This window comes from Asticcacaulis biprosthecium C19 (assembly GCF_000204015.1).
GTDB classification, from domain to species: domain Bacteria; phylum Pseudomonadota; class Alphaproteobacteria; order Caulobacterales; family Caulobacteraceae; genus Asticcacaulis; species Asticcacaulis biprosthecius.
Map to the genome: position 1 here is coordinate 402,504 of NZ_GL883080.1, position 57,671 is coordinate 460,174.

The 57,671-nt window shown below is 61.1% G+C and carries 46 protein-coding genes (1 of these 46 only partly in view); 19 read left to right on the forward strand and 27 right to left on the reverse strand.

Annotated elements, in window-relative coordinates:
* Positions 1–199: 199 nt before the first annotated feature.
* Positions 200–1,204, reverse strand: coding sequence for a cytochrome d ubiquinol oxidase subunit II (gene cydB, locus ABI_RS20365; protein ID WP_006274960.1), 1,005 nt, complete (start codon positions 1,202–1,204; stop codon positions 200–202).
* A complete protein-coding gene (locus ABI_RS20370; protein ID WP_040309777.1) occupies positions 1,194–2,606 on the reverse strand; it encodes a cytochrome ubiquinol oxidase subunit I in 1,413 nt (470 codons plus the stop codon). Before ABI_RS20370 ends, cydB begins: the two co-directional genes overlap by 11 nt.
* A 379-nt stretch (positions 2,607–2,985) precedes the next feature.
* On the opposite strand from ABI_RS20370, the gene clpS reads away from it, so the two are divergent.
* Complete coding sequence (gene clpS, locus ABI_RS20375; RefSeq protein WP_085930211.1) at positions 2,986–3,369, forward strand: ATP-dependent Clp protease adapter ClpS; 384 nt, start codon at positions 2,986–2,988, stop codon at positions 3,367–3,369.
* Between the two features lie 359 nt (positions 3,370–3,728).
* Positions 3,729–6,044 (forward strand): ATP-dependent Clp protease ATP-binding subunit ClpA, encoded by a 2,316-nt coding sequence (gene clpA, locus ABI_RS20380; protein WP_006274963.1) that lies wholly within the window; start codon positions 3,729–3,731, stop codon positions 6,042–6,044.
* A 206-nt stretch (positions 6,045–6,250) separates the two neighbouring features.
* Here the strand turns inward: clpA and ABI_RS20385 are convergent, their stop codons facing one another.
* A complete protein-coding gene (locus tag ABI_RS20385) occupies positions 6,251–8,692 on the reverse strand; it encodes a hypothetical protein (RefSeq protein ID WP_157139035.1) in 2,442 nt (813 codons plus the stop codon).
* Positions 8,693–9,014: 322 nt separating this feature from the next.
* On the opposite strand from ABI_RS20385, the gene ABI_RS25435 reads away from it, so the two are divergent.
* On the forward strand, positions 9,015–9,167 hold the full coding sequence (locus ABI_RS25435) for a hypothetical protein (RefSeq protein ID WP_006274965.1): 153 nt from the start codon (positions 9,015–9,017) through the stop codon (positions 9,165–9,167).
* Here the strand turns inward: ABI_RS25435 and ABI_RS20390 are convergent.
* On the reverse strand, positions 9,164–9,703 hold the full coding sequence (locus tag ABI_RS20390; RefSeq protein ID WP_006274966.1) for a TetR/AcrR family transcriptional regulator: 540 nt from the start codon (positions 9,701–9,703) through the stop codon (positions 9,164–9,166). The genes ABI_RS25435 and ABI_RS20390 overlap by 4 nt on opposite strands.
* Entirely contained in the window at positions 9,703–10,095 is a 393-nt protein-coding gene (locus tag ABI_RS20395; protein WP_006274967.1) for a hypothetical protein, read from the reverse strand. The genes ABI_RS20390 and ABI_RS20395 overlap by 1 nt, the downstream gene beginning before the upstream one ends.
* A 543-nt stretch (positions 10,096–10,638) precedes the next feature.
* Between ABI_RS20395 and ABI_RS20400 the strand changes: the two genes are divergently transcribed.
* Both ABI_RS20400 and ABI_RS20405 read left to right on the forward strand, forming a co-directional pair.
* Positions 10,639–14,994, forward strand: coding sequence for a hypothetical protein (locus tag ABI_RS20400; protein ID WP_006274968.1), 4,356 nt, complete (start codon positions 10,639–10,641; stop codon positions 14,992–14,994).
* Positions 14,995–15,234: 240 nt separating this feature from the next.
* A complete protein-coding gene (locus ABI_RS20405; RefSeq protein WP_006274969.1) occupies positions 15,235–16,236 on the forward strand; it encodes an LLM class flavin-dependent oxidoreductase in 1,002 nt (333 codons plus the stop codon).
* Here ABI_RS20405 and ABI_RS20410 read toward each other — a convergent pair.
* The 4 genes from ABI_RS20410 to ABI_RS20425 all read right to left on the reverse strand — a co-directional run bounded on the left by ABI_RS20410 (position 16,233) and on the right by ABI_RS20425 (position 21,352).
* The gene (locus ABI_RS20410; protein ID WP_006274970.1) at positions 16,233–17,942 is read right to left on the reverse strand and encodes a DUF4153 domain-containing protein; all 1,710 of its coding nucleotides are present in this window, start codon (positions 17,940–17,942) and stop codon (positions 16,233–16,235) included. The genes ABI_RS20405 and ABI_RS20410 overlap by 4 nt on opposite strands.
* Before the next feature lie 51 nt (positions 17,943–17,993).
* Positions 17,994–20,129 carry a putative bifunctional diguanylate cyclase/phosphodiesterase gene (locus ABI_RS20415; RefSeq protein ID WP_040309780.1) on the reverse strand — a complete coding sequence of 712 codons (2,136 nt, stop codon included), beginning with the start codon at positions 20,127–20,129 and terminating at the stop codon, positions 17,994–17,996.
* Between the two features lie 160 nt (positions 20,130–20,289).
* The gene (locus ABI_RS20420; RefSeq protein ID WP_006274972.1) at positions 20,290–20,919 is read right to left on the reverse strand and encodes a histidine phosphatase family protein; all 630 of its coding nucleotides are present in this window, start codon (positions 20,917–20,919) and stop codon (positions 20,290–20,292) included.
* 1 nt (position 20,920) lies between these two features.
* Entirely contained in the window at positions 20,921–21,352 is a 432-nt protein-coding gene (locus ABI_RS20425; protein WP_040309781.1) for an HIT family protein, read from the reverse strand.
* Between the two features lie 131 nt (positions 21,353–21,483).
* Here ABI_RS20425 and crcB point away from each other — a divergent pair, with 131 nt between their 5' ends.
* From crcB to ABI_RS20445, 4 genes are all read left to right on the forward strand, one after another.
* Positions 21,484–21,855: a fluoride efflux transporter CrcB gene (crcB, locus tag ABI_RS20430; protein WP_006274974.1), complete on the forward strand. Its 372-nt coding sequence runs from the start codon at positions 21,484–21,486 to the stop codon at positions 21,853–21,855.
* Positions 21,852–22,856, forward strand: coding sequence for an RluA family pseudouridine synthase (locus ABI_RS20435; protein WP_006274975.1), 1,005 nt, complete (start codon positions 21,852–21,854; stop codon positions 22,854–22,856). Before crcB ends, ABI_RS20435 begins: the two co-directional genes overlap by 4 nt.
* A 143-nt stretch (positions 22,857–22,999) precedes the next feature.
* Positions 23,000–23,644, forward strand: a complete 645-nt coding sequence (locus tag ABI_RS20440) for an HAD-IA family hydrolase (RefSeq protein ID WP_040309782.1) — start codon at positions 23,000–23,002, stop codon at positions 23,642–23,644.
* Positions 23,631–24,362 carry an ATP12 family chaperone protein gene (locus ABI_RS20445; RefSeq protein ID WP_006274977.1) on the forward strand — a complete coding sequence of 244 codons (732 nt, stop codon included), beginning with the start codon at positions 23,631–23,633 and terminating at the stop codon, positions 24,360–24,362. The genes ABI_RS20440 and ABI_RS20445 overlap by 14 nt, the downstream gene beginning before the upstream one ends.
* Here the strand turns inward: ABI_RS20445 and ABI_RS20450 are convergent.
* From ABI_RS20450 to ABI_RS20485, 8 genes are all read right to left on the reverse strand, one after another.
* Positions 24,359–24,682: an Mpo1-like protein gene (locus ABI_RS20450; RefSeq protein ID WP_006274978.1), complete on the reverse strand. Its 324-nt coding sequence runs from the start codon at positions 24,680–24,682 to the stop codon at positions 24,359–24,361. The two genes, ABI_RS20445 and ABI_RS20450, sit on opposite strands and share 4 nt — an antisense overlap.
* Before the next feature lie 187 nt (positions 24,683–24,869).
* Positions 24,870–26,534 (reverse strand): alkaline phosphatase family protein, encoded by a 1,665-nt coding sequence (locus ABI_RS20455; protein WP_006274979.1) that lies wholly within the window; start codon positions 26,532–26,534, stop codon positions 24,870–24,872.
* 38 nt (positions 26,535–26,572) lie between these two features.
* Entirely contained in the window at positions 26,573–27,541 is a 969-nt protein-coding gene (locus ABI_RS20460) for an aspartyl/asparaginyl beta-hydroxylase domain-containing protein (RefSeq protein WP_006274980.1), read from the reverse strand.
* Between the two features lie 3 nt (positions 27,542–27,544).
* Positions 27,545–29,461: a tetratricopeptide repeat-containing sulfotransferase family protein gene (locus ABI_RS20465; RefSeq protein WP_006274981.1), complete on the reverse strand. Its 1,917-nt coding sequence runs from the start codon at positions 29,459–29,461 to the stop codon at positions 27,545–27,547.
* Positions 29,458–30,081 carry an aspartyl/asparaginyl beta-hydroxylase domain-containing protein gene (locus ABI_RS20470; protein ID WP_006274982.1) on the reverse strand — a complete coding sequence of 208 codons (624 nt, stop codon included), beginning with the start codon at positions 30,079–30,081 and terminating at the stop codon, positions 29,458–29,460. The genes ABI_RS20465 and ABI_RS20470 overlap by 4 nt, the downstream gene beginning before the upstream one ends.
* On the reverse strand, positions 30,078–30,716 hold the full coding sequence (locus ABI_RS20475) for a sulfotransferase family 2 domain-containing protein (protein ID WP_040309783.1): 639 nt from the start codon (positions 30,714–30,716) through the stop codon (positions 30,078–30,080). Before ABI_RS20475 ends, ABI_RS20470 begins: the two co-directional genes overlap by 4 nt.
* 73 nt (positions 30,717–30,789) lie before the next feature.
* Complete coding sequence (locus tag ABI_RS20480; protein ID WP_006274984.1) at positions 30,790–33,603, reverse strand: TonB-dependent receptor; 2,814 nt, start codon at positions 33,601–33,603, stop codon at positions 30,790–30,792.
* Positions 33,604–33,903: 300 nt separating this feature from the next.
* Complete coding sequence (locus tag ABI_RS20485; RefSeq protein WP_006274985.1) at positions 33,904–34,821, reverse strand: DeoR/GlpR family DNA-binding transcription regulator; 918 nt, start codon at positions 34,819–34,821, stop codon at positions 33,904–33,906.
* Between the two features lie 271 nt (positions 34,822–35,092).
* Here ABI_RS20485 and ABI_RS20490 point away from each other — a divergent pair, with 271 nt between their 5' ends.
* From ABI_RS20490 to ABI_RS20505, 4 genes are all read left to right on the forward strand, one after another.
* Positions 35,093–35,671: an HD domain-containing protein gene (locus ABI_RS20490; protein WP_006274986.1), complete on the forward strand. Its 579-nt coding sequence runs from the start codon at positions 35,093–35,095 to the stop codon at positions 35,669–35,671.
* A complete protein-coding gene (locus ABI_RS20495) occupies positions 35,668–36,819 on the forward strand; it encodes a TIGR03364 family FAD-dependent oxidoreductase (protein WP_006274987.1) in 1,152 nt (383 codons plus the stop codon). Before ABI_RS20490 ends, ABI_RS20495 begins: the two co-directional genes overlap by 4 nt.
* Positions 36,800–37,648 (forward strand): phosphonoacetaldehyde hydrolase, encoded by an 849-nt coding sequence (gene phnX / locus ABI_RS20500; protein WP_006274988.1) that lies wholly within the window; start codon positions 36,800–36,802, stop codon positions 37,646–37,648. Before ABI_RS20495 ends, phnX begins: the two co-directional genes overlap by 20 nt.
* A gap of 100 nt (positions 37,649–37,748) precedes the next feature.
* Positions 37,749–39,029, forward strand: a complete 1,281-nt coding sequence (locus ABI_RS20505; protein ID WP_006274989.1) for a DUF5690 family protein — start codon at positions 37,749–37,751, stop codon at positions 39,027–39,029.
* 7 nt (positions 39,030–39,036) lie between these two features.
* Here the strand turns inward: ABI_RS20505 and ABI_RS20510 are convergent, their stop codons facing one another.
* The 5 genes from ABI_RS20510 to ABI_RS20530 all read right to left on the reverse strand — a co-directional run bounded on the left by ABI_RS20510 (position 39,037) and on the right by ABI_RS20530 (position 45,588).
* Complete coding sequence (locus ABI_RS20510) at positions 39,037–40,185, reverse strand: GNAT family N-acetyltransferase (protein ID WP_006274990.1); 1,149 nt, start codon at positions 40,183–40,185, stop codon at positions 39,037–39,039.
* Positions 40,169–41,578 carry a M20/M25/M40 family metallo-hydrolase gene (locus tag ABI_RS20515; RefSeq protein ID WP_006274991.1) on the reverse strand — a complete coding sequence of 470 codons (1,410 nt, stop codon included), beginning with the start codon at positions 41,576–41,578 and terminating at the stop codon, positions 40,169–40,171. Before ABI_RS20515 ends, ABI_RS20510 begins: the two co-directional genes overlap by 17 nt.
* Positions 41,579–41,663: 85 nt before the next feature.
* Positions 41,664–43,358, reverse strand: a complete 1,695-nt coding sequence (locus ABI_RS20520; RefSeq protein WP_040309785.1) for a J domain-containing protein — start codon at positions 43,356–43,358, stop codon at positions 41,664–41,666.
* Positions 43,355–45,058, reverse strand: a complete 1,704-nt coding sequence (locus tag ABI_RS20525) for an Hsp70 family protein (RefSeq protein WP_006274993.1) — start codon at positions 45,056–45,058, stop codon at positions 43,355–43,357. Before ABI_RS20525 ends, ABI_RS20520 begins: the two co-directional genes overlap by 4 nt.
* A gap of 62 nt (positions 45,059–45,120) precedes the next feature.
* Positions 45,121–45,588, reverse strand: a complete 468-nt coding sequence (locus ABI_RS20530; RefSeq protein WP_040309786.1) for a RidA family protein — start codon at positions 45,586–45,588, stop codon at positions 45,121–45,123.
* Positions 45,589–45,839: 251 nt separating this feature from the next.
* Between ABI_RS20530 and ABI_RS20535 the strand changes: the two genes are divergently transcribed.
* Both ABI_RS20535 and ABI_RS20540 read left to right on the forward strand, forming a co-directional pair.
* Positions 45,840–46,205, forward strand: a complete 366-nt coding sequence (locus ABI_RS20535) for a response regulator (RefSeq protein ID WP_169313762.1) — start codon at positions 45,840–45,842, stop codon at positions 46,203–46,205.
* Between the two features lie 3 nt (positions 46,206–46,208).
* Positions 46,209–47,576, forward strand: a complete 1,368-nt coding sequence (locus ABI_RS20540) for a PleD family two-component system response regulator (RefSeq protein ID WP_040309787.1) — start codon at positions 46,209–46,211, stop codon at positions 47,574–47,576.
* Between the two features lie 186 nt (positions 47,577–47,762).
* Here the strand turns inward: ABI_RS20540 and rpmG are convergent, their stop codons facing one another.
* Positions 47,763–47,930, reverse strand: a complete 168-nt coding sequence (gene rpmG / locus ABI_RS20545) for a 50S ribosomal protein L33 (protein WP_006274996.1) — start codon at positions 47,928–47,930, stop codon at positions 47,763–47,765.
* 198 nt (positions 47,931–48,128) lie between these two features.
* Here rpmG and ABI_RS20550 point away from each other — a divergent pair, with 198 nt between their 5' ends.
* From ABI_RS20550 to ABI_RS20560, 3 genes are read left to right on the forward strand one after another with little or no spacing between them, the layout of a single operon-like run.
* Positions 48,129–48,617, forward strand: coding sequence for a cupin domain-containing protein (locus ABI_RS20550; RefSeq protein ID WP_006274997.1), 489 nt, complete (start codon positions 48,129–48,131; stop codon positions 48,615–48,617).
* A complete protein-coding gene (locus tag ABI_RS20555) occupies positions 48,614–49,441 on the forward strand; it encodes a helix-turn-helix domain-containing protein (RefSeq protein ID WP_006274998.1) in 828 nt (275 codons plus the stop codon). The genes ABI_RS20550 and ABI_RS20555 overlap by 4 nt, the downstream gene beginning before the upstream one ends.
* A gap of 26 nt (positions 49,442–49,467) precedes the next feature.
* Entirely contained in the window at positions 49,468–50,028 is a 561-nt protein-coding gene (locus ABI_RS20560) for a hypothetical protein (protein WP_006274999.1), read from the forward strand.
* A 230-nt stretch (positions 50,029–50,258) separates the two neighbouring features.
* Here the strand turns inward: ABI_RS20560 and rnr are convergent, their stop codons facing one another.
* The 4 genes from rnr to dprA all read right to left on the reverse strand — a co-directional run bounded on the left by rnr (position 50,259) and on the right by dprA (position 56,976).
* On the reverse strand, positions 50,259–52,634 hold the full coding sequence (rnr, locus tag ABI_RS20565) for a ribonuclease R (protein ID WP_006275000.1): 2,376 nt from the start codon (positions 52,632–52,634) through the stop codon (positions 50,259–50,261).
* Positions 52,635–52,678: 44 nt separating this feature from the next.
* Positions 52,679–52,999, reverse strand: a complete 321-nt coding sequence (locus ABI_RS20570; RefSeq protein WP_006275001.1) for a MafI family immunity protein — start codon at positions 52,997–52,999, stop codon at positions 52,679–52,681.
* Between the two features lie 2 nt (positions 53,000–53,001).
* The gene (gene topA / locus ABI_RS20575) at positions 53,002–55,614 is read right to left on the reverse strand and encodes a type I DNA topoisomerase (protein WP_006275002.1); all 2,613 of its coding nucleotides are present in this window, start codon (positions 55,612–55,614) and stop codon (positions 53,002–53,004) included.
* Positions 55,615–55,857: 243 nt separating this feature from the next.
* Complete coding sequence (gene dprA, locus ABI_RS20580) at positions 55,858–56,976, reverse strand: DNA-processing protein DprA (protein ID WP_006275003.1); 1,119 nt, start codon at positions 56,974–56,976, stop codon at positions 55,858–55,860.
* Between the two features lie 230 nt (positions 56,977–57,206).
* Between dprA and ABI_RS24775 the strand changes: the two genes are divergently transcribed.
* A protein-coding gene (locus ABI_RS24775) for a beta strand repeat-containing protein (protein WP_006275004.1) crosses the window boundary here: on the forward strand, positions 57,207–57,671 show its beginning. Its footprint extends 2,328 nt past the window's final position; only the first 465 of its 2,793 coding nucleotides appear in the window; its start codon is at positions 57,207–57,209; its stop codon lies off the right edge, out of view.

Consider the following 57,671-nt stretch of genomic DNA (forward strand, 5'->3'; position numbering starts at 1 on the left):
ATAACGAACGCGGCATCTCAGGCAGATGTGTGCATACGATAGGTTTCATGGGAAGCGGGTTGAGGTGTATCTTACTGACTATGACGTCACGCCCTCAACACCACCTTGATCACCAATCCCACCAACGTCACAGCGGCCACGCCGAATAGCCACAGGCCTGCGAACCACAGCCATTGCGCCATTCGTTTCGACAGAGGTTTCAATGGTAGCCCTCCTTCGGATCGATCTTGCCGCGGAACACCCAATAGGCATACCCCGTATAGGTCAGGATGATCGGCACCAATACCGCCGCGCCAACCAGCAAGAAGCTCAGCGACTTGTCCGGGCCCGCCGCGTCATGGAAGGTGAGGGCGCCCGGCACGATATAGGGATAGAAGCTGATCCCGATCCCGACATAGCTCAGCACGAACAGCCCAAGCGCTGCCAGGAACGGCGTCAAATGCTTGTCCGTTCGCAGCCCATGCCACAGCACATAGGCACACACCGCCAGCAACAGCGGCACCACAGCCGAGAAGAGGGCGGTCGGCCAGCCGAACCAGCGCTCGAAATAGAGCCGGTTGATAAACGGCGTCCACAGACTGACCACACCGATGAGGCCCAAGGTCGCAACCGCCAGATATAACGACCACTGACGCGCCTTGTCCTGAACCAGCCCCAACGTTTTCAAATTCAGCCAGGTCGCCCCCAACAGCGCATATCCCACGACAACGGCGACGCCGCAGGTCAGCGAGAACGGCGTCAACCAGTCCCACCAACCGCCGGCATATTCGCGATCAACGATCCGGATGCCCTGGACCAGGGCCCCCAGGGCAATCCCTTGCGTAAAGGCCGCCACCGTCGATCCCGCCATGAAGGCGATATCCCACACCGGCTTCCAGCGCTGTGTCCGCCAGCGGAACTCGAACGCCACGCCACGAAACACCAACCCCAGAAGCATCAGGATCAGCGGCACATACAGCGCCGGCAGGACGGTGGCGTAGGCCAGCGGGAAGACGGCCAAAAGCCCGCCGCCGCCCAACACCAGCCAGGTTTCGTTGCCGTCCCACACCGGCGCCACCGAATTGGTCATGACGTCGCGGTCATGTTCATCCCGAAACACGGAAAACAGGATGCCGACCCCGAGGTCAAAGCCGTCCAGAATGACATAGGCCAGAACGGCGAAGGCGATCAGCCCCGCCCAGATGGTAGGAAGATCAAACGCCATCGCGCGGCTCCTGGGCTGGCGCGGGCGTGATGCCGGCGCTACGGATGGGTCCCTTGTCGAGTTCGTGGTGCGACTTTTGATCCGGCGGCATGGCGACCAGGCGGAAAATATAGAAGATGCCGGCGCCGAACACGACGAAATAGACCACGATAAAGGCGATCAAAGAGGCCCCGACTGCGGGCGCGTCGATATTGGACAGGCTGTCCGACGTCCGCATCAAGCCGTAGACGGTCCATGGCTGGCGGCCGTTTTCCGTCGTCACCCATCCGGCCAGGACGGCGACGAAGCCTGACGGCGCCACCGCTACGGCCGCCCGCTGCAGCCAGCGATCGCTGAACAGGGTCTTGCGCCACCGCGCCCACAGCGACCACAGGCCGACCAGCAGCATCACAAAGCCCAGACCGACCATGATCCGGAACGACCAGAAGACGATGGCTGACTTGGGCCTATCTTCCTTGGGCCACGCCTTCAGCCCCTTGATCTCGGCATCGGCATCGTGCGCCAGGATCAGCGACCCCAGCTTGGGGATCTCGACAGCATAACGCGTTTCCTCGGCCTCATCGTCGGGCAATCCGAACAGGATCAGCGGCGCGCCCTTATGCGTCTCATAGTGCCCCTCCATCGCGGCGATCTTGGCGGGCTGGTGTTCCAAAGTATTCAAGCCGTGCATATCGCCGACCAGGATCTGCACTGGCGTGACCAGCGCCGCCATCCACATGGCCATGGAGAACATGATCTGGGCCGGCCGGCTTTCGCGGTCGCGCAGCAGGTGCCACGCGCCCACGCCCCCAACCGCAAAGGCCGTGGTCAGGAAGGCCGCCAGGACGGTATGGACCAGACGATACGGAAACGACGGATTGAAGATAATCTCGACCCAACTTACCGGGACGAACAGCCCTTCCGGCGTGATCGCGTGGCCCTGCGGCGTGTGCATCCAGCTATTGGCGGCCAGGATCCAGAAGGCGGAGATCATTGTGCCGACCGCCACCATGATCGTGGCGAACAGGTGCAGCTTTTCGCCGACCCGCTTGCGCCCGAACAGCATGATCCCCAGGAAACCGGCCTCCAGGAAGAAGGCGGTCAGCACCTCATAGCCCATCAGCGGGCCGATCACCGCGCCGGCGCGGTCCGAAAACTTCGCCCAGTTGGTGCCGAACTGGTAGCTCATGACGATGCCGGAGACGACGCCCATGCCGAACGTCACGGCAAACACGGTCTTCCAGTAGTTGAACAGCCTCAGATAGGCCTCGTCCTTCTTCCATACCCACACCGTGTTCAGCACGGCCAGATAGGAGGCCAGGCCGATCGACAGGGCCGGGAACAGAAAATGGAAGGAGACGGTGAAGGCAAACTGGACGCGGGCCAAAATTTCCGCGTTAAACGTTTCGGCTGTGAATGACATGGTTATGTCCTCCTCATTGGGACAGGAGCAGAGGCCCACAGCGCGGCTTAAGATGAAATGTGACCCCACGTCGCACAGGCGCGGCGATTACGAAAAATGGCTATCTGCCACATTGTTTCCTTGCGCTCCCCGGGCCGAAATTACCGCAGTCGCGGGTGCCGCCGTCAAATCGGTCGTAGCGGTGGGGCCACAGTTGTGTCGCATTTCGACATCAGTAATGATCTGTGATCGTTTCGGGACGGGGATTGTGCATTTCCCCTCTTAACAGCGTTTCAGTTTGGACTATCTTGTTATTACGACGCGGCAAACCTATCTCAGGACGGTCGCGGCACGGGCCTTGCTGGATCTGGAAACGGCGGGGTTTGAAGCGAAGACTCAAATGAGGTTGGTTTTGTTGCGAAGGGATATCCTGGCTTCTCGTGAAGCCACAGTTGCCGCCAGCAAGGGCACTGCGGGCACGCGCCCGGCAGGATCGCCGCTTGCCGTCGTCGAGACCAAACCCAAGCCGCAGAAGCCGTCGCTGTACCGGGTTCTGATTTTGAACGACGACTACACGCCGATGGAGTTCGTCGTCTATGTACTCGAGCGATTTTTCAACAAATCGCGCGAGGACGCAACGCGGATTATGTTGCATGTGCACCAAACCGGAGTCGGGGTGTGCGGCGTATATACGTATGAGGTTGCGGAGACAAAGGTGGCGCAGGTCGTTGATATGGCCCGCCGTCATCAGCACCCGCTCCAGTGTACAATGGAAAAGGACTGAAGATGGGTGTGCTGATGACGGCAAAACTAAAGTGTCGGCACCAGCACCCGCTCCAGTGTACAATGGAAAAGGACTGAAGATGGGTGTGCTGATGACGGCAAAACTAAAGTGTCGGCACCAGCATCCGCTGCAGTGTACGATGGAAAAAGACTAACGCTGATATTTTTGCGTCGCTTGGTTTATTGGCGCAAGAATCAAAATAAAATCAAATAGATGAGAGGTTTATCGACAGAGGTGAAACGAGAGGTTCAGGTTCTGTTCACACATCTATGGTTAAAATCGACCTAAACCTAAATTTAGCAGTTTTGGCTTAGGTTGAGTTCGTCGGTTTAGTGAGTTCGCAGTTTCAGGAGGTCGTCATGCCGTCTTTTTCAAGCGCTTTAGAGGAAACTCTGCACCGTGCCGTCGGGCACGCCAATGCGCATCATCATGAATATGCGACCCTCGAACACCTGCTGCTGGCCCTGATCGACGATGTCGACGCCGCGGCGGTGATGACGGCCTGCAATGTCGATCTGCCCAAGCTGCGCACCGCGCTTGACGCCTATATCGAAACCGACCTCAAATCCCTGGTCGAGCCCCAGTCGGAAGAAGCCAAGCCCACGGCCGGCTTCCAGCGCGTCATCCAGCGCGCCGTGATCCACGTTCAATCCTCCGGCCGCGACGAAGTTACCGGCGCCAATGTCCTGGTCGCCATCTTCTCCGAACGCGAATCCCACGCCGCCTTCTTCCTGCAGGAGCAGGAAATGACGCGCTACGACGCGGTCAACTATATCGCCCACGGCATCGCCAAGAAGCCGGGAGCGTCGGAGCCGCGTTCCGTCCGCAGCGCCACCGAAGACAACAACTCCACCTCCGAGGAAAAGGCGAAAGCCGGCTCGACCGACGCCCTGACCGCCTATTGCGTCGACCTCAACGAAAAGTCGCGCCACGGTAAGGTCGACCCGCTGATCGGTCGTTCGGCCGAGGTCGAGCGCGCCATACAGATCCTGTGCCGCCGTACCAAGAACAACCCGCTGCTGGTCGGTGACCCAGGCGTCGGCAAGACCGCGATCGCGGAAGGCCTGGCCAAGAAGATCGTCGACGGCGAAGTCCCCGAAGTCCTGGCCGGCGCCACCATCTACTCGCTCGACATGGGCACGCTGCTGGCCGGAACCCGCTACCGCGGCGACTTCGAAGAGCGCGTCAAACAGGTCGTCAAGGAACTGGAAGCCCATCCGAACGCCGTCCTGTTTATCGACGAAATCCACACTGTCATTGGTGCCGGCGCGACGTCGGGTGGCGCCATGGACGCGTCCAACCTGCTGAAGCCTGCCCTGGCCGCCGGTTCCCTGCGTTGCATGGGGTCGACGACCTATAAGGAATATCGTCAGCACTTCGAAAAGGACCGCGCCCTGGTCCGTCGCTTCCAGAAGATTGATGTCAACGAGCCGACGCTCGACGACACCATCAAGATCCTGCGCGGCCTGAAGCCCTACTACGAGACCTTCCACCACCTGAAATATACCGATGCCGCCATCAAGATGGCCGTGGAACTGTCGGCGCGCTACATCACCGACCGCAAGCTGCCGGACAAGGCCATCGACGTCATCGACGAGGCCGGCGCCCTGCAGATGGTCCTGCCGGAGCACAAGCGTAAGAAGGTTATCGGACCCAAGGAGATCGAGTACGTTATCTCCAAGATCGCCCGTGTCCCGTCCAAGACGGTGTCGCGTGACGATACCCAGGCCCTGCGCGACATGAAGACCGACCTGCAACGCGTGGTCTTCGGTCAGGACGAAGCCATCGAGCAACTGTCGACCGCCATCAAGCTGGCCCGTGCCGGCCTGCGCGATCCGCAAAAGCCGATTGGCTGCTACCTGTTCTCTGGCCCGACCGGCGTCGGCAAGACCGAAGTCGCCAAGCAACTGTCCGCCACCATGGGCATCGACCTGCTGCGCTTCGACATGTCGGAATATATGGAGCGCCACACCGTGTCGCGTCTGATCGGCGCCCCTCCGGGCTATATCGGTCACGACCAGGGTGGCCTGCTGACCGATGCCGTCGACCAGCAACCGCACGCCATCGTCCTGCTCGACGAAATCGAAAAGGCGCACCAGGACATCTACAACATCCTGCTTCAGGTCATGGACCATGGCCAGTTGACGGATGCCGTGGGTAAGAAGGTCGACTTCCGCAACGTCGTCCTGATCATGACCACCAATGCCGGCGCTTCGGACAACCAGAAGAACAGCATCGGGTTCGGCCGTGAAAAGGTGACGGGCGAGGACGAACAAGCCATCAAGCGCCTGTTCACCCCGGAATTCCGCAACCGCCTGGACGCCATCGTGACCTTCCGCCAACTCAAGCCGGAGGTGATCTCGAAGGTCGTCGAGAAGTTCATCCTGCAGTTGGAAATGCAATTGGCCGATCGTCACATCTCGATCGAAATGACCGAGGATGCCGGCAAGTGGCTGGCCGAAAACGGCTACGACGAACTGTATGGCGCCCGTCCTCTGGCCCGCGTCATTCAGGAAAACATCAAGAAGCCGCTGGCCGACGAGATCCTGTTCGGCAAGCTGGTCAAGGGCGGCCATATCCTGGTCAAGCTGACCGACGGCAAGATCGCCTTCGACATCACCCCGTCGCAAAAGGGCGCCGACAAGTCCGGCGCCAAGGCGGAGATTGTAGAGTAGGGAAAAGGCGAGGGGCCCCGGCCCCTCGACCCCGTAACCTGACGGCGTAGATTGAGATGCCGGCGGCTTACGAGATAGAAATGAAAACCCCTGGACCAAGTGGTCCAGGGGTTTTCATTTGTAATTCACAGGCTTCCAGCCATTCAGCCTTCGCTGTCAGGTTATGGGGTCCAGGGGCCAAAGAATGCCTCTTGGGGCCCCTGGCCTTATTTCTTCACTTCCGGCCTGCGCCGTTCATCGACCTTGGCGTTGGTAATCGTGGCAATTGTCTGCGAGGCGATCCCCCCCGGCACAACGGTCACGACGGACACGCCGTAGGTCGGCGAGCAGTCGAGCTGCCGACCGGCCGGCAGGGTCGAGCACGCGATCATAACCGCACCGGGCGTCAGTTCCTTGATCTTGACGGGCCCCGCCGGGACCTCGATCGCTGACGAGCAGGCGCCGGCGGGTACCGTGATCCGGTCCGTGCCATTGGTGCTGAAGGTATAGACGCCCTGGACATCACCGGCCTTGCAGATTTCGAGATAGCCGGTCGGGCGGGCATTGGTGAAGGTGACCTCGGTGACGCCGCCTGTTACCAGAGCGACACTGACGGTGCGCCCGGCCAGATCCGGCGTGCCGACCATGGCGGACGATGGTTCCACTGAGATATCAGTGACGGAAATCCCGGCCACGGCCGATTCGTTGACCGTCATGACCGTCCCGGCGGGGTAGGTACCGGCGACTTTGCACCATCCGCCCGGCCCGGGGCCAGCCGGAACCGTGACCGGGGGCCGGGCATTGGGTGACGGCGCCAGGAAGCCGAACAGTTGGCCTTGCGAAACGCCGGGACCGGCGACCTTGCAGATTTTCAGGATGCTTGCGGCACCGCGGCTGACCTCGACATCGCCCATGGCGCCCTTGGCGTTCGACAGAGGGTTGCCGTCATAGTCGATGAAATAGAGATCCGCCGTAGTCGGCAAGGTGGTGCCACCGCCGGCATCCATCAGCGACGGCAGATGCGCACCCATCAATCCGTAGACCAGCGGACAGGTGGCGGAAACGACGGACGGCTGTTGGTTGCACGCCTGCCGGCCCAGGGTGGCGCCGGAATTTGTACCGTTCCACACCCATGGCGCCGCTGTGCGATCCAACACCTTCTGCCCGGAGGCCGGATCGATACTGTAACCCTGGCCAAAATCCACCCCGCCGCTGCTGTCGCTGCGCCAGCCGTTGAAGACGGGTGTGTTCGGAAGATCGAAGCTGCCGTCGCCACTGTACTGCCCATAGCTGCCGGTTTCCAGTGTCCAGGTCCCGGCGGTCTTGCGGTAGCGCAGGATGCGCGAATTGTGCGCCAGGATGGAGTTTCCACTCGGCGAATTGTCGTAGCCGGCACCGACCATCAGGCCGATGTGCTCGCCACGCTCAGCCAGCAGCATGACGTCGCCGGTGGCGTTGAACGCGATGTCCGACACAGGCAGGGAGTAGCAGGCCAGCAGATACTCGACGCCGGACGGAATGTTCGGGCAGGTGGCGCCGGTAAAGGCATAGGGCGACTGCTGGTCTTTCGGGAGCGGCCTGGGATAGGCCGGAAGGTTGATCAGGAGGGTTGAGGTGCCGGCGACGGGATGGCCGGCGGCGTCGAGTTGCACCGACCATATCTGGTTGGGAACGCGAACCCCGTTGCCATCGGTGCGCCGGAAACGGTGATCGGCATTCCACACCGCGTAGTAGAGGCGGTTGTCGGCGGCATTGTACTGGACGCCCCAGATACGTCGGCCATAATGCGTAAACTGCCCGCCCGGCGCGGCCGGGATACCGTTCTGCGCGCCATGGTCGAAGGTGACGAAACCGGTGGTGACCGGCGGGGCACCGATCGTGGGATTGTTGAAGATATAGATCAAACCGTCGGCAAAATTGGAGACGTAGAAGGTATCCGCCTTCGGATTGTGGGCGATCTGCCCGAGACTCATGTCATTGGTCGGTATGGCCGCGATCAGCTCGTAGGCGCCCTGTGAGCCATTGCCCGCCGGAAGATTGGCCTTCAGGCTCAGGCGCCACACGGCTCCGCCATGTTGCTTCGTGCCGGGATCGACGGGCTGGCTGAAAATACCGGGCAAGGGAGGCTGCGCAAATGCGGAACTGGTCAGCGTGGCCGGGTCGGACAGGCTTTGCATGCCGGGATAACAGTTCGGATTGGCGCTGTTGACGTACGGGGCAGCGAACCGGCAATTGAGATTGACGTTGTTGGTCCATGCCGGCGAATACCAGCGTCCATAGATCGAGGTTTCGGCCGCGTAGATATAGGGGCCATCCGGGTTGCGATCGATGGCCAGTCCAAACACCTGGCCGAGACGCCGCGCACTCCAAAGATGCTCAACCGCTCCGCCGGTTCCGGGCATGGTTGGGGAAAAGCCGCTTTGTTGCCATACCGCCGGCGTGGCTGTCGCCGGGGCGGACACATCCCACACCTGAACGACCGGCCGGTCCGGATTGAAGTCGGGCACCTGTGCGGTCGTTGCGCCGTCGAGGCTTTGATGGCTGGCGACCACCCACCCCGGTGCTGACACGTCGAAGCTCGGTGTGAGTTGTGCCGCGGCGCCCGATGCGCCTCCGGCCATGATAAAAATGACCGCCAAAGCCGCGGTAGTGCTTGCAACCCGTCCCACGTTCCGCCCCGACTTTATGGTTAATTTGTGGCAGTGAGCGCTTGTAGAAAAGGGACGTCAATAGTTGACGTCGGCAGAGCGGCCCGAGGCGCCGGAATACTTCGGGATGCCGATATTTAGGACACAGTGTTATCTCGTTGTCTGAGAGCCCTGCTTTCAGCCGTTCAACCACCAATGTCGCGTTATGGGGTCCAGGGGCCAAAGAATCTCTCTTGGGGGCCCTGGCCTTAGGTTTACCGACCGTCCCATCTGCACAATCTGGCCATATTCACTTGCTAAACGCCCTCATCACGCGCACTGTGATCGCAGCTAAGGAGTCGGCATGTCGGATATGAAGCGCCATGGTCTGATCATGGTTGGGGTTTTGGTGACGGTTGTCGCTGTCCGTCTTATCTTTCCGGGCTTTTTTGACGGCATTAGCGACAGCATGGTCGACGGGATCAGCCATCTCAAATCGTGGACCCGCGGCGGCTAACGGCCTGGTGCTTGTGGCAGCAACTGCGCCATCAGCCACGTTTCTGCTGCCACATTGAAACCCTCCAGGTCATCCGGCGCGCGCATTTGTCCCGCAATGAACAGCGCCATGCCCAGTCGCGCCACCGCCTGGGCCGTTTCAGCATCCAGTTTCAGGTCCTCACGGGCCAGCCGAACCAGATAGGCTTCGCGCAACTGATCGACCTCTTCAACGCTGCGTCCGATATCGGCGTGCCACACGCCCAGGGCACGCAGGGCGCGCTCGAACCGGTGGTCTTCCCGTGTCGCCATGGCGTTCAACCGGTCGATGCGATCGCTGCCGAGGCCGTCTACCTGCGCGATAATGTCGAGCGTCGCCTGCCGCCGCCAGTGCTCCAGCAAGGCGCTGCGGTAGGCCTCCACCGACGCAAAATGGTGGTAGAACGATCCGCGCGTCTTGCCGGTCCGAGCACACAGCGCTTCCAGGGTGATCTCGACATCGGCGACCACCAGGGCCTTTCCGGCCGTAAGCCAAAGATCGGGGCCACGTTGCGCCATTACCTCGCCTGACGTTGGAAGCCGGCGGCGATGCCGGTTACGCCCACCGCCAGGAACAGAACCCACTGCGGCAGATCCCATGGAAACTGGCCAAAGCGCATGCCGATGGTAACGCTGAGGGCTGCGAAACTCAAGGTGAGGCCGTTCACCAGCATAGCTGGGCCTTTCCAGGCCGGTTGCCATGCGGCGCCGGCATACACCATTGCGACGACGGCCATGGTGAGTGTCGCCATATGCCAGACGTAATAATAGATCCCGGTTTCATTGGCGTTCAATCCGGTCTGGGCCAAAAGCGGTGGCACATACTGCATCCCTCCGGCGGTGACATGCAAGACGGCAATCCCGGCCATCATAACCGCCGCCGCCGCCCACAACAGATTTATATTTCTCATATCCCGTCCATCCCATTCAAAAACATGCCATACATAATGGTATGTTTTTGAAGCTGACGGGTCAAGCTAACACACGCCATGTTGCAGTATAGGGCTGAAGGCGTTTCCGGAAATTCACTTAAGCTATTGAAATTGTGGAAACTCCTTCGCCCAACTTGAGTCTCGGAGTGCGCCCCATGATACAGTTTCTACTCTCGATCTGTCGTACTTCCGTGAGGACGGTAATAAAGAGCGGAGGTTGGCACTAAGCAGCCACTCAACGATAAGGTTCAGGAAAATAAGCTGAAGCGATGGATTGCTTTATAGGGCGCCTGATATAGGGAAGGGTAGCGGAGTGGTTCGTACTTCGTAAGGGCTCGACCTTGTACATTCTTGCGTCGGAGCTAGACTCATATATTTTGAGAGCTAGCGAAGGCGCGTTCGGTATGAAAAAGCACTTTCCTGTTGTCGCGTGGCACACGGGAATATTGACCAATCGGCAACTTGAGAGCGCCTGGACACTACCCTTAATTTCTTAGGTCTGACTTCTCGACTATTTGCGATATGGCAAGGGACACAAATACATCGAAGTCGAAACCTGACGCAGTTCCGCACGGAGGCGCCGCAGCGATTTATGGCTTCCTCTATCAACTCACGGCATCGCTCGCCCGCGTCACCGCTATGGCTTTCGATCATGATCCTCAAAAAGCCGGCAGCCTGACAGCGACGTTTGAACCGCCGGGCGGCGGTGATTTTACTCTTGAGCAAAGCGGTGAGCGCCGAACCATACAGTTTAAGCAACGGCAAGCTGCTCTCACTGTGGCTGACTTAGCGGGCTCGGTCCTACCCGATCTATTTCGGGCACATTGCGTCCAGCCTGCCGACGTCTATGAGCTTCAGGCTACTCGAAGGCTTAATGGCGCAGCCGCGAGCCTGATTGCGAACCTAAAGGGGCCGCTCCCGAGCGATGAGAAGCAACTGGCCGATCTCACGAAAGCAAGGGACGCCTGCCAAACGATTTTCCGCAAGCGCAATGAGGGTGATTTAACTGGCTTTGACGCAGCTTATTCGAGCTTCGTCGCCCGGTTTGAGGTCGGCGCAGTGGTGCATCCAGACCAAGCCAAACGCGGGGTGAAGGCGTATCTGAAACGCATTATACTCTATTCAGAGCAGGTCGATGAAAAGTTCAATGCGGCAATCGGGGCCGTGATGGCGTTATCGACAAACAACGGGCCTCCGTTCACCTTGGAGAATCTAGTCCAATTGGTTGGAGACAATGACCTCGATGATCTAAATCCTGCTCAGCACGACAAACGGTTGCGTGACCACCTGAGCAATGCCCTTGCCGACCGCAATTATACTGTGGGATTGGATATCCGGGCGCCATTGCCGCTAAGCGCTGGGGGATGCGTAACACGAGTAGGGGGAAGCTCCGGCAACGGCAAGTCTTGGAGCCTTTATCGAACGGCACATGAATTGGCAAAGCGAGGCACGCCGGTTCTGCTAATTACAGCAGAAACGCGAGACGACCTGCAGGCGCAGTTCGAGGCTATAGTGCGCGGCCAAATCATGGGCTTCAATCAGCCGCTCGGCGTCAACCGTGTAGGTTCCAAATGGCGCGAAGTCCGTCAAGCGCCAAGCGAAGATATCTTCGTGTTTTGGGAAGGGTGTCGCGATCATCGCGCAATCAGTCAGATCGAGATGCAGAACGCTTTTGGTGCGGGCGTCCACTTGGTGGCAGAATTGCCGGCCGATATCTATGCAGGACATCCAAGCCTTGCAAACAAGGCTACCCATTTTGTCGGTCCCTTCACGCATCCGGACGTTTTCGATTCGTTGTCCCGGCAAAACATCTCGGCCGGGCACGTACCGCCCTCGATTGTCGACATGCTGATGCTGCCGGTTCTGTGCGGAATTTACGCAAACCTTGCTGCGGGTTCGACGAGTTGGGAGCCGACCAACGAATACTTGGTCCTTGAGCGCTTTTGGCAAAAGGGCAAGGTGGCGGGTGGGATTTACGCCGATTTACGGCTGCGGGCCCTGGCCCTGCGTTTGATTGAAAACAAAACGGCTTTTGCTTCGTCGGCCGATCTCGACGCTTGCGGTTTCCCCCAAGAAATGGTGCAGGAACTAATAAAGGCAGGCTGGCTGAAAACAACCGATGGTCGCTGGTCGTTTGCACATGACCGGCACCTGACGTGGGCGCTCGCGGAGGCTCTGGCCGATCAATTCTTACTTCACAAACTGAGCCCGATCGATGTTTGCATGCGCCTGCGCGAACTGACGGGCAGAGAAAAAAAACGAGAAGGCCTGTCGTATCTAGGCTTCCTTACTATGGATTTCATCTGGCTGGTAGCAAGCCAGCCATCAGCCCACGGCAAATTGCTGGAAGTCATCCGCCTGCTCGAAGACGATTCAGATCAGAAGCTGAGCCCGTTTTATACCGAAATGCTTGCAACGGCCGGTGTCCGGATTTTACCAGTGCTCAGCATGCGCGCCAAGCAGTTGGACGACAAACACCCGGAGAGCCTTGTCTTTGCGCTCACCGACGCTTTCAAGGCCATGGGGCTCAGCTCGGCCGAAATGGCGGCCTTACAGACTGACCTTTGGCTACACGGCACTGCACCAACCAAGGCAATGGCAATAGGGTTAGGCGCGACCTGGCCCCTTCGGGATGTAGCGGATGAGGTCTGGCAAGGCTATCTGGCAGAACGGCAGAAGCCGTTATTCCAGGAAGGTGCCTGGAATACGACGCTTCGAGATGCCATAGTCGTGGTGGCGCGGGACAGTCCTGCCTGGCTCGACAGAGTCATTGAGAGGGCGCAACACAGCGATGAGCTTTACTACGCAAGCGATATCCTTCGCGAAATAAGTTTCCAGGCGGCGAGCCCGATTTGGAACGCGCGAAAAGACAAGCTATTTGCAACAGTTAAACCTGAACACAAGCAAACCCTTTGCGGATTGGTAGCTGACCTTGACGACCTGGCTGAGGTGCCTCGGCTTGAAGCCATATGCCGCAACGGTGACGTGCTTGGGGGGGCGGGATTGCAGGCGCTATGCCTTCTGTCGCCGTCTCACGGGCTCAAAGGGTTAGGGAAAGGCGATTTCAAAGGGGAACTGCCAGGGGGACGCTTATGGCTCGACAGCCTCCTAGACTATGATCCCGGTGCGTGTGAGATACTCAACGCGTGGCTGATGCAAAGAGATGCGTCCGGCCGGGAACTTGCCAGGGTATGGAACACGGCGCCTGACCGGATGGGTGAGGAGACTTTATCTACACTCCTAACCTGTTTGGTGAAGGGGTTGAACACCAATGGCGATCCAAAGGACGAGACTATCAATCTGTTGGTTGGCGTGCTTTCGCAGCCCAATATCACGCCCCAGGGCGTCAGCGCGTTTTACGCCCTCGCGGCAACAGCCCTGCCGGCGAAATTGGTGAAGCGCTTGAAGTCGCACCCTTTCGATGATCCTTCCGACAAGGATAACCTCGAGCGCCTGGTGCGGCGGTTCGGTGGCAAGGCGTTCGACGCGTTTGTGCTGAAGCGTTTGGGATCGAACAATGAGGCGGACATGTCTGCAGGCCTTGCCATGGCGCCGTATTGCGAGTCGCCGGATCTCGTCCACGCCCTGGATGCGGCGCATGTTCGTATTCGGGACAAAAAGCCGTCAATCGATCTTTCGGTTAATATATGGTTTGCCCTCGAGGCCCTTGACCCCACAGGCTGGGAAGGTCGCATTCGAGCCCTGCTCACCAGTGCTCATGAGGGGGAAATCTGCCTGGCCTTGACGATGCTCGAAAAAGTGGGGCCAGAGCCTTTCGTGTCGGAAATTGCCGACGCGTTGGCGAAAAGTGAACCCTGTGGCATTGTCGAGGATCTAGCTTTGAACATGCTGTCGCGCGTGTCGCCGGGTGATGCGCTTGCACGTACACGCGCTGAGGCGCGACTTCAAACGGCTGCCTCCAAAAGCTCCAGTTTAAACGTCCTTCTCCGCGATAATGGAATCGAAGCGCGCGCGATTCTCGATCCCTATCTTCTCGCCCAGATCGACAAGACGAGCTGGTCCACGACCGATTTGCAAGCGATTGCAATAAGATTGGAGCAAGGCGACGCCGACGACGCCTTATGGCGGTTCGCAAAACTGCGCTTGCGGGGCGGCAGCGCCTTTGGTGACGATGCCACCGACGCCTTTGTCAAGCACCGGCCTTCCGAAATAATGCCAGACCTGCTTACGCGTGCATTTGGTCCTCCGACAGTTTTTACCAACGACCAACCCAACGCGATTTCCTCCCTTAATGACCTGGACCCCGAGAAAGCCGAAGACGCGTTCATAAAGTCGTGGAAGGATCATCCGGATCGGCGAGATGCGCTTCTTACCATTGCTTGGACGCTAAAAGGAGAAAAGCTTCTTTTTCACCTGATCAAACAACTGCCAGAGCTTTACGAGATCGATATCGAGCGCAAACTTTTTCGCCGGGTCGCTCTGCGGCTTCGCGGCGGGGGGCGCAGTGCGCTTCGCCTATTGTTCGATGCGATGCCCGGTTTAAGCGATCAAGGCCAGGAGGCTATCGTTTCTGCCATAGGCTTCGTATCCGATACACCTGCCGATATCGATCCAATGATCGGCGATAGCGCCGCACCCGCTGTGCGCCGACACGCAAAGGAGGTGCGTCGGCGGATCGCGCAACGGGTAGAGGCGGCGGCGTTCTTCCGACAGGACCCGACGACCGAGACCCTTCTTTATCTTTTATACGTGACCGATCCCAGCATAGCACTGGCCTATATCGACCCCTTTGCAATTCGAGCCGATCTCAAAGACAACTCAATCTTGCGAAACATTGCAGAGTGCGAAGGTGCCGACCGGCTCAAGTCAGTTTCAGATTACCGGGCGAATCGCGTTTCGCTTCGACGGGTGGAGTGAACATGCCATTCTAAGCCGCAGCAAAGCGTCCCTCTCTATGACGTTCGCGGCCTGAGGGAAAGAATTGAGCGATTCCGCAGGCATTATTTAATTTACGCTGCCTCGCTCTAAGCGTTAAATAGGTCAAGAACGCTTTGAATTTCTGGTTTATCTTTCACTGCGGATATCCGTTTTCCGGTATCTGCCCTTCCAATCGTAACCGTCCTCCCTACATAAGCCACTCCTCCCGGAGTGCGCCGCATGATCCCGTTTTCCATTCTCGACCTGTCGCAGATCAGCGAAGGCGGCACCGTCTCCGATGCCCTGGCCAATTCCGCCCGTATGGCCCAGGCGGCCGAAGCCGCCGGCTACCACCGCTACTGGCTGGCCGAACACCACGGCATGCCGGCCATCGCCTCGGCGGCAACCGCGATCGTCATAGCCCATGTCGGCCAGGCGACAAAGACCATCCGCATCGGCTCCGGTGGCATCATGCTGCCCAACCATTCACCCCTGGTCATCGCCGAACAGTTCGGCACGCTCGAAGCTCTGTTCCCCGGTCGGGTCGATCTGGGGCTGGGGAGGGCGCCCGGCACCGACATGATGACCGCCCGCGCCCTGCGCCGCAACATGGACTCAGGCGTCGACAGCTTCCCGAACGATGTCGTGGAACTTCAGGCGCTGATGGACGCGCCAGACGAAAACCAACGCATCCTCGCTGTGCCGGGCATGAATGCCAAGGTGCCGATCTGGCTGCTGGGCTCGTCGCTGTACAGCGCGCAACTGGCAGCGCAACTCGGACTGCCCTATGCCTTCGCCTCGCACTTTGCGCCGGAACTTCTGTTCGAGGCCTTGCACATCTACCGCAGCCGCTTCCAGCCGTCCGAACATTTGGAAAAGCCCCATACCGTGGTTGGCGTCATGGGCGTGGCGGCGGACTCGGATGCCGAAGCCGAATTCCTCTACACCTCGATGCAGCAGTCCTTTGCCAATCTGCGCCGCAATGTCCGCAAACCCTTCCCCAAGCCGTCCTACGACGCCATCGCCGACCTGAGCCCCGAAGAATCGGCGATGATCGATCACATGCTGCGCTACGCCATGGTGGGTTCATCTGCGACGATCGCAAAGCGCCTGACCGCCTTCCTGGATCAAACCCAGGCCGATGAGCTGATCATCTCGATGCCGATCCACGACATCGAAGCCCGGCTGCGCTCGCTGGAATTGTTCGCGGCGTTGCAGCCAAAACTGCGCGCTGCGGCTTAACGACTGGCGGTTTGGACCTCGCCGTTGATGTCAAGATCGTTCCATTGTGGCTTGCTGGGTTTGACCTTGCCGGCTTTGAACGCCGTGACGTCGTCGGAATCGACAATAAAAAAGATCGGGGCGATTTTCCAACGTCCTGCGTCTTCGTAGATCGTGCGCAGGCGGCGATTATCCAGGACGAGCAACTCCGCATTGCCGTCATCGTTCATGTCGAGCAACAGGACGTCGCAGGCCTTGCTTTCCTTGAAGCAGATCGACTCCCAATCGTCCGAGGTGAAGGCTTGTTCCAGGAAGCTCGTCGGAAGCGCGGTGCCCGGTGACACAATGTGAAGGCGTTGGATTTCCGGCTTGACCATGATGACCGGTTCCGCGACGGCGTGGTCCCATCGGTCTTCGTCCTTCCAGGCCAGGGCTTCCTTGGCCTTGGCACGGATAGCGTCGGTCTTGCCGCTCTTCGCCAAACGCGCTAGCGCCTCCCGCCCATAAGTGCCGGTCTCATAGCGCAGGACCCGCCAGTCGAACTTGTCGAGCGCCACCGCGCCACTTTCCAACCGCGAGGCCTGCGAGTCGGCGCTGAGCCGCAGCGGATCAGCAAGGGGCGTCAGCACAGCCAGGAACACCGCCACCTTGACGAAGGCGAGCGAGATGTTGATCGTCTCTATCGTTGCCAGCCAGCGGCCGCGCGGCAACACCGCCGCATAGGCATACCCCAGCCCGAACAGCACGGCGATGAACACGCCGACCCCGGCCAGAAACCGCTCCGGCGTCAGACCGTACTGATGGATGCGCAGGTACAGGCTGTAGGCGGCCAGCACCGAAAACACCAACAGCAGACCACAGGCCAGCCGCGCCGACCACTTCAAGACGACGTGAACCGGCCGTTCTTCGTCGCCCTGCTGATAGGCGGCATTGATCAGCAGCACCAGGGCGATGCAGGCCGCCAAGAGCGAGGCCGTCGCCGCCTTGGTCCGCCACAACGGCTCAAGGCCGCTGAAACACAGGCTGACGGCGAAGATGACGCCGATCAGGGTGATGACCGGCAGCAGCCATGAGAGCACGCCCAGGACCAGCGAACGGAAGGCGTGCATCAGCTTGGTCTGGACGTCACCGAGATGGACCGCCGCAGCGATCGCCAGGCCCGACGCTGGCCAGGCGAAATATTCGTTCTGGATCATGGTCTTGAACCAGTCGAAGCCGATAAAGCCCAGCAAGGTGGCGCCCAGCCACAATATGCCCCAGAACATGATGGTGAAAAGTCCGGCCAGGGCCAGTTGCACGCCACGCTTCCACGCTTCGTCGAAATACAGGGCGTAAGGCGCGATCGGCTTGCCGGCCTGGTCGCCCGAACTGACCAGTTCGTTGGCGATGAACAGGAAGGGATAGATCAGAAAGGCCAGGTTGAGAAAGAACGGATTGTACTGGTCTGTATCGCCGTGGGCCAGGCTGTTCCAGGCAATCAGCGCGATCAGGCCCAGCGCGATCGCGCTCCAGACGCCTAAACTGATCCGGCGCATGGCAGCGGCGCTGGCCCAGATGATGAAGGCGCCGAGCGTCAGGACGGGCACCACGATCTGCATCCACAAGACCGGCGGGTTCTTGACCGGATCCAGTTGGTCATAGAGCGCCCCCAAGGCCAGGCCAAAGACCAGACCCACGGCCAGGCGCAGGATAAGGCCCTGCTGTGGTGACAATATTTCGTTCTTCATCGGCGTCCCCCTGCGGTATCGCCAAGGGGTCTAGCATGAAATCCGCGACGGTTAAACGTATCGCTTCACCGCTGTGAAATAGGCCTCGATGCCAGGCGCCGGGCGCCCAATCAGATAGCCCTGAGCCTCATGGCAGTTCAAAGCCTCAAGGGCGTGAAGCTGGGCCTCCGTTTCTACCCCTTCAGCCGTGATATGAACCCCCAGTGTCTGCGCCATATCGGTAATGGCGCGGACGATCGACAGCGCATTACGGTCGTGGGGCAGGTCGCGGATGAAGGATTGGTCGATCTTGATCTTGTCGAAGGGAAAGGCGCGCAGATAGCTCAAAGAGGAATAACCGGTGCCGAAATCGTCCATGGCGATGCGCACGCCCAGCCCGCGGATGGCGTTCAGGATAGAGATATTGTGCGTCTCATGGTTCAGGATCACAGTTTCGGTGATTTCCAGCTCCAGCCGTCGCGGCGCCAGGCCCGACTCCTTTAGCGTAGTTTTGACCAACTGGGTCAGCGACTTATAACGAAACTGGACCGGCGAGATGTTGACGGCGATCCGCCAAGGCTGTGGCCAGGCGGCAGCACTGCGGCACGCTGTCCTCAACACCCATTCGCCAATGGGCCCGATCAGTCCGCTTTCCTCGGCAACCGGGATGAAATCGGCAGGCGACACCAGGCCGCGCTTGGGATGCCGCCACCGCAGCAGGGCTTCGAAAGAAACAATTTCGCCGGTTTTAAGATTCAACAGAGGCTGGAAGTGTAGTTCGAACTCGTCGCGCTCGATCGCCTGTTTCAGGTCGTGTTCCAACTCCATGCGAAGCAGAAGTTTTTCGTCCATCTCGGCACTGTAGAAGCACCAGTTGTTTCGCCCCTCCGACTTGACCCGATACAGGGCCATATCAGCGCGCGACATCAGGTTGTGCATGTCCTGAGCGTCGTCGGGTGACAGGGCAATACCGATGCTGACCCCGACCTCTACCTGGGCGTTCGTAAGGGTGAAGGGGACCTGCATCGCTTCAACGACGCGACTGGCTAGCCCCTGGGCATCTCCGGCGCGCTCGATCTCCTGAATAATGGCAAATTCGTCGCCGCCCATGCGTGCGACGACGTCACCCCTGCGCACGCATTTTCGCAATCGCCGGCCAACCTCGATGAGCAGTTCGTCTCCGGCCAGGTGCCCGTAGGAGTCGTTGATGGCCTTGAATCGGTCGAGATCGAGACAATGCAGCGCCGTCTGCCCGTGACGCCGCCGGGCGGCGCGCGCCAGAGCCTTCTCCATGTCCTGGGTGAACAAGGTACGGTTGGCGAGGCCGGTCAGCGGATCATAGTGGGCGAGCCGCGCGATCTGGGCTTCCGCCTGCTTTTGTTCGGTCAGGTCCATCCCAAGTGTCAGTATGCTGTCGGCCTCACCGTTGGGCTTGCGCAGCACCGTCTTCTTCAACTGAATGATGCGTTCCTGACCGCGTCCATCGACGATGCGCTCTTCCTCAAGCAGCACGGGGCCGTCGCTTTGCAAAGCCTGCCGGTCATAGGAATCGTACAGCGCCGCACGCTCCGGAGCGAACAGGTCGTGACTCGTCTTGCCGATGGTGTTTTGCGCCGTTACACCCAAAAGGGATTCGCCCGCATGGTTAAGCAGAACGACACTTTGATCCCGGGCTTGCTTGACCAGGACCATAGCCGGGATGTTCTGAATGACCATGTTGAGAAAGCCCTGGTGGCGCTGCGCCTCGGCGCCCAGGGCGATCAGGTCTTCAGTCATCTCCTGCTGGATGTGAAAGGCGCGCTGCAGATCGGCGCTGATCGCCTTCAACACAGCCAGAGACGTCCCGACGCCGTAATAACGATTGTTGTTGGTAACGATAAAGCCGCGCATCAGTTCGGACGGGCGGTCCTGCAACATGGCGCCGGTGAAATCATGCAGGGGCGTTTCGGCCTCGACCATAAGCGGTTCCCGGTCCATCAGAGCGGAAATCGCCTTGCGGGCATAAAGCGCCCGGCCAAACTCTGCGGCCATCTTCAGGTTAAAGGTATGGCGTTCGACCAGGCCCAGAACCTGGCCCATGTCGTCCGCCACAGCCAGAACCATCAGGTCCGGTGTGTCGCGGAATAGTTCATAGACGCAGGACGCTGTCATGCCGGGAGGTATAGGAGCGATCGGATCGGCTATGTCCGATATCTGCAGGGTCTGCATACTGTAGGACCTTACCATAGATGGCCGTAACCTCACTCGAACGCTGAACTGCCTTGCAGTGCACCATAATTTCGGGAGGTAAAATGAGGCTTAACGCTCGAATAAGAATCTGGTTATATTTCAATGCCTTGGCAGATATATTATCTGTACGCGGACGGTTTCATATCCGCCCCATTGTCGTCTGGGCATTATAAATTTGCGCGATCGGCGCGTTGTCGGGATCCAGCGGCACCATCCGCCACAGGTCACCATCCGGTTCGAAACGCACGGGAGACGCATTGGGGCTGCTGAACATCTCGTTGAGGAACTTGCGCGTCACGGCCCGGAAGGGGATGCCGTGGAAGACATACAGACAGGTCTCGCCGCTGCCCCGATGATCGTTCACACACGAAAACACTCGGTCAATCACCTCGCCCAGCGGCTCGGCATTGTGCGGATAGTGCTTGCCGTCTAGATCGGCCAGCGGGTTCATATGGTCACGCATCTCGTCACGGTGCTGATGGACCTCGTCGATGGTCATGCCTTCAAACAGGCCGAAATTGCGTTCGATGAGGCGGGCATCGACGAACGGTTCCAGGCCCAGCCGCTCGCCAACGATATGCGCAGTCTCCAGCGCCCGCGACAACGGGCTGGCCACAATCCTGGTAATCCCCTGGTCCACCAGCACGCCGGCGGCCACGCGCGCCTGGTCACGGCCGCGATCGTTCAGCGGAATATCGGTCGAACCCTGAAGACGCAGGTTCAGGTTCCAGTCGGTCTGGCCATGACGGAGGACGTAGAAGGCGGACACGTTACAACTTCGCCTTGATCTTGTCCGCCGCGGCGCGCAGGTCGCCAGGATCGGCCATGTGGCCGGCCGCGTGAGACCGGACATGATGGCCATTATAGACCGGAATGATGTGGAAATGCAGGTGGAAGACCGTCTGGCCGGCCGATTCGCCGTTGAACTGGGCGATACGAATACCGTCCGGGTTCAGCGCGTTGCGTACAGCGGCAGCGATACGCTGGGTATGGTGGATCAGGTTCTGCAGATCGTCGGAGGACACGTCGAACAGATTGCACGCCTGCGCCTTCGGGATGACCAGGGTGTGGCCATCGGCCTGGGGGAAGGCGTCCATCAAGCTCAACACCCGGTCATCTTCATAGACCTTCACCGACGGAATGGCGCCGCTCAGGATCTTGGCGAAGATGTTGTCCGGCGCATAGGTGCAGTTCAGGGTCATGATCTCGAGTCCGCTTTGTTTCTTCAAGACTACAGCCTCATGCCAAAAAGTGGCTACCACTTTTTGGATAAACATGAGGCGTCTGGTCTAAAATACTATCAACCGCGCGCCAAGAGGGGTATGACGCGCCCATGATCAATGTTTTACTTGTCATGCTGGGTGGCGCCCTGGGATCCCTGGCCCGCTATGGCCTCGGTCGCTCGCTAAACAGCGCCTGGCCAATGGGGACCTTCGTCGCCAATGTCGCCGGCGGTCTGCTGATGGGCGTCCTGATGGCCTTGCTGATCGGTCCGCTGAAAGGCGAGGCCGAGCGCCTGCGCCTGCTGCTGGGCGTTGGCGTCCTGGGCGGTTTCACCACCTTCTCGTCGTTTTCCCTGGAAACGGTGCAGATGCTGGAACGCCGCGACTACGTCCAGGCCGCCGCCTATGCCGGCTTTTCGGTGGTGCTGTCGGTGGCCGCGGTCGCGATAGGTATGATGATTGTACGCAAGGTAACCGCATGAGTAATGAAGTCAAAACCCTGTACGTCGCCGAAGGCGAAGACGGTATCCGCGTCGACCGCTTTTTCAAGCGCCGCTGGCCGCACGTCAACCACGTCCAACTGAACAAGCTGCTGCGCTCGGGCCAGGTCCGGGTCGACGGCGGGCGGGTCAAGGCCGACACCCGCCTGGCCACCGGCCAGACCGTCCGTGTCCCGCCCTTGCCGGCCGTGCCGGATCAGGACCAGCAGAAGCGCGAACGCGCCGAACTGTCGCCGCAGGAAATCCGCTACGCCCGGTCGCTCGTCCTGTACGAGGACGAAGACGTCATTGCCATCAACAAGCCCTCGGGCCTGGCCGTTCAGGGCGGGACCAAGACCAAGAACCACGTCGACCGCCTGCTGTCGGCCTGGGGTGAGGGGCTGGAACGGCCGCGCCTGGTCCACCGCCTCGACCGCGACACCTCCGGCGTCCTGCTGTTGGGCAAGAGCCCGTCGGCCGCGGCTCGCCTGGCCGGCGCTTTCGCCAAGCGCCGCGCCAACAAGACCTACTGGGCCCTGGTCGTCGGCAACCCTAAGCCAGAAGAAGGCTATATCGATACGCCTCTCATCAAGAAGGGCTTCCACGACCGCGAGATCGTCCAGCCGGCTGACCCCAAGGAGCCCGGCGCCGAACCGGCCGAGACCGAATACGTCACCATCGGCCGCGCCGGCCCGCGAGTTGCCTGGATGGGCCTGCGCCCGCACACCGGCCGTACTCACCAGCTCCGCGCCCATATGCAGGCCATCGGCCACAGCATTCTGGGCGATCCAAAATACGGCAATGACGAAAGCCGCAGCCTGTCGGAAGGCTTAGGGCTGCAACTGCACCATCGCCGCATCGAGCTGCCGCACCCGACCCAGGGAACGCTGATCGTCGAAGCGCCGCTGGACCCGGTCATCAAGGCCGGCTTCGACCGCTTCGGCTTCGAACCCCACGACGCCGAACCCGACCCGTTTGTGAAAGTCAAAAAGAGGAAGAGATGACTCCAAAGCCTCTTGGCTTTGGCAAGGGCGACTGCCCGCCCGAGCCTTTGCGAGGAGCCCCACCCAATCTGCAAGCAGATTGGGATTCCACTCGCAAGAAGGGCGAATCTCAAATTCGCCCTGGGGCACCTGAGCGCATAAAAATGGCTGTTTTTGATGTGGACGGCACTTTGGTCGACAGCCGGTCGAGCATTTTCCGCGCCGCCACCGAAGCTGCCGAAGCGACCGGCCTGACGCCACCCAGCTATGACCAGGTGCGGTCTATTGTTGGCATCTCGCTGTTCGAAGCCATTGTGCAAATGTTACCGGATCACGACGAAACGACGCACCGCGCCTATCAGTCGGCGTTTCAGGGCAGTTTTCTTCGGATACACGAGACTTCTGGATTTCACGAAACGTTGTATAGCGGTGCCGACGACCTCCTGCGCCGCCTCAAGAGCGACGGCTGGTTCCTCGGTATGGCGACCGGCCAATCGCGCCGCGGCGTCAACCGCTGCTTGAATTCCTATGACTGGCACGACCTGTTCGATGCCACCTTTTGCGCCGATGACGGCCCGTCCAAGCCCCATCCCCACATGCTGCAGGCCAATCTCAAGGCCCTCGGCTTGGATCCGCACCAAGCGGTGATGATCGGTGATACCGGCCATGACATGCGCATGGCGCGTGAGGCGAGGGTCCACGCCATCGGCGTCTCCTGGGGCTTCCACACGGTTGAAGAACTGGATCAGGCTGACCATATCGTCCATGATTTCAAAGAATTAGAGACTGCCCTGTATGCCTTCCGATAAACCCGCCAAGCGCGCTGACCAACTGGGCCACCGCCCCAAACGCTTCTGGAAAGAGGTCACCGTCACCGAGGGTCTCGGCATTGCCCTGGACGGCCGCCCGGTGAAAACCCCGTCGGGCGCCCATCTGGTCCTGCCGGTCCACACCCTGGCGCACCCGGTGGCGGCCGAGTGGGCAGCCGTGGGCGAACACGTCGACTACGACGCCATGCCTTTGACTCGTTTGGGTTTTGCCGCCATCGACCGCATGCCGGACATCCAGGACGAGATCGTCAGCGAGGTCCTGCGCTACGCCGAAACCGACCTGATCTGTTATCCTTCCGAATATCCGGAATCTTTGATCGCTCAGGAAGCCGAGCTCTGGGACCCCGTCCTGCATTGGGCGCGACAGGATCTGGGCCTGGAATTTCACCAGAACCTGACCCTGATCCATCGCCCCCAGCCGGCCCAGACTCTTGAGCGTTTACAAGCCTTTGTGCGCGGCATGACCCCCTACGAACAGGCCGGCCTGATGAGCGCGACGCCATTGCTGGGGTCGGTTGTTTTGGCGATGGCCCTGTGGCACGGTCACCTGACCGGCGAAGCAGCGTTTGTAGCCTCAACTGTCGGCGAAACCTTCCAGGCGGGGATATGGGGAAACGACACCGAGGCCGATCAACGCCGCAATGGCATGAAGGCGCAGGCGGTCAGCCTGGAAATCTGGTTCAGCGGTCTGCGTTAAAGTCCGGCCCGTGCCCGGCGCTTAGCCAACTGCCCGGTCAGCCACAGGAAGAACATGTGGTAGTCGCCCACGAACGACCATAGCGGATAGGTGAACGTCGCCGGCCTGTTGTGCTCGACAAAGAAGTGCCCGACCCAGGCAAGCCCGTATCCGGCGACCAATCCCGCCAGAATCCACACCGGATTACCTGTCCAGACCACGGCCGCCAAAGCCGCAATCCCGCACGTCGAGCCCATATAGTGCAAGGCGCGGGTCAGCGGGACGCTGTGCTCGCTCAGGTAAAAATCGAAGAAGGCGGAATAGGTGGTGTATTGGGCCATTCCCCACCCTACCACGTTACGGCGTTTTTTGAACAGCGAGGCCTCGTCCCCTTGTGCTGTCATCCGGCCGACCGTGCAGGATCTTCAAGGGGAGGTGGACCTGAGAGATGGTTTAAAAAGGTGATCGCACCGCGAAAGCTATAACAAGATTTCGCGGTGCTTTTTCGTAATTTGACCGGAAGACGGGCTATGGCTGCGTCAGCAGGTTAGGATCGATGAATTGGCGCGGAATGCCCGGTCCCTGAAACCAGGCGCCCAGCCAGGACCCACCGCCGCCATTGAAATACTCGACCCGAATGACGTGCTGCCCGGGCTGGAGTTCGACACTGCCGGTCGCCGTGATGACGCCGTGGTCGCCGTCATTGTCGACGACCGTCGCGCCGTTGATATACAGTTTGCTGCCGTCGTCTGACGCCAGGAAGAAGTCATAGGCGCCGGCGGTGTCGATGCGGATCTTGCCTTCGAAGACAACCGCGACAGCATCGGCGCGCGGCAGGTTCAGACCGTCGATGGTGAATTCGTAAGAGGTCCCTGATGCGACGGGCTCGATTCGCGAGAAGTCGGGTAGGCGGACCGGGGATTCGGGCAGCAGATAGACCTTGTGCGTCAGGCCTTGTGGTTTGGCGGCGTCCAGCTCGAGGATGCGAAAATAGCCGGTGGCCGGAACGCTGGCGGGCTGACCGTCGACGAAGAGGGTGGCGCGTACGATGGTGCTTTTGCGAATCTCGACGGGGCCGGTATAGAGCGGAGAATCGTGTGTCGGAACGGAGTTGTCGAGCGTGTAGCGCAGGTCTCCGACGCTGTTGGGATTGCGGAGCGTCATCTGCGCTGACCGGTTGATAAACAGGCCGCCGGAGGGCGTATTGCCATCGTTTGTCGGCTCGATCACCGGCGAGGCGTAGAAGCTGCTGATGCGATAGGCCTGTCTGGGCATCGGCTCGCCTTTAAGGACAGGCCGGACGGGGCGGCCCAACCACGCATAGGGAATGTCGACGCCCAAAAGCCAGGCTGCCGTCGCCGGCGTGTCGAAAGTATTGATCGGCAGGTCCAGTTCGACGCCCGGCGTGACGTCGTGGCCATAAGCGATCCACGGAATCTCCAGTTCGGCCAGGGTTTCGCCACCATGGCCCTTCCCGACACCGCCATGGTCGGAGGTGACGATGATGGCGGTGTCGTCGGCGATGCCGGCGTCGGAGACCGCCTGACGGATCAGTCCGATCAGACGGTCGGCCTTGGTGACGGAGGCGTAGTAGTCGGGGGTGCCGTGGCCGTATTCATGCCCGGCGTGATCGACATGATCGAGATGGACGAACAGGAATTGCGGGCGTTTGGCCTTGATATAGTCGACGGCCAGGGCGGTCGTGGCGTCTTCGCTGGCACCATTGACGTTGTAGTCGACAAAGCGGTGATCATAGAGGTTGCCAAAACCACTCCAGTGATAGATCGCGCCGACCTCCCAGTCCGGGTGTTGGTCGGTAATCACTTGAAAGATCGAAGGAAAAAAGGCGCCGGAGCCGGTGACTGAGGTCGGAAAGCCAAACTCCCCGACGCGCCAGTCGTTGCTGGTCACGCCATGCTGCTCTGGTCCGGCGCCACCGATCATGGAGGCCCAGTTGGCGCTGCTGGTAGTGGGCAAAACCCCACGGGCATGCAGGCTCCAGCTACCGTTTTTCATCATGTCGTGCAGTACGGGCGTGTCCGCCTTCAGGATGCCGTCTGGGCTCAGTCCGTCGATGCCAATGATAACGACGTGGCTGGGTTTGGCGGAGGTTGCGGCATCGGCCAGGGCCGCGCCCGGCAGGCAGGTCAGGAGAGCGAACAGCAGCGAAAATCTGCGGATCGGGTTTGTCATGGGTGGCTCCAGAGGTTGGGATCGGGGGGAGACGGAGATTATGTTTGTCGGCCAGGGGATGGCTGTGGGCTGTCGGTAACGAGGTGCTGAAGGACGCGCTTTTCGAGCACCAGCATGGCGTTGACCTGGTTGGTACGCATCACCAGTCCGGCGGCGAGCGGGGTGGCGGCGGCGCGAACGGCATCTGCCAGGCGCTGAAACTCCGGCCGGCCCTGGCCGCCGATGCCATGCAGGGCGCACAGTTGCCGCCAGTCCTGGACGAACGCTTCCATGAGTTGGTTGAAACGCGTCAGGCGGCCGCGGCCATCAGCGTTGTCGCTGACCAGTACGAGCTCCGATCGCAAGTCCTCGACCAGGAACTGGACCTCGGCGGCGGGCATGACGGGTGAGGGCCGATGGGTCTCGGTCAAAAGCCGCGGGCGGGACTCGGGCGCCCACGCCAAGGTCCGCCACTCTTCACGCGGGGGCGGGGCGTCGCAGGCAAATCTCCAGAATGCTGCCGTTCCGGAGGTATCGGCAACGAGGTGGATACGCTCGACCTCCGAATTGTTTTCGACATGATGGCGGCGCCAGTTGTCGAAGATCCAGGCTTCACCGGCGGCCATATGGACCGACTGGCCGTCGCAGTGAAAGCGAACGGCCGGCTGCGTGGTGATCGGAATGTGGAGGCGGACACGTGTATGCCAGTGATAGTTGATGTCGGCGTGCTCGGGTACCCCGGCGCCGGCGCCAAGACGCATCAGCCGCGATCGGCCCCACACAACGCCAAACCCGGCGAGAACCTGACGGACATAGGGCAAGGCCTCAAGCCAGGCCGTCGCCAGCATCTGGCCATGAACGGCGTCCGTCTCCTGGCCCTGCACACTGATGAGCCGTGCGGCGCTGTTGCCCGGCACCTGATCGGGATGCGGCACCCAGGCCTGAGGCGGCAGGGCGGCAATCTCGGCCTGGAGGCGCGGCACATCAAACAGGATGGGAAGTTGAAAAAAAGGCTTGGCCAGGCGCATGGGTCACACTCTGTAGCGGGTGAGAGCGTCGCCCAGAGTGTCGTGTAATGGCGACATCCAGGGGGCGTAGTTTTGCCATTGTACCGTCCCCTGCGGATCGATGGGCCGGCGCACCTGCTCGGAGCTGGGTGTGCGGACGCTGCGTTGGGTCGCGTGATAGGCCAGGCAGCCGGCTTCGTAGGGAAGGCCGCAATGGGCCAGCAAACGCCGGACCTGGCGATCGAGATCCGCTACCAGGTCCTCGTACTGAATGTGCATGACCCGGCCCGGCAGTACGCGATCCCAATGGGCCATCACATCGAGATAGGTGCGGTAATGCCGGCCGATGTCCACCAGATCGTAGCTGAACATCTGGTTCGATCCACCGAACAACTGCTTGAAATTGCTGAAGCCGCTGGCCATCGGCTCGCGCCGCACGTCGACGATGATGGCGTTGGGCATAAGGAGATGGATCAGGCCGATATGCCAGAAATTGTTCGGCATCTTGTCGACAAACATGGCTCGGCCCTCACGGCGATAGGTGTGGGTGTCATCGAGGTAGCGCTGGGCCAGGCGCTGCGCGGCCTCGGGTGTCATCCGCCGTGCGGCGGCCAGGTCGACAGGCAGGTGGCAGGCGGGGTCGCGGCCAAAGAGCTCAGCGGCGTAACGCTCAATCTCGGTGAGTTCCTGGGTGCCTTCGACGGAGGAGTGCGAGGCCAGAATCTGTTCGATAAGCGTCGATCCGGACCGCGGCAGGCCGACAACGAAGATGGGTACGGGCGAGGGGGCCGCCAGACCCCAGCCCTGGCGCCGTGCGAAAAAATCCACAGTAAAGCTTTGCTGCAATCGCGTGGCGCAGGCTTCAGCGACCTCAGGGCTGTAGGTGCTGGTGCGTTTGCGCAGCGCATTGCCCTGAGCGTAACTGTGCCAGGACAACTCATAAGCCCGACGGTCTTCGAGCGCCTTGCCCAGGGCAAAGCTGAGATAGATCCGGTCCATATCCTGAAGGTCGTGTTTTTGCAGGGCGGCGCGCATCCGCATGATGTCTGCGTCGCTGAAACGATAGGTTTTGAGGTTGGCCAGGCCGAACCAGGCCACGCCATAGTCCAGCTTCGCCGCCAGGGCGGCGTGATAGTCGGCAAGGGCCTCATCATACCGGCCGGTGATCTTCAGCGCATGCGCCCGCCAGTAGCGCAGGTCGGCGATTTCGGCCGCCGGCAGTGCCGGTCCGCCAGGGCTCAGCAACCGATCGTACAGAGCGATCACCGGTTCATAATCGCCGAGCGCCACGCAGGCAGCGGCATATTGTTTGAGATAGTCACGGTGGTCCGGGTTGTGGGCCAGCAGGTGCTCCGCCTGTTGCCGCGCCGGCAGGGGCTTTTGGCTTTGCAACAGGACCAGGGCGTAGTCGAGACGCGCCGCGTGATAATCGGGGGCGCGGGCCAGCACCTCCTCGAGCAGGGCTTCAGCTTCATCCAGCCGGCCGTCATCGTTCAGGATACGGGCCAGCATCCGCGCCGCGCCGATATTGTCCGCGTCACAGTCCAGGTAGTCCCGAATGACGTCTTCAGCCTCTTTCAGGTCGCCGTCGGCGTACAGACTGTTGGCAACCACCACCTGGGGCGGCAGGCTACGCAACTGGGCCAGGGTTTGAGCGGCCGCTGCCGCCTGGGCGGGGACGCCTGTCAGCCGGTAGAGCTGTTCCAGCATGTCCCAACTTGCGGGTAGAGTCGGATTGAGACGCACCGCCTCCTGCAACGCAGCAATGGCCGAGGCAGTGTCGCCTAGACCCACGTGACAGTGGCCTTGCTCCTGATAAAGGCGGCTGAACCGCGGATAAAGCGTCTGCAGGTGGGCGAGCCTTGCGAGGGCGTCGTCGTTACGGCCTTGCTGGCGCGCCATTTGGGCCGCCTTGAGCTGGGCGTCGCGATCGGCCGTCATCCTACTGTGTCCCCTGCTGGCTTGGCCAACCAGTCAGGCTCAGCTTGCTCGGTGTCATAGTATTCGAAGATCAGATGGACCCGGTCGGTATCCCCGTCGTTGCGCACCCAATGCGGACCCAGATTGTCGACCTCGACCGCCTGTCCGGGCGGAAAATAGTGCGGAGCGCCGCCAAAGAAGGACACCACCTTGGGGTTGGTCAGGATTGGAACATGAATCTTGTGCGGCCATTTGGCGGCCAGGTTGGCGTCGATGTGTGGGTGAATGATGCCACCCGGCGGCATGGCGGCCAACATGACCCTGGGGAAGGCGGCCTGCCGGTAGCCATAGCTCGCTACTGCCTGAGCCAGTACCGGTTCCACCAGGTCGCGCCACTGCGGCCAGGCGCTGCGATCGTGCGACCGGCGCCAGTCCAGGACGCTGTCGACAAAGCGAAAAACCATATGGCGGGTTTCCCCCAGGGCCTCGAACCGGTTCGGTTTGCCGGCATTCTCCTCGCGCCAGACCGCCTGCGGGATCGCCATGACAGCGTCGCGGAGAGGGGCGATATCGACCGGACCGAGATGGCGAACGCCTCTAGTCTTGCGGAGATTGGCGGAGGGCAGAGGGTCAGTCGTCATCTCGCGTCCTCGAAACTATAGCCGAACAGGTCGAGATCCTGAGCATAGCGCGCCGCAACCCCCGCAATCAGGGCGTCGTCATAATAGTGGCGATAATCGCCATGGCGGCTGCCATTAACGTGGCCGAGCGGCTGTGATGGGAAGCCAAGACGGGCGCAGATGCGGTCATACGAGCCCTGCATGTCTTCGACTCGGCCGACCATATCCGTCAGGAGGGTATTCCCGTCGTCATCGACCAGCAGTGAGGCCTGGGGCTTGAACAGGATATGGTCTTGCGGTGGCGCGACAAACAGGAAGTGGTGCATGACCTCGCGGGGGGCGCGCTGAAAGGCATCGCTGTCGCGCAACATGAAGGCGCAGTAGGAAACGAAACGCGCGAACGGATTGCGCACGAAGGCAAACTTGAAATAGGCGGCAAAGGCGTCGTCGCCGAGATAAGGTCGCACCTGCCGCAACGACAGATGGCCGTGCTGGATGGCGGCCAGATCATGCCAAGGGAAGCGTTTGTTGACGAACAGCCCCACCTGTTCGACGTCGTCGTCACCCAGATGTTCGCGCAGCGCCTGGCGCACGGAATGGGTGCCGGTCTTGGGAACCGCCGCAAAAATGAAACGATGATGATGGGAAATGATCACAGGGCTCAACACTTGCAAAGACAGCGCCCCACCTCCGGGAAGGTGGAGCGCGTCTTCATCACACAGTTTTACGTCAGAATTTGTAGGCCAGGCCGAACATGTAGGTCGTCCCGCTTTGGTTCTGATTGTAGAGATACTCGTTCTGTCCCCAGAACTGCGTATCCTTCTGGTTGGTCAGGTTGATCGCATTCAGCGACAGTTGAAGCTTGGCGTTGATGTTGTAGAACGCCGCGGCGTCGACATAGGTCGATTCCTGGAAGCCACGCGTGCTGGCACTCATAACCGAACTGCTGCGGCCCGAGTACCACTTGCTGCGGTGGCTGAGCGAAGCGCGCGCGCCCCAGACCTCGGTCTCATAGTAGACGGTGGCGTTGTAGCTGGTTTTGGAGATGCCCGTGATCTCGATCGGGGCATCGACAGACGTGTAGTTGGCGACCACGCCCAGGTTATCGAAGGGGGCCGGAAGGAAGGACAACTGACCCTGTGCCACCAGTTCGAAGCCGGTGAGCGTCTTCGTGCCGGAAATATTGACTGGCATCGAGAACTCATCGACGATCGTGTTCTCATTGGCGCCCGGGATGGTGCCGGAAGGCACGCCCGTCTCGCTGAACGGGATGTTTTCGAGGTTCTGAGAATCGATGAAGTTGGTAATCTTCTTCTGGAACACGCCGGCCGAGACCAGCCCTGTCTTGCCGAAATAATATTCTACCGACAGGTCGAGCGTATCGTCCTTGTAGGGCTTGAGGTCCGGGTTGCCGCGCGAGGCCGAGATTTCGCAGTTGTTTACGGCGTCTGGCTTGCTGAAATCGCAGTCTTCGTTGGACTGAAAAGCGCTGCCCTTGGCGGCCATGGAGCCGAGACCCGGACGGTTCAGGTTCTGGGTGGCGGAAAAACGCACCAGAACGTCCGGAGTCATCTCCAGCACCGTGTTAAGGGCTGGAAGCACGCCGGAATAGCTGCCTTCAACGTCGGCCGTGCCAAGATAGGCATAGCTGTCGCCCTGAATCCAGCCAACGCTGCGGGTGTCGGTCTGGTAACCGCGCAGACCAATATTGCCGCGGAAACGCTTGCCGAACAGTTCGCTGTCCCAGTCGGCCTGAACAAATTCCGAGATCGTTGATTCCGTCGTGTCGTAGACGTTCTCGATGTCCTGGAGTGCGCCGCCCGTCCCGTCTCTGTTCGGGCCGAAACGGTGGTATTCGTTATACTTGGCAAAGGCCTTGCCATAGTCGCCGATCAGCCAGGAGCCGAATTCGTTGGTATAGACCGAGGTGATGTCAGCGACCGACGTGCCGCGCGTCTTGGTGCGGGTTCCGTTGACGTTGTCGTCATAGAACTTGTCGATTCCGCCTTGCGAGAAGCGGTGATAGGCAGCACCCGCCCGCAGGGTCCACACGTCCGAAAGTGCATAGCTAGCGTTGAACTCAGCTTCGCGCAGTTCGGACTGGTTGTTGAAACCGCGGTAGTAGAAAGAGTCCATGACGTAATTGTCGGGGTCGGTCGTATCCCAGTTCGGATACTGGAAAGAGGCCGAGCGGCCGTCGCTGCCATAGTCGGCGATCAGGTTGCCCCTGGCGCGCATATACAGCTTGTCGTCATAGGGCGTCTCATAGGTCGACTTCTCATAGCCGATATGGCCTTCGAGGGTGAGGCGATCGGACAGGTTCCACTTGCCGGTCAAGGCAATCTGATCGAAGCGGTTTTCGTTCAGCGAGCGGCGGTGTTCGCTGCCAAACGTCGTGCCTGTGACATCGGTCATGGTAACGTAGTTGCTGCTGTCCCAGGTTAGATTGTTGATCACCGACGCGGTCTGGAAGGCCGTTGGCCAAACAGTGCTGGCGGCCGTGTCGAAGGCCACCGAACCGGACGAGGCCAGCGGCCGTGTCGCGAGGTGCACTTCGCTGCGCTCTGTGGTGTATTCGCCATGCAAAACGTCCAGGGTGAGCAGCATGTTCTCGACCGGACGCCACTGTACTGCAGCGGTCAGGCCCAGGCGCTCCTGGTCTGAGTTCCAGGACGAGATGCGGTTGCCGTCGGCGAAATACAGGTCGCCGGACAGGAACTTAGCCTGCTGAGCCGTGGTCAGTTTGGAGATGTTCAGGCCCTTGGCGACCAGTTCCGCCATCTTGCCGGCGCTGGGCTGCTCGTAATTATAGGTGTTGTGGCCCTGCTCGGTGGTCTCGCGCGTGCTGTAGGCGGCCGACACAGCAATACCGAAGCGGTTGTCCCAGTTATAGCTGTACAGGGCGGCGATGCGCGGCTGGACATCTTGGGTATATTCGTTGGTGCCGATCTTGACCGACAGCGCACCCTTGCTGCCCGGCTTATAGTCAAAGGGCTTGCCGGTATAGAGGCCCACCGTTCCACCCATGCCGCCCTCTTTTTGTGCGGCTTCAAAGGTCTTTTCTACCTCTACCCGTGAAAACAACTCCGACGCGAAAATGTTGAAGTCGAAGGCGCGGTCGCGCGAACGCTGGCCACGGCTGTCCTGGGCCGAGTCGACATTGCCCAGTACTTCCATGCCGTTGAGTTGAACGCGGGCAAAATCGGGCCCCAGGCCGCGCAGGGAGATGCGACGGCCTTCGCCGGCTTCACGTGTGATCTGCACGCCGGGCAGGCGTTGAAGCGATTCTGCGAGGTTGAGTTCAGGGAACTTGGCCATGTCTTCGGCGACGATGGCATCGATTTGAATATTCGAGCTGCGCTTCAGTCGGCGAGCATCGCTCAGCGATTTACGAAAACCGGTGATGACGACCTCGACCGGCGCGGTCTCTGCGGCCGACGACGCGGTTTGCGATGATGTCGTGGTGTCTGTTTGCGCGAAAGAAGGCGCAGCGATCAGGAGGAGGGCGCCGGCAGCTGCGCCCGTCATGAGCATGTTCTTCATCAGATCTCTCCAGGGATGACAAGGGGGCGGGACGATCGCGATGCACGGGACATGCTACGCAGACGACCTCAGGCGGAGCGATAGCGCTGCTTTGTGACAATTGTGTTCTTTGTGGGCAAAAATGTGAGCTTTTGTGAATTTGTGTTGCGAATGTGTTGCTCTGGAGATGCAATTCATCAGCTTACGGCACAAGTCGTGCAGCGCGACCGGCCTGAGGTCACGCAGAGAGATGTGCGACGAGGCGAGCCGCGGCGTCGGAGACTATCTATTAAAAAAAGGGGGGGGGAGGCGTAAGCGGTCTCAGCCTATCAGGACTTCCGCGTCCCGCAAGGCTTCAAGCAGTTGCGCCGGCGGCGCGGTATCGGTGATAAAAATATCGACGTCCTTGAAATCAAGCGCCTTGACGATGCCTTGCCGTTCAAACTTGGTCGAGTCCGCCAGGACAACGACTCGGGACGCCAGCGGGCATAATCTGGCCTTCAAAGTCGCCTCCGGATAATGAATATCGAGCAGGCCACGCCGTGAATCGATGGCGCTGATGGAAAAAAACGCGAGCGCCGGGGTAAACTGGCTCATGAAGGCTTCGGTGGCGGTGCCAAAGCAGGACTGGTAGTGGTCATCGATCTCGCCGCCGCCGAAAAACACCCTGCAGTCGTTTTTGCCGGCCATTTCCCGCGCGACTTCCAAGGCGTTGGTGATGATGTTGAGATGTCGCTGCTTCGACAAAGCCCGGCTGAGCCAATAGGAGGTGGAGCCGGAGTCGATCAGGATCGTCATGCCATCTTCGACAAGCTGTGCTGCCTTGAGCGCTATAGCTTGTTTCTTTTCTGCATTCTGGTTGCGGCGGGTCAGGTACGGCGCTTCAGCGGCGGTTTCCTTCAGCGTAACGCCCCCGCGCACGCGGTAGGCCTGACCTTCGGCCTCCAACTGGCGAATGTCGCGGCGGATGGTTTCGTCGCTGACGTCAAACCGTTGCGCCAGATCCGCAATGGTGCAGGTCCGGTGCAGTTGCAGCAGATTGTAGATTTCGGACTGACGGGTTTCCTGCAGCATGCGTCCCCTGGACAGTAATCCTGGCTCGTCGAGATGTGGTGCCTTTACAACCGCTTGCCGGCCAATGCCACTTAAAAGTCGTGGCGACGCTTCTTCATCGTGAAGCGCGACCGGTCGTTGCTGCATCATTTCACGCACGCCCATCCTCACCCGTTCAACGGCCATACGTTTCGTCAGCCAGTTTTAAAGTCCTTGAGCCGGCTTATCGACCGACACTGGCGCTCTGTCGTAAGGGCTAAATGTGACATAAATAACCTAAAAGCGAAGTTTTGTGGAGTTCTGTATTTTTCACGAGGCATTAAATTGGTAAATTGTCATAAATCCGACCGAAAGCCACGCAAACCTGTCATCATTGTAGGGTAGTCGACTTTGCGACGAGGCTGAAACCGGATGCGACGCCTTTCTGAAGCTTGACCCAATTCCCAGGAGCACAATCATGATCGGCACGCAGGCCCTTAAGCAGGAAATTTGCACCTTGTATCTGCGTGAGGGGCATAACGGTTACGGTCTTTATCACCTCAATCAGCTTCAGCACGGCCTGCAGGCGGCGGCGCACGCCCAGGCTCAGGGCCTGTCCGCGGCCCTGATCGTCGCCGCCCTGCTGCACGACGTCGGACATATGGTGCACGACCTGGGCGAAACGCCAGCCGAGGCGGGGGTCGACGATCGCCACGAAGAGGTGGGCGCGCAGTGGGCCGCGAAGCGTTTTCCGCCCGACGTCAGCGAACCCATCCGGCTACATGTTGCGGCCAAACGCTATCTGTGCGGAGCCGAAGACGGCTACGAGGCCACCTTGTCGAAGGACTCTGTCATCTCCCTTGCCTTGCAGGGCGGCGCAATGGACGGCAAGGAGCAGGCGGCGTTTCTCGCCCAGGCCCATGCCCGCGAGGCGATTGCCCTGAGGCGAATCGACGATATCGCCAAAGATCCCCATGCGACGACCAGGCCGTTGGAGGTCTTCCTGGACGCCTACCTGGAACAGGCTCTGTGCGGGTCAGGCGGTGAGCCGGCATGATGACCACGCCATCCTTCCCAACCACGACCTATGATCTGGCCATTGTCGGCGCCGGCGTCGTGGGGCTGGCCCATGCGTACCTGGCCGCATCGGCCGGACTGAGGGTTGTGGTCATCGAACGCGATGGCGCCGCCAATGGCGCGTCGGTGCGCAATTTCGGATTTATTACCGTGACCGGCCAAAAGCGCGGCGAATTCTACCAACTGGCCCGGCGTTCGCGGGCAATCTGGCAGACGGTTATCGCCGAACTGGGGCTGAGGGCCGAACACGAAGGCCTCTATATGTGCGTGCGCCGCCCGGAGTCGGAAGCTATTTTGGACGCCTTCCTGCGGACGGAGATGGGCGAAGGCTGCCGTCTGCTGGCGCCATCCGAACTACCCATCCCGCTGTCACTGGACGTCAGGCGGGTGCTGCACTCGCCCCACGAGGTACGCCTGGAATCGCGCGACGTCATCCCGCAGGTTGCCGAAAACCTTCGGCGCCGGCTCGGCGTCGATTTTCTCTACCATTGTACGGCGCTGGACGTTTCACACGGCCAGATCGCGACCAGCCTGGGCACCGTGAGGGCCCGCAGCGTTGTTGTCTGCCAGGGCGACAATCTGAGTGGTGTCTTCGCGTCGCGTCTGCCCAGCTTCGGCGTAAGTCGCTGCAAGCTGCAGATGTTGCGGCTGGCCTCGCCCGGCTATCGTCTGCCGGGTTCGATTATGTCCGACCTGGGGCTGGTGCGCTATCTGGGTTACAGCGAGTTGGATGAGGCCGCCGCACTCAAAATTCGACTGGAGTCCGAGCAGCCACAGCACCTGAAGGCCGGCGTCCATCTGATCGTCGTGCAGGGCACCGATGGCAGTCTGGTTGTCGGCGACAGCCATAGCTATGATCATACACCCGATCCCTTTGGGCTGGAAGCCATCGATGACCTGATCCTGGACGAGTACCGGCAAGTCCTCGGCGCACCACCGCCCGTGCTGGAGCGCTGGATCGGCACCTATGCCGTGTCGGATCAGCAGTTATACTTCATCGATACGCCCGATACCGACGTGCGCCATGTCGTGGTCACCTGTGGCGCGGGGGCGTCCACCGCCTTCGGTATCGCCGAAAAGACGCTTTCAAGCCTGGGAGTCGAGCTTCATGCCACCATCGTCGGATAATTCGCCCATCAAGGCCTGCATCTTCGACTGGGCCGGTACCATGATCGACTTTGGCTGCTGCGCGCCGGTCGTCGCCTTGCATGGTGCCTTCGCTGAGATCGGTTTGTCGTTGAGCGACGCCGAAGCCCGCGCTGATATGGGCATGGCCAAGCGGGCGCACATTCACGCCATCCTGAGCCGGGCGCCGCAAAGATCGGCTTTCGAGGCCATGGCTGGGCGTGCGCCGGCGGACGCCGATATCGACGACCTGTTTCGCCGGGTTGAACCCAGGATGGTGGCCGCAGCCGGGCAGCATACGCGCCTGATCGACGGGGCAACTGAACTGGTGCGCTATCTTCGGACGAAAGGTGTCAGGATTGGCTCGGGAACCGGCTATAGCCGGTCGATGATGGGCCAGATCCTTGCCGCCGCCGCCGACCAGGGCTACGCGCCGGATCTGGTGGTCTGCGCCGGTGAAACCCTGGAGGGTCGGCCGTCGCCTTTGATGACCTGGAAGGCCCTTGTCGAACTGGGCGTCTGGCCGGCCCGCACGGCGATCAAGGTCGATGATGCGGTGGTCGGCATCCACGAAGGCTGCGAAGCCGGCACCTGGACGCTGGGTGTGGCTGCCAGCGGCAACGGCGTCGGTCTGCCGCTTGACGCTTTCCTGTCCCTGACGCCGGAGCAACGCCAGGCGCGCACCATGCCGGCGGCTCAGGCTTTGGCGGAGGCCGGGGCGGACTACGTCGTGGGCAGCGTGGCGGATATCCTGGGCCTGCTGCCAGAGATCGAAGATCGTATCCGCGCCGGCGAACGCCCCGGCACAGCGCCTTGCCGCATCAGTATTTAGACAGGCGCGTTCACATCGCAAATCGCCCTCGGACCAAACGCCTGTCACATGTTTCGGTCATAGGGTGCGCTTCAACGGGCTTGCACGGGGATAGCCATTCATGACCAGCGCCACCAAGACCACCGCTTTGACGCGGTGGCTGCAGACGGCCCCTGCGCCGCTGTTCGTTCTCTATGGCGGGCTGATGGCGTTTGGCGCCTATTTCGCCATGTACGCCTTTCGCAAACCGTTCACGGCCGCCAGCTATGCCGAGGTCGGCGACTGGGTGGTCGACTACAAGATCGCCTTGGTAATCGCACAGGTCTTCGGCTATGCCCTGTCGAAGCTGATCGGCATCCGCTTCGTGTCGGAACTTCCTGGCCGGTGGCGGGCCCTGGCCATCGTGGTTCTGATCGGTCTGGCCCAACTGGCCCTGGTCGGGTTTGCGGTCGTCCCGGCACCGCTCAATATCGTCTTCTTGTTTCTGAACGGCCTGCCGCTGGGCATGATCTGGGGGCTGGTCTTCGGTTTCCTGGAGGGGCGGCGGACTTCGGAAATCCTGGGCTCTATCCTGTGCGCCAGCTTTATCGTGTCGTCGGGTGTGGTCAAATCGGTCGGCAAATGGTTGATGCTGCAAGGCTATGCCGATGAATTCACCATGCCGGCGATCACCGGCCTGTTGTTCGCGCCGCTGTTGGCCGTCTGCGTCTGGGGATTGACGCACCTCCCGCCGCCCAACGCCGCCGACATGGCTGCCCGCGTCGAACGCGCGCCTATGGACAAGGCGGCGCGACGCGTTTTGTTTTCCGCCTACGCACCGGGCCTGGTCGCTTTAATCCTGCTGTATGTCATGCTGACGGCGCTAAGGGATTTCCGCGATAATTTCGCCGCCGAGATTTGGAAGGGCGTTGGTCTGGGCGAGCAGGCCGCGCTGTTCACGCTGACTGAGATACCCATCGGACTGTTGGTCCTGTGCGTCATGGCCGGGCTTGCCATTTTTCGTAGCAATCGGACCGCCATCTTCGCCAATCTCGTTCTTATCGGGGTTGGTTTGTGCCTGACCGCCGGAGCCAGTATCGTCTTTTATCTGGGACTCATCGGCCCGGTGCTTTGGATGGTGCTTTTAGGCGCCGGGCTCTATCTGGCCTATACGCCCTATAACGGTCTGATGTTCGACCGCCTGCTGGCCGCGACCGGCAAAGTGGGGACGGCAGGGTTTCTCATCTACGTCGCCGATTCGAGCGGCTATCTGGGCTCGGTCGCATTGCTTTTGTTCAAGAATTTCAGTGGTCTTCACCTGCCGTGGGTGGAATTCATGATCGGGGCATCGGCGCTCAGCGGCGTCGTCGGGCTGGGGCTGCTGATCTACGCCAGCCTTTATTTCTCGCGGCGGTTTTCGTAATTGGACATCACGGTGTCTTTTTGAACGGCGATGCCTCGTCCCCCAGGACGGACATATGTTGCAGAACGGCCTGCCGTTCCTGGGCGAGATACGCTGCCACCGGCGCCCGCAGCCGTGCATCGCGGATATAATGCGCTGAATAGACCGGGTGGGGCAGGTAGCCGCGTGACAGCTTGTGCTCGCCCTGGGTACCGGCCTCGACCCGCTTCAGGCCACGCGCGATAGCAAAGTCGATCGCCTGGTAATAACAGACCTCGAAATGCAGGAAGGGCAGGTCGACATGGCAGCCCCATTGCCGGCCATACAGCACGTCTTCGCCGATGAAATTTACTGCCCCCGCCACCGGCCTGTCGCCGTCATAGGCGAAGACCAGCAGCATCCGGTCGCGCAGTGTTTCCGCCACCATGGGAAAAAACTCCCGCGTCAGATAGGGCGTTCCGGTACCCCATTTGCGTTCATAGGTGTCGGCAATAAAGTCATAGAGCTGGTCGAGATGGCCCTGGGTTATGTCATTACCTGTGATCTGGCGCACATCGACCGCCGCCTGAACATCCCGGCGTTCGCGCCGTATAACCTTGCGCCGGTTCGACGACAGTGCCGCCAGAAAATCGTCAAACGAGCCATAGCCCGGGTTATCAAACCAGAACTGCTGATCCTGGCGCAGCAGGAACCCATTGTCCCCGAGCATTTCCCACTCTTCGGCGGTAGGAAACGTCACGTGCAGCGACGACAACTGATTGCGATTACAGACCGACATGGCAGCCTCGGCCAAAGCGGACCGCACGACCGGATCGGGTGATAACAACCGTGGCCCCGTTACGGGTGTGAACGGCACCGAAGCCTGCAGCTTGGGGTAATAGGCGCCACTGGCCTGTTCATAGGCCCGTGCCCACGACTGGTCGAAGACATACTCGCCCATGGAATGCGACTTGACGTACAGCGGCATTACACCGACCACGGTGTCACCGTCCGACAGGGACAGGTGTGCCGGCTGCCAGCCCGTGCCGGAGCCGACGCTGCCACTACGCTCAAGGGCGTCGAGATAGGCGAACGCGGTAAACGGATTGCCGTCCGGGCGTAAGGCGTCCCAGGCGGCTTGACCGATCTCGGAAATGGCTTCGTGCAGGCGAAGCCTTAGTTCACTTGCCTCCGGCATAGATCTTGATCAGCTTGTAGAAAAGCCGCCGGCCATCAACGACCGACTGGACCTGGATGCGCTCGTTCAGGCCGTGGGCATTGCCGCCATCGGGGTCGACGAACATGCCGCGGAAACCGTAGCTGGGGATGCCGGCGGCCGAGGTATGGATACTGTCGGTCGCGCCCAGCGTCATCACCGGGATCACCGGTACACCCGGATAAATCTCCGCACTGACCTTTTCGATTGGCCCCAAGATTTCGGGAGGCATTTTTGGCGTCGGCGTGGCCGGGCTGCGGTGACCGTCGGTTTCGACCTTGATGGCCGGGTCACCGATCGCCTCGACCAGGGTGGCCTGGACGGTCTCAACCGGCACACCCGGGAAGATCCGGCAGTTGACATTGGCCGTCACCGTCTGGGGCAGGGCGTTGGGTGCATGGCCGCCATTGATAAGGGTCGCGACACAGGTGGTGCGCAAGGTGGCGTTCAGGCTGGTGTCTTTGCTAAGCGTCGCCTCGGCCGCAGCATCGGCGGGATTGGCGACAATGGCGGTCATGGCCGCCCCGATCTCACCGCCGCGTAACTTGGCGGTGCGCGTAAAATAGGCGCGGTTGGCATCGTTCAGCATCACCGGGAACCTGTAGGCCGACACCTTCTTCAACGCATCGGCCATGGCGTAGATGGCATTGTCCGGGCGCGGGCGTGAACTGTGGCCGCCCGTGTTGGTGGCGGTCACGGTAAAGTCCTGATAGACCTTCTGCGCCGCCTCGATGTTCAGCGCTACGCGCTTGCCCTGGGCATCCAACTCACCGCTGGCGCCTTCATTGATCGCGAAGTCGGCATCGATCCACGCCTTGCGCTCGTTGGCCAGGTAGCGGGCGCCATTGAACACGCCCTCGGTCTCCTCGCCACAGGTCAGTGCCACCTTGATCGACTTTTTCGGCTTGTAACCCTCCTGCTTGTAACGGATCAGGGTGTCGACGAATATGGCTGCCTGGGCCTTGTCGTCAGTGGTACCGCGGCCATAGAAATAGCCGTTCTCTTCGATCAGGCTGTAGGGATCACGGACCCAGTCCGAGCGCTTGGCTTCCACGACGTCGATGTGGGCCAGAAGCAGGATGCCCTTGGCGGGCTTGTCCGAGCCTTGCAAGGTGGCGACCAGAAGCCCATCCTTGGGCGCATCGACCGGTGCATAGATATGCAGATCGGCGTCGGTATAGCCGGCCGACCTCAGCCTCGCTGCCATGCGTTCGGCGGCCAGGGTGCAAGAGCCGTCGGAATGCTGGGTATTGGTCTCGACCAGTTCCTTGTACAGGTCGCGGAAGGCGGGCCATCCGTCGCCGGATGTATCGGCGGCGACAGCGGGGGCCGCCAGAGACAGGGCGGCGGCAAGGGCGACAAGGCTGGTTTTCATGGGAGGCTCCTGAAGCAGGCAAGTGGTAACGCTAGCACCCTATTTGCGGGCGCACAATCCGCTCAGTCAGGCTTGGGCACCTCAATCAGGTCCTGGAAAACGTGTCGCGCGCGGTGACAAGGATGGTATGCGCCACCGCCCAGAATAGCAGAACCGCCGCGCCGGCGATTACCACATGCGCCGCACCGCCATGCAGGGCAAACCAGACGAGGCCAATCATGCTGTACCACTTCAGACGGAAGCCCCATTCGCCCAGGAGCGGGATCAGCGGGCGATGCGCCAGCACCGTCACAGCCACAGCGGCAGCGACTCCCGGCCACCAGGCGTCGGCACCAGCACGCGCCACGTCGTTCAGCAGGACAGCCGTCCCGGTCGCCAGGCCAAGAACCATCAGACCGTACAGCAGGCGCCCCCATTTCGGCCACGACAGCCAAAGTTCGAACATCGGCCGCTGGCCGTAGGCGCTGACAACGGCGGCCGCAACCATGGCCGCCGACATTTGCAAAAATGGCATCAAAGGCACCAGGTTGAAGGCCAGAACCAGCCACCAGGCCAACAGGTAGATTTCGCTGAAGGCGGCGCGAAGTTGCCACGGCAACTGGCCGTCGCTCGTGTCGGCCTGTCCGGTGGTGCGAGCCCACATCGCGACGACCAGTGACGCGGCGGCGACGGCCAGGGCTGTAATTGGCGAGGCGGGCAGGGCGGCGGCTGCGGCTAAGGCCGCGACAATGGCCAGCGCCCAGCCATAGCGCAGCCAGACAGGCGCGCCGTAGACAAAGGCGCTCAGCCACATCCGGCGTGGCATTTCAAAGCCGTAGACGCCGATGAGCGACGCCACTGCAAACGCTGGCGGAATGATCAGAAGGATGCTGAGCGCTGACCATTCCGGCGGCAAAAGCCATTGTCCCAGCAACAGCCCGACCAGGCAGGGTGGCGATGCCGCGGCGAAGCGCAAACCCCACGTACCGAGCTGCGGCCGGGCCTGATAGTCGTCCCATTGCGCCACGGTTTCGCTGTTGAGGTCGGCGATTGCGGTGGGGTATTCTCGCCGCACCACATCCAGTAAATCGGAAATCTTGTGGGTGGGCGCCTGGCCCAGAAGGCGGCTGAGCACGGTCACCGGTTTAGGCGGAGCGGACAGGATCCGGTAGGCCGCATTGTGCTCGGAATCGGCCTTGCGGATTTCACCGAGGAAGTTCAGGTCCCGCTGCCGCGCCAGGATGCGCTGAACATGAAAGTGGTCGCGTTGTCTCAGGCCGCGTCCGCCCCAGCCGAAGCGGTCGCAGCCGGGCGCGATCAGGATATCCGTTCGCGGTGACCGGTTGGCGATCAGCCAGGCCAGCCATTCTTCGGTGGCGGCGTGGACATCGACCAGGTCCATGGCGGGAGATTTGAGCACCGCTGTGAAGGCTGCCAGAACGGCGTCGGGATCGACCTGGCGCTTGCGCAGCAGGTTTTCCAGTCGGCCCTGCAGACCGGCATGGATCTGGCGCGGATCAGGCGGCGACGGTTCAGCCGCATCCTGAGCCGCCTCTACCGGCGTGGCCTCGACCTTCTCCGGCTTTTTGAGCGAAGGGAAGACGAAGACGCTGTCGCCGCTATCGTCGACCCCAGCCAGGGCACGCTCATAGGCGGTGCGCAGGGTCTTGAAGCCTTCCGGGTCGTCCTCCGGATTGGTTTCCTTCAGCCGGCGGGCATAGGCGCGCTTGATCTCTTTTTGATCGCGCGTGCGAGCGATGCCCAGAGTGTCCCAGACCGAACCGGTCACAGCCCCGGTCACAGCCAAGTCTCGCCTTCCAGCGAGTCGAGATGGCTGCTGAGCTCCGTTCGGGCCCGTTCGACCAGACGCGGGTCCTGGCTGTCGAGGACGGATTCGAACTGGCTGATCAGCCGGGCGATATGGTCGCGGACGTCGCCGAGATGGTTCTCAAAGGCGCGATTGGCCCGTGCCATCAGGGCGCGATTGGTGTCGGCGTCGCGCGGATGAACCTTCAGCGCCTCCAGCGCCTTGCGCTGTTTCTCCAGATCGGCGCCGGACGGGCCATCTTCATCGACGATGACGAGTTGCCGCCGTTCGCCGGTCGCCGGCACGTGGACGTCGACCTCCAGCAGACCATTGATATCGTAGGTAAAACGGACCTCGATAAAAATTTCGCCCGCCGGCCGGCGCGGAATCGGCACCCGCAGCTTGCCGAGGGCGACATTGTCGACAACGAAGCGCGACTCGCCCTGATAGATCTCGACCTCGATTTCGGACTGGCCGTCCTGCAGGGACGACAAGACTTCAATCCGGCTGACCGGCACCGTGGTGTTGCGTTCAATGATCGGCGAGAACAGGCCGGACCGGACGTGGCCTGAGGCATCGCGCTCACCTGTGGCGACGCCCAGGCTGAACGGGCAGACGTCGGTGACCGCGACTTCTTTCAGCGCGACGTCGCGCGCCTTCAGCCCGGCCTGAACGGCGGCCCCCAGGGCGACCGCCTCGTCGGGGTGGACGGTCTGCGAAGGAAAGCGGCCGAACATCTTGGTCACCGCCCGGCGTACCACTGGCATGCGGGTGGCGCCGCCCACCAGGACAATCTCCTTCAGGGCGGCGGCATTGATCTGGCTGTCGCGCAAAGATCGCAGGACAGGTTCGCGCAGACGCTCAATCAGCGGCGCCGCCAGGGCCTCGAAGCTGTCGGTGGTCACGGCGTGGCTGTAGGCCGTGTCGCGCCAGACAACGTCCATAGAGGCCTCACTGGCGTTTGTCAGTGTGCGGCGGGCGCGTTCGGCGGATGCGCGCAGCTTTTCGCGCAGGGCATCCTCTTCGCCGGACTTCAGCTTCCAGTCGTCGCGGAACTTGTAACGCATGTCATTGACCAGCAGGTCGTTGAAATCCTCGCCACCCAGCCGGGCATCGCCCGTCGAGGCGCGAACCTCGATAACGCCTTCGAAGATTTCCAGAATGGAAACGTCAAAGGTCCCGCCGCCCAGGTCGAAAACGAGGAACTGCGATTCGTCGTCCAGAAGATGGATGCCATAGGCCAGAGCCGCGGCGGTTGGTTCGTTGAGCAGGCGCTCGACCTTTAACCCGGCCAGTTCGCCGGCACGGCGCGTGGCTTTGCGCTGTTTGTCATTAAAGTAGGCGGGGACGGTGATAACGGCTTCGGTGACCTTTTCGCCCAGATACGCTTCGGCATCGCGTTTCAGCGAGGCCAGGACCAGCGCCGACAGTTCCTCGGGTGAGAACAGCTTCTTGCCCAGCCGCGTCTCGCGTTTGGCGCCCATATAGCGTTTGAAGGCCGTGGCGGTCAGGTTCGGATGGGTCGATTGCCGTTCGCGCGCCGGCAAACCGACCAGGACGTCGCCATTGTCGTCGATCCCGACGGCCGACGGCGTCAGGTTGTGGCCCAAACTATTGGGAATAAGTTCGGCCTTACCGTCGCGAAACACAGCCGCGGCGGAGTTGGTCGTTCCCAGGTCAATACCGATTATCACTGTGGTTTCCCCCTTGATATCCGTTACTTAATAGACGCGAGGAAAGGGGGCAAGCCGTCGAATCAGCGCCGGTCCAGAACCTCGATCACCGCGTCAATTTCGACCGCAAAGCCCAGCGGAATCTTGTACATGCCCACGGCCGAGCGGGCATGCCTGCCGGCATCGCCCAGGACAGCTACCATCAGGTCGGAGCAGCCATTGATCACCTGGGGGATATCGTAAAAATCCGGTCCCGCCTGAACGAAACCGTTCAACTTGATCACCCGCACGACATTATCCAGGTCGCCGGCAGCGGCCTTCATCTGGGCCAGCAGGTTCAAGCCACAGATTCGCGCGGCTTCCACACCCTGGTCGACCGACAGGTCGGCGCCGACCGTACCTTTCAGCCCGCCCTTGCCGTCATTCGACACCTGGCCGGAGATATGGATCAGGTTTCCGGTACGCACGAAGGGGACATAGTTGGCCACCGGCGCGGCGGCCACAGGCAGGGCGAATCCGAGCGTGGCAAGGTTAAGTTCGGCTTTCGACATGAGTCCCCCATATGAGTCTCTAAGGGTTGCGAGACGCCGTCCGGCGACTCCATTGCGGTTGCAATTTCGCGCTCTATACCTTGTTTCTTAAGGGTTTTGAAAGGGTATTTTTACCTTCTGTTACCTTTCCCTTCACCTCGGCTTAAGACTAACCGTGTAGAACCGTAACAGTAAAATAAGCCGGGCCGCCATGAAGCTGCCGCGTCGGCATGCGTGATGGTTTTTGGGGCTACACAGGTTTACCGCGGATGATCAACAAGAAGGTTCTCATTGTCGAGGACAACGAGCTGAACATGAAACTGTTTCATGACCTGCTGGATGCGCAGGGCTATGAGACGTTTCAGACCGGCGAAGGCCTCTCCGCCCTGACCCTGGCGCGTCAGCACCGCCCGGACCTGATCCTCATGGATATCCAGCTGCCCGAAATCTCCGGCCTCGAAGTCACCAAGTGGCTGAAAGAGGACGATGAGCTCTCGCACATTCCGGTGGTGGCCGTGACGGCCTTCGCCATGAAGGGCGACGAGGAGCGCATCCGCGAGGGAGGCTGTGAGGCTTACATTTCCAAGCCGATCTCGGTCACCCATTTCCTCGACACGGTGCGCAAGTATCTGGGCTGAGCCATGACCGCGCGCGTCCTGATCGTCGACGACATTCCGGCCAATGTCCGCCTGCTGCAGGCGAAACTCGAGGCTGAGTATTACGAAGTCATGACCGCGCACGATGGCCAGTTGGCCATCGACATGGCCGTCGAGCACCAGCCGGACATCATTCTGCTGGACGTCATGATGCCGGAGATCGACGGTTACGAGGTCTGCCGCCGGCTGAAAGAAGCGGCCGAAACCCGCCACATTCCGATTATCCTGATCACTGCCCTGGACGGTCGCGACGATCGCCTGTCTGGCCTGGAAGCCGGGGCTGACGATTTCCTGACCAAGCCTGTCGACGACGTGATTCTGATGGCGCGCCTGCAGGCCCTGGTCCGGCTGAAACAGATGGCCGACGACCTGCGCGCCCGCGAAGCCTCGTCACGCCGTGCCGGTCTGATCGACAACGATGTTTACCAGCGCCAGATATCGGCCACAGGTAATGTGCTGGTGCTGGACGACAATGTCCGCCAGGCCGAACGGCTGATGGTGCAACTGGGCGAGGACCACCGCTGTGCCTATGAGACCGATCCGGCCCGGGCGCTGAAGATCGCTGCCGGCCGCGTCGACCTGGTCGTGCTTAATCTCCTGGCGAAATCCTTCGATCCTCTGCGCTGGGTGGCGCAAATGCGGTCCAACGAAGCCACGCGCCAGCGCCCCATCCTGGCTATCGTCAATGCCGACGAACGCAAGCGGATGCTGAAGGCCCTCGAACTGGGCGTCAATGACGTGGTGCCGCGTCCAGTCGATATGCAGGAACTGCGCGTACGCGCCAAGACCCAGATCCGGCGCAAGCGCTACGGCGACTTCCTGCGCAACATCCTGGACCGCAGTCTGGAACTGGCGGTCACCGATCCCTTGACCGGCCTGAACAATCGCCGCTTCCTGGATCACCAGCTCAGTGTCCACCTGTCGCGCCATATCAAGGGCGGACCGGTGGTTTCGGTGCTGATGCTGGATATCGATTTCTTCAAGAAGATCAATGACGGCTTCGGCCATGACGCCGGCGACGAGGTTCTGCGTGAATTCGCCCGTCGGGTCAGCCTGTCGGTCCGCGCCATCGATATGGCTTGCCGCTATGGCGGTGAGGAATTCGTGGTGCTGATGCCGGAAACCGAAGACCGCGATGCGCTGAATATCGCCGAGCGTGTACGCGCCCAGATCGCCGACCAGCCCTTCGTTCTGGCCGACGGCCGGCAACTGGATGTGACGGTGTCGGTCGGGGTATCGACCTCGCGCGGGTTAGGCGATTCGCCTGAAACGCTCATCAAGCGCGCCGACGAGGCCGTCTACGAGGCAAAGCAGTCCGGCCGCAACAAGGTCGTCGTCAGGGCTGCGGCTTAACCCCCGCAGCAGACCGCCCACCAGGAATTCTACCAAAGCCATCGCAGCGTCTGTCAGGGACGGTGTCACCTCGCTCGGTTTGCGCAGGCACGAAAAAGCCGCGTCCGAATCAAAAACTCAAAAACGCGGCCAAATCAATCAACCGGGCGAGGGGACCTCACCTGGAATAACAGCAAAGGGAAGATCCTACTTGATCTTGCCTTCCTTGAAGTCGACATGCTTGCGCACGACCGGATCGTACTTCTTCAGTACCATCTTTTCGGTCTTGGTGCGGGCGTTCTTCTTGGTCACGTAGAAGAAGCCGGTGTCCGCCGTCGAGTTCAGGCGGATCTTGATGGAGGCGGGCTTCGCCATGGCTAAAGTCCTTAGAGTTACGGTCGCACGAAGAGTGCGCGGAAAATAAGAGCGCGGAACATACTCACGGAGCCAGCAAAGTCAACCGCCAATCCCGCAATTTGGCGGAATATTTGTGGCGGTTGCGCCTGGGGCCGCCAAACCGGGGATTGACACGCCACCGTCATGGTCTTCACTAGACCGCGCAGGAGACAACCCATGGATACAAATTCGCCCGCCCGACCGGTTGCTGTCAAGGCCCTGGAGGTCGCAACGCGCACCCGGCCCTCCAACTATCCTGAACCCTATTTCTCGATGATGGCCGGGCGCGAAAAGCGCACCTTGGGCGATCTGTTCGGGCTGAGCAATTTCGGCGTCAACCTGGTGCGCATCCTGCCCGGCGGCCAGTCGGCACTGCGCCACTGGCATACCCGTCAGGACGAGTTCGTCTATGTCGTGTCTGGCCGGCCCATCCTGATCACCGACGCCGGCGAAACCCAGCTGGAGCCTGGCATGTGCGCCGGCTTCAAGGCGGGTGTGGCCGACGGTCACCGGGTGGTCAACCGCACGGACGAAGAGGTCGTGTATCTGGAGGTCGGCGACCGCACGCCGGGTGACGCAGCCACCTATCCCGACGACGATATCCAGGCCAATCAGATCGACGGCCAGTGGGTGTTTACCCATAAGGACGGATCGGCGTTTCCATGATCTTTCGCGAACAGGCACCGTCCTCTGACCTTGCCGCTGTGATCGACCGGTTCTGGTATTTTGAGCCCGAAGCCATCGATCCCGAAAGCTACGAGCACGTCATTGTGCCCGAAGGCACGGCCGGCCTGTGCCTGATCGAGCCCATCCCGCAGATCGGCGCCTTCATCAGCCTGACCGGGCCGGCGGAGCGGGCGGTGCGCGTGCCGGTCCAGCGTGGTCTGCGCTACTGGGGCCTGCGCCTGCGCACCGGCGCCATTCGCGCCGTGCTGGGCCTGGAGGCGGAAACCCTGACCAACGGCATGGTTTATCTGCTCGCCGCCGTGCCGGTCCTAGGGGCGGAGATGATGGCAGCCTGCTGTGGTGCGTCGTCCCTGACCGACTTCGCCGCCCGCTTCGAAGCCGTGGCACGCCGCCATGTTCAGCCTGACCGGCTGGACTCGACCGTCTGCGAGATGGTGCGACGGATCCATTCGGGTGACGGCTTTACGCCCCTGGCGGAGATCGTGACCGGATTTGATATTGGCGAGCGCCAGCTGCGCCGACGGTTCCTGAAGGAGACCGGCCTGACGCCCAAGATCTATGCCCGGCTGCGGCGGGTGCGCCGGGCGGTGCTCGACCTGGCTTACGAGCGGCCCAAACAGGTGGCGGCGGTGTCCTATGACCACGGCTATGCCGACCAGCCCCATTTCACGCGCGAACTGAAGGCGGTGTTCGACCTGTCGCCGCATCAGTTGTCGGCCTATCTTCACCAGATTCGCCTTTTCAACGTTCGGGACGTCGACGATGTCCGAAACCTTCAAGCCGGGCGTAACGCGGCGGAGTAGACTGTCACCATCATCAGGAGACGATTATGTTCAAAGCTATTGTATGCGCTGCGGCCCTCGCGGCCATGAGTGTATCGGCGGTCTGCGCCCAGGAAGCTGCCAAACCGGCGGCCAACGCTGCCGCCATCGCCAAGCTGGACGGCATGAAGGGCGTGTGGAAGGGGGAGGCCCAGGGCTTCAACCAGAGCGGCCCATTCAAGCTGACCCAGACCGAGCGCGTCGGTACCATGCTGGGCGGCGATGTCCTGGTCATCGAGGGGCGCGGCTACGATCCGGCGGGTGCCTTGCAGTTCAACGCCTTTGCGATTCTGTCGTGGAGCAACGACAAGCAGAAGTACGAGCTTCAGGCCTACAATGCCGGCCGTTCGGGGACGTTCAAGTTCGATCTGACGCCGACCGGAGCGGTATGGGAAATCCCGGCCGGACCGAATGCCCGCGTGGTCAACACCATCACGCTCAGCGGCGATACCTGGCATGAGGTTCAGGAATATGTCGCCGAAGGTCAGCCGGCGCGGAAAATCTTCGAAATGAACCTGAAGCGCGTGTCCGAAACCGAATGGCCGGCCGCCGGCGCGGTGACGCCGTAAGGATTGAAGGCACTCATGGGCGCGTAGCGCTCGCGGTGCATGCACCTTCCTCAGAGGGGGCAAATACGTCCTGAAGTTCGTGTTGTTCGTGTTGTTCGTGGTCAAAATCTTACCGTGGGATGTCAGACCAACGACGGTAAGGGATTCACCACGAACAACACGAACTTCAGGATGAGCGGGAACGTTTCGGGTTGAAACGCGCGAAATGCGCCTGTGGTGCCGTTCCAGGCCTACCTTTTCTTCTTCTTCATGTTCTTGACGCCGGGTTTTGGGCCTTTCGGCTCGTCACGGAAGCCCGGCTTTTTCGTCGGCTTGCCGCGCACATTCGGTGTCTTTACCCGATTGCGCATCCCCAGCCGCGGCCGGGGTGCACCAGGGTCACCGACTTCAGGTTCGCTCAGCACCTTGAACACCAGCCCGCCGGTGATCGGCATAGCCTCCATCAGTTCGACCTCGATCGTCGCCCCCAGCCGCCAGCGATAACCATGGCGCTCGCCGATCAGGGCGTGCTGGACATCGTCATGGACGTAATAGTCGTCCCGCAGCGACGACACGGGAATGATCCCGTCGGCGCCGGTATCGGTCAGCTTTACGAACAACCCGAACCGCGTCACGCCGACGATCCGGCCCTGGAAGGTCGCCCCGACCTTGTCGTGAAGGTAGGAGGCGATATAGCGCTCGATGGCCTCGCGCTCGGCCTGCATCGAGCGGCGCTCGGTGGCCGTGATATGCTCTGCCGTATCCTGCAAGGTCTTGATCTCGTAATCCGTCAAGCCATCGTCGCCCAGTTTCAGCGCCCGGATCAGTGCCCGGTGGACCACCAGGTCGGCATAGCGCCGGATGGGTGAGGTGAAGTGGCCATAGTGGTCCAGGTTCAGTCCGAAATGCCCAAAATTTTCCGGGCTGTAATGGGCCTGCATCTGGGTGCGCAGGACCACCTCATTGATGATCTCGGCGTGCGGGCCTTCCTTCTGCGATTCCAGCAACTGGTTGAACCGCGGCGTGCGCGGCGGCTCGCCCTTGGCCCACGGCAGCCCCAGGGTGGCCAGGAAGTCGGCCAGGTTGTTGATCTTCTCCAGGCTGGGCGCTTCGTGGACGCGATAGATCAGTGGCGTCTTGTGCTTTTGCAGCGTCTCGGCGGCCGAGACATTGGCCTGGATCATCATCTCTTCGATCAACTGCATGGCGTCGAGCGACACCCGTCGCTCGATCCGCTCGACATTGCCGTCCTTGTCGAGATAGACGCGGCGTTCCGGCGAATTGATCTGTAGGGGCTGGCGGACCTGGCGGCCGCGCGTCAGGCAGGCATGGGCCGCCCACAACGGCTTCAGCAGGCTGTCCAGGATAGGACCGGTCTTGTCGTCAGGCGTACCGTCGATGGCGGCCTGGGCCTGTTCGTAGGACAGTTTCGCCGCCGATCGCATCAGGCCGCGGACGAACTTGTGGCTGATCTTGCGGCCTTCGCGATCGAAAACCATGCGCACGGCCAGGGTGGCGCGATTCTCGCCCTCCTGGAGGCTGCACAGACCGCTTGACAGCACGTGCGGCAGCATCGGTTCGACGCGGTCGGGGAAGTAGGTCGAATTGCCCTTGTCGCGGGCGTCGCGATCGAGGCTGGAGCCCGGCGTGACATAGTGGGCGACGTCGGCGATGGCCACCCACACCACCCACCCGTCGGGATTGGCGGCATCGTCGTCGGCGTGGGCGTAGACGGCGTCATCGTGGTCCTTGGCGTCGACAGGGTCGATCGTGACAAAGGGAAGATCGCGCAGGTCGGTGCGCTTGCCGAGGCCAGGCGCCTGGGCCGACTTGGCCTCATCCTCGGTTGAGGTCTGGAAGCCAATGGGCAGACCATGGCTGTGGATAGCCATGACCGAGGCGATCTTGGGCGAATCCTCCTTGCCGATGACCTCGAGAACGCGGGCGGGCTTGGGGCCGAACCGGTGCGTGCCGCCGACGGGGGCCGCGACCACGACATCGCCGTCTTCCAGCGTGTCGAGGTTTGAGCCAGTCAGGATATAGCTGTCCTTTTCCTTGCGGATCACCGATTCCAGGCGGATCTCGCGCTTGCCGATGCGAACGACACCGACAAGTTTCGGGGCACCCTGGTCGAGGATCTTGATCAGGTGGGCAATCCAGCCATCGGCGGCTTTCTCGAAGCGCACATACAGCCGGTCACCGAGCTTGGGCGGGGTTTGCTGGACAGATTTCTTGAGTGGCGCCAGGCGGGCCAGCGGCACAGCCTCATTTTGCGTTGCGCTACCGCTTCGCTGCTTGAGCGCATCGGGCTTCCCCCACCTGGCCCACAACTCGCCGTCAATATCCTGTTCGACGACCTCGACGACGCCGGTCTCGGGAAGTTGCCCCATGGCGCCGAAGGTCTTGCGGCCACGTTTGTCGAGCTTGCCGCCGTCAGCCAGGGCTTTCAGCCGCTGGCGAAGGGCACGGCGGTCTTCGCCCTTGAGGCCGAACTGCTTGGCGAGGTCACCGACATCGACTTCGCGCGAGGCCTGCAAAGCTTCCAGGAGGGTTTTATCGTCCGGCAGTCCGGACGGGGCGCGCGGGGCATCTGCCTTGACCGCGCGAAAAGGTTTCTTCTGTTTCATTCCCGCTAATGTAGGGATTCGTCGGCGACTATGCCAATCTTATTTCAACCGCCCGGTACACGGATCTGTTTTGCCAGGAACTTGTAACGTGGCTCATCCACATCCAATTTCATGATCCCGGCGATGGCGAGAATGTCTGCCATCTCAATCTTCGAGATCGGAATATCGTCTTCGATCAGGAAATCAGCCAGCACTTCAAGCGCCAAGCCATTTTCATTATGCTGAACATAATCGATGACTTGGGCGGTCCTTTCACCATCCAGGCGGTCGGCAAAAAGGTCGGTTAACCCGGCTATTCGCTGCTGGAGGAAGACGTAAAAGGCGTGCCGCTTTTTCGGATCATCCTTTACGTCCTCCCACTTCATAGCTACGCCGTCTTTGCTTTCTTGGCAGGGGCCTTTTTCGCGGTGGTGGCCTTCTTGGCAGCGGGTTTCTTGGCCGCAGCCTTCTTCGCCGGGGCCTTCTTGCTCGTCACACCACCCTTGGCGGCGATCAAAGCCAGGGCCTGTTCGACCGTCACCGTCTCCGGCGTCATTTCCTTAGGCAGGGTGGCATTGACCTTGCCGCATTTGACGTACGGACCGTAGCGCCCGGCCATCACCTGGATCTTGTCGCCGCTCTCTGGATGGTCGCCCAGTTCCTTCAAAGCCGCCGCCGCACCGGCTCGGCCGGGACGGCCACCGCCCGCGCGCTTCTCGGCGATCAGGGTGACGGCGCGATTCAGGCCGACTTCAAATATTTCCTCAAAACCGGAAAGGTTGGCAAAGGTGCCGTCCGACGCCACGAAGGGACCGAACCGGCCCAGGCCCGCCGTAATCGGCTTGCCGTCTTCCGGATTGACCCCGACCGTGCGCGGCAGGCTGAGCAGTTTCAGCGCACGCTCCAGATCGATGGTGGCCGGCGGCCAAGCTTTCGGCAGGCTGGAACGTTTAGGTTTATCCTCTTTCGATTCGGCTTCGCCAAGCTGCACATAGGGTCCAAAGCGGCCGATCTTCAGCGAAACCATCTTGCCGGTTTCGGGATCGGCCCCGAGGTCGCGATCGCCGGACGCTTCTGAATTACCTTCAGAATCCGGCGAACCAACTGGGCGGGTAAACTTGCACTCCGGATAGTTGGAGCAGCCGATAAAGGCGCCGAAACGCGATGTTTTCAGGCTGAGCAAACCGGTCGAACAGGTCGGGCAGGCGCGTGGGTTCGACCCGTCACCCTTGTCCGGGAAGATGTGCGGCCCCAAGGCTTCGTTCAGCGTGTCCAGCACCTGGGTGACGCGCAGTTCGGTCATGCCGTCGGCAGCAGCATGGAAATCTGTCCAGAAATCTCGAAGTAATTGCTTCCAGTTCAGTTCACCAGCCGACACCAGGTCGAGCTTCTCTTCCAGGTCAGCGGTGAAGTCGTACTGGACATATTTGTGGAAGAACTGATCCAGGAAGGCGGTGACCAGACGGCCCTTGTCCTCCGGGATGAAGCGATTCTTGTCCATGCGGACATAGGCGCGGTCGCGCAGCACGGTCAGGATCGAGGCATAGGTCGACGGCCGGCCGATGCCCAGCTCTTCCAACTTCTTCACCAGGGTGGCTTCGGAATAGCGCGCCGGCGGTTCAGTAAAGTGCTGGGCCGGCTTAATCTCATGCACCTGGGTGGCGGTGCCGGCGCGGACGGCGGGCAGGCGGCCGCCGTCTTCGTCCTCAACCTCGTCCTTGCCTTCTTCGTAGACCGCCAGATAACCATCGAAGGTGATGACCTGGCCGGTAGCGCGCAGACCCGTCTGCTTGTCGCTGGACAGGATGCTGATGACCGTGTTCTCGACGCGGGCGGCCTCCATCTGCGAGGCGACTGTGCGCTTCCAGATCAGCTCATACAGACGCGCCTGGTCGGGATCCAGATGACGCAGGGTGTCCGGGCGGCGGAACATGGAGGTCGGGCGGATGGCTTCGTGGGCCTCCTGGGCGTTCTTCGCCTTGACCTTATAATGGCGTGGTTCAGCGGGAACATAGGCCGCGCCGAAACGCTCGCCGATCATGCGGCGATTCTCGGCGATGGCATTGGGTTCGATAAAGACGCCGTCGGTCCGCATATAGGTGATCAGACCGGTCGTCTCGCCGCCGATATCGACACCTTCGTACAGTTTCTGGGCCGTCTGCATGGTGCGCGACGCCGAGAAGCCCAGTTTGCGCGCGGCTTCCTGTTGTAGGGTCGAGGTTGTGAAGGGCGGGGGCGGGGTTTTGCGGCCGGGCTTTTGTTCGACGTCCTCGATCGAGAAGGACGATGTCTGTATGGTGTCGCGTGCGGCATGGGCCAGGACTTCGCTGTTCAAGTCGAACTTGGCCAGCTTCTTGCCGGCCAGTTGTACCAGCCGCGCGGTGAAGGGCGGTGACTCGGCGGAAACCTCACTCTCGACGGTCCAATATTCCTCGGTCCTGAACTTTTCGATCTCGATTTCGCGGTCGACGACAATCTTCAGCGCCACCGACTGAACCCGGCCGGCCGAACGGGCGCCCGGCAGCTTGCGCCACAGCACGGGCGACAGGGTGAAACCGACCAGGTAGTCGAGGGCGCGGCGGGCCAGATAGGCCTCGACCAGCTCCATATCGAGCTCGCGCGGCGCGGCCATGGCCGCCTGCACCGCTGACTGGGTGATGGCGTTGAAGGTGACTCTCTGGACGACCTTGTCCTTCAGTACGCGCTTCTTGGTAAGGACTTCCAGCACGTGCCACGAAATGGCTTCCCCTTCGCGGTCGGGGTCGGTGGCCAGGATGACACGGTCGGCCGATTTGACGGCATCGGCGATATCGCTGAGTCGCTTGGATGACTTGGGATCCATGTCCCAGGTCATGGCGAAGTCCTCGTCGGGCTTCACTGATCCGTCCTTCGACGGAAGGTCGCGGATGTGGCCATAGGAGGCCAGGACCGTGTAGCCCTTGCCGAGATACTTGTTGATGGTTTTGGCCTTGGCCGGGCTTTCAACAATAACGACGGTCATGAAGTCTCTTTAAAAATATTCGGTTTCGCGCGGGAGGGGAGAAGGCGACGCGGCGCCCTGGCAGCCGGTCCGGCCGTCGATGGCAGGCATACATGCTAATCGATTCTGTCTGTGTCAACGGTTATGGCTGTGGACCGCATTTTGCTGAGCGGGGGAGGGTAAGGCCGCGGTGGGCGATTTTTTTTACAAAATCAGCATCTTATTGCTTAGCCGCTGTCTACCAGTTTCCTGTGACATTTCCTGTCAGCTAGCGACGTAGCCTCCCTCGACCTCGGTTATCAGGCCGGCGATCTCAAGTTCGCACAGGGCGCTGAGCGCCACATGGACCGGCGCACCCGCCAGACGGATAAGCTCGTCGCGCGAAACCGGCGTCGCCCCGGCCAGTTCGCGCAGGCGTCGGGCAGCTTTGGCGATATCGCCATCCTGGCCGTCGGTCGGGAAGATCAGCGGGGGCACCGGCCAGCGTGGCGAAGGCTGCGCAAAGACGCCGAACTGGGTTTCCAGCACCCGGATGATATCCTCGGCGCTCTCGCACAGGGTGGCGCCCTGGCGCAGCAGGTCGTTGCTGCCGCGCGCCCGAGGATCCAGCGGCGAGCCCGGCACCGCAAAGACTTCGCGGTTCTGTTCCAGCGCCAGCCGCGCGGTGATGAGCGAGCCCGACCGCAGTTCCGCCTCGACCACCACCACGCCTAAAGACAACCCCGAAATCAGTCGGTTGCGGCGGGGAAAGTCGCGCGCCTGGGCGGTGTAACCGACCGGACTTTCCGAGACCAGCAGACCCTGTTCGCGCAGGCGTTGGTAAAGGGCGGCATTATCCGGCGGGTAGACATCGTCGATTCCGCCGCCCAGGACCGCGATGGTGCCGGTGGTAAGCGTCGTCTCATGCGCCCGCGCATCGATGCCGCGCGCCATACCTGATACGACCTGAAACCCGGCAGCCCCCAGTTCATGCGCCAGGATCTGGGCCATCTTCTGGCCGGCGGCCGAGGCATTGCGGGCGCCGACAATGGCCACGGCCCGCGTGTGGGGTTTCAGGGGGCCGAGCGTCCACAGGACGGGCGGGGCGGCATCGACCTGGCTCAGCAGGGCCGGGTAGTCGGAGTCCCCCAGAAGCACGAGCCGGGCGCCGATGGCTTCGGCGCGCGCCAACTCGTCGTCGATGCGGGCCTGCGGGACCGCGACGAAGGTTCCGCCTGTCTGTTTGACGAGATTGGGGAGTTCTTGCAGGGCGCGTTCGGCCGAGCCGAATCGCAGCATAAGGCTGGCAAAATTGACCGGTCCGACCCGGTTGGTGCGCGCCAGCCGCAGCCGGGCGATGCGTTCGGCGTCACTGTCGGCGGCGGCGATGCGTTCGAAAGGCAAAAAATTTGTGCTCCGAAATCTGCAACGGAGACGCTAACAGGAGTGGGCTGCCATCGCAAGATGCCGGTTATGCCCGATTTGTGACTCGCGTCCCAGGTAAGACGGCTTGATTCGTCATAAAGGCGCGGTAAAAGCATAGCGGGCGGATAAGGTTTTAGTAGCGTACGAACCACGCCACCATGCCCGAAAGCGTATGTATCGGGCTTACATTCGTTTTCGGAGATTTTAGGATGACGTACATTTACGGTACGGTCGGCACAAATGGTACCAACGGTACAGCCGGCACCAATTCAACCAATGGCACGGTCAACGGCACCAGCGGCAGTGCCGGGACGGCGGCGACTTCGGGGCAGTCCCTGACTTTCCTGATGGATCAGGATGACTGGGATCCCGCGCTATATCTCGTAGGCGGCAGTGGTGGCTATGGCGCCTATGGCGGCGCGGGTGGTTCGGGCTATTACACGACTACCAATAACTACAATGGCGCTGGTTATCTGGTTTCGCGCAACACCGCTGTATCGGACGGCGGCAATGGCGGCGCCGCGGGCAAAGGTGGCAACGGCGGCCATTCCACGCTTACCGCGTCGAGCCTGATCGCCATCGACAACCAACACCTCGAGACCCAAGGCGGCAGCGGGAACGCTGGTTACACCGGTGGCACCGGTGGCAGCACTTACAATGGCTATTACGTCAAC

Coding starts and splice junctions, on each gene's coding strand:
- cydB (WP_006274960.1), bottom strand. CDS start 1,204: ATGGCGTTTGATCTTCCTACCATCTGGGCGGGGCTGATCGCCTTCGCC.
- ABI_RS20370 (WP_040309777.1), bottom strand. CDS start 2,606: ATGTCATTCACAGCCGAAACGTTTAACGCGGAAATTTTGGCCCGCGTC.
- clpS (WP_085930211.1), top strand. CDS start 2,986: ATGAGGTTGGTTTTGTTGCGAAGGGATATCCTGGCTTCTCGTGAAGCC.
- clpA (WP_006274963.1), top strand. CDS start 3,729: ATGCCGTCTTTTTCAAGCGCTTTAGAGGAAACTCTGCACCGTGCCGTC.
- ABI_RS25435 (WP_006274965.1), top strand. CDS start 9,015: ATGTCGGATATGAAGCGCCATGGTCTGATCATGGTTGGGGTTTTGGTG.
- ABI_RS20390 (WP_006274966.1), bottom strand. CDS start 9,703: ATGGCGCAACGTGGCCCCGATCTTTGGCTTACGGCCGGAAAGGCCCTG.
- ABI_RS20395 (WP_006274967.1), bottom strand. CDS start 10,095: ATGAGAAATATAAATCTGTTGTGGGCGGCGGCGGCGGTTATGATGGCC.
- ABI_RS20400 (WP_006274968.1), top strand. CDS start 10,639: ATGGCAAGGGACACAAATACATCGAAGTCGAAACCTGACGCAGTTCCG.
- ABI_RS20405 (WP_006274969.1), top strand. CDS start 15,235: ATGATCCCGTTTTCCATTCTCGACCTGTCGCAGATCAGCGAAGGCGGC.
- ABI_RS20410 (WP_006274970.1), bottom strand. CDS start 17,942: ATGAAGAACGAAATATTGTCACCACAGCAGGGCCTTATCCTGCGCCTG.
- ABI_RS20415 (WP_040309780.1), bottom strand. CDS start 20,129: ATGCAGACCCTGCAGATATCGGACATAGCCGATCCGATCGCTCCTATA.
- ABI_RS20425 (WP_040309781.1), bottom strand. CDS start 21,352: ATGACCCTGAACTGCACCTATGCGCCGGACAACATCTTCGCCAAGATC.
- crcB (WP_006274974.1), top strand. CDS start 21,484: ATGATCAATGTTTTACTTGTCATGCTGGGTGGCGCCCTGGGATCCCTG.
- ABI_RS20435 (WP_006274975.1), top strand. CDS start 21,852: ATGAGTAATGAAGTCAAAACCCTGTACGTCGCCGAAGGCGAAGACGGT.
- ABI_RS20440 (WP_040309782.1), top strand. CDS start 23,000: ATGGCTGTTTTTGATGTGGACGGCACTTTGGTCGACAGCCGGTCGAGC.
- ABI_RS20445 (WP_006274977.1), top strand. CDS start 23,631: ATGCCTTCCGATAAACCCGCCAAGCGCGCTGACCAACTGGGCCACCGC.
- ABI_RS20450 (WP_006274978.1), bottom strand. CDS start 24,682: ATGGCCCAATACACCACCTATTCCGCCTTCTTCGATTTTTACCTGAGC.
- ABI_RS20455 (WP_006274979.1), bottom strand. CDS start 26,534: ATGACAAACCCGATCCGCAGATTTTCGCTGCTGTTCGCTCTCCTGACC.
- ABI_RS20460 (WP_006274980.1), bottom strand. CDS start 27,541: ATGCGCCTGGCCAAGCCTTTTTTTCAACTTCCCATCCTGTTTGATGTG.
- ABI_RS20465 (WP_006274981.1), bottom strand. CDS start 29,461: ATGACGGCCGATCGCGACGCCCAGCTCAAGGCGGCCCAAATGGCGCGC.
- ABI_RS20470 (WP_006274982.1), bottom strand. CDS start 30,081: ATGACGACTGACCCTCTGCCCTCCGCCAATCTCCGCAAGACTAGAGGC.
- ABI_RS20480 (WP_006274984.1), bottom strand. CDS start 33,603: ATGAAGAACATGCTCATGACGGGCGCAGCTGCCGGCGCCCTCCTCCTG.
- ABI_RS20485 (WP_006274985.1), bottom strand. CDS start 34,821: ATGGCCGTTGAACGGGTGAGGATGGGCGTGCGTGAAATGATGCAGCAA.
- ABI_RS20490 (WP_006274986.1), top strand. CDS start 35,093: ATGATCGGCACGCAGGCCCTTAAGCAGGAAATTTGCACCTTGTATCTG.
- ABI_RS20495 (WP_006274987.1), top strand. CDS start 35,668: ATGATGACCACGCCATCCTTCCCAACCACGACCTATGATCTGGCCATT.
- phnX (WP_006274988.1), top strand. CDS start 36,800: ATGCCACCATCGTCGGATAATTCGCCCATCAAGGCCTGCATCTTCGAC.
- ABI_RS20505 (WP_006274989.1), top strand. CDS start 37,749: ATGACCAGCGCCACCAAGACCACCGCTTTGACGCGGTGGCTGCAGACG.
- ABI_RS20510 (WP_006274990.1), bottom strand. CDS start 40,185: ATGCCGGAGGCAAGTGAACTAAGGCTTCGCCTGCACGAAGCCATTTCC.
- ABI_RS20515 (WP_006274991.1), bottom strand. CDS start 41,578: ATGAAAACCAGCCTTGTCGCCCTTGCCGCCGCCCTGTCTCTGGCGGCC.
- ABI_RS20530 (WP_040309786.1), bottom strand. CDS start 45,588: ATGTCGAAAGCCGAACTTAACCTTGCCACGCTCGGATTCGCCCTGCCT.
- ABI_RS20540 (WP_040309787.1), top strand. CDS start 46,209: ATGACCGCGCGCGTCCTGATCGTCGACGACATTCCGGCCAATGTCCGC.
- rpmG (WP_006274996.1), bottom strand. CDS start 47,930: ATGGCGAAGCCCGCCTCCATCAAGATCCGCCTGAACTCGACGGCGGAC.
- ABI_RS20550 (WP_006274997.1), top strand. CDS start 48,129: ATGGATACAAATTCGCCCGCCCGACCGGTTGCTGTCAAGGCCCTGGAG.
- ABI_RS20555 (WP_006274998.1), top strand. CDS start 48,614: ATGATCTTTCGCGAACAGGCACCGTCCTCTGACCTTGCCGCTGTGATC.
- ABI_RS20560 (WP_006274999.1), top strand. CDS start 49,468: ATGTTCAAAGCTATTGTATGCGCTGCGGCCCTCGCGGCCATGAGTGTA.
- rnr (WP_006275000.1), bottom strand. CDS start 52,634: ATGAAACAGAAGAAACCTTTTCGCGCGGTCAAGGCAGATGCCCCGCGC.
- ABI_RS20570 (WP_006275001.1), bottom strand. CDS start 52,999: ATGAAGTGGGAGGACGTAAAGGATGATCCGAAAAAGCGGCACGCCTTT.
- topA (WP_006275002.1), bottom strand. CDS start 55,614: ATGACCGTCGTTATTGTTGAAAGCCCGGCCAAGGCCAAAACCATCAAC.